The sequence below is a fragment of the Moryella indoligenes genome (genome assembly GCF_030812885.1).
GTDB classification, from domain to species: domain Bacteria; phylum Bacillota; class Clostridia; order Lachnospirales; family Lachnospiraceae; genus Moryella; species Moryella indoligenes.
Genome location: NZ_JAUSTO010000002.1, coordinates 227,426 through 268,939, shown reverse-complemented (window position 1 = coordinate 268,939; position 41,514 = coordinate 227,426). Strand labels below are relative to the sequence as shown.

Sequence of the window (41,514 nt, the reverse complement as noted above, 5' to 3'; positions counted from 1 at the left end):
GCCCCTGAATTTGCCCCATGACCAGAAAGAATTTAGAAAAATCAAAGCTTATAGCTATTTTCCTATCGGGTTCGAGTCCCGCGTATCTCAGTATAAAAATGCAGTAAAAGCCCAGAAAACCTTGTAAAATCAAGGGATTCAGGGCTTTTTTGTCTTCAAAAGAGCAATACGAAAAATGGACAAAAAACGGCATATTCCTGTTCTTTCCCATTCCTTTTTGAAAGCTTCGTGTCATTTTCGTGTCACAATTAGCTACTCTTTATACAAGATTTTAGAATAAAAACGACAAATGTCTTGCCAAAGTCTTAATGTCTTGCCAAAAATCTTGAAAAATTAAATAGAAAGCTATAGAATAAAACTCAGAGTAAAAAAGTCGCACTGAAATGATAAGCGCAACGGGCAGTAAAAGGAGGAATGAAGATGAAAAAGTCTGTAAAGGTTTTATTTGGGGCAGCTATGATATCTGTACTCACCGCAATGACATCTCTTGCAGCTGTCGGCTGGGTAGATAATGGAGATGGCCGCTGGTGGTACTCCATCAAATCAAATAATTCTGACTGGTATCGCGGAGAGATCGGACAGGTAAAGTGGGCGTGGATTGACGGGAATCAGGATGGTATTGCGGAGTGCTACTGCTTTGATGATGGCGGCTGGCTTCTGATGAATCGTAAGACACCGGATGGTTATATGGTGAATGCAGCCGGACAGTGGACTGTAAGGGGCGTGGTGCAGACAAAATCTGCGTATATCCACAGCAGTAATTCCCAGGATTAAAACAGAAAATTCAATATAAGAGGATATATACGAGAAAGATTCGTTTGATTTCTTTGACGGAGTACCTGAAAGCAATGTGTTGGGTTCATTGCCTTCAGGTACCCTTTTTGTTTTTGAAAAATTGGTTTTAAACTGTCAGATTTCAGCTCCGGGGGTGCTTGCATTTCAGGGATGTGATAAAATAACGAGGAAAGACTCCTTGCGCTTGCGCAAATGGAGTCTTGACGAGAAAACTGATCGAGCAGTAGCGAGATGATAAAATAAAAATTACGCACAGCATACAGGAGGCGCAGTGAGTACACAGTCAAATAAGAATCTTGCAGTTGCTGTCCTCCGGGCACGAAACGGAGAGATTCCGGGATTTGAGGATTTCTATCTGCTTACCTGTCAGAATACACTCAGCGACATTCAAGGCACCGTCAGGGATGAAAAGGAAAGTTGGGAGATCCTGTCTGAGGTATACACAGAGGTCTGGAGGCGGCGCGACAACATACCGGAGACGGGGATCGTCCGACCATGGATCCGCGTTCTGATCCGCGAGGTATCAAAGCGGCGCGGCGGAACCTTAATTGAGGAATTCTCCGGAGAAAGTGTGAGTGAAGCAGAGAGAGATTCCAAGGAACATATGGTCGATATACTGGTACAGATTGAGGAAGAACTCGGACTGCTAACGCTGCCGGATAACATATTGGGCAGAAGGCGACATAGCGGTGCTGTTACTGTTATCATAAAATTTTTTCTGGGACTTGGTTTTATTGCTCTCTCCGTGTGTGCAGTGTTCCTGCTTCTGCGAATGCTGCGACATGAGGCGGCTTCCCTTCAGGAATTGGAGCCTGTGAGTGAGGAGAGCTCAGAGATATTGGCAGTAGAGCAGACAGAGGCAACGGCTGCGGAGCCCGAGGAGCAGCCGGGCTGGAATGTCACGAAGGAGGGAAGACGTTATAAGAATCCGGATGGGAGCTGGCATGAGGGCGGCTGGCTCGAAGATGGGAATGCTCTTTACTATCTGAATGAAGACGGCTATGCATTGAGCGGACGGCTTGCGCTGGAGAATCAGAACTTTATTTTCAATGATGAGGGCGTACTGAAATCCATTACGCGGAGCTATGCGCTGGAGGATCACGAGACTATAGTTTCAGTTCAGATGAAGGAGTACGGCTATCAAGAGGATGCAGAGAGAATCATCCGGCACTCGATTGTTCTTGACGGGGACTGGATTTATTTTATGATCGCAGATGAGGATGGCGAAGAGGGAGCTGTACTTTACCGCGCACGTCGCGGGGCAGATGAATATCAGCTGATTTCTGAGAATGTTTCCGGTTACACGGTACAAAATGATGCGCTCTGGTATTGTAAGGGTGGCTCTGTCATTCGCTTTGAGAAGGCAGATACAGAGTATGTGAAGCCAGAAGAGGATGCAGTGGAGAGTGCAGCGTTTACGGAAGGCTTGTCAGAGGATCAGATGGTTGAGGCATTTCCCTCGTCAGAATAAGATCAGGCGGGCGATGTCGACAAACGGGCGGCATATTCTATGAGATCCGCTGTGAATGCGCGGAGCGAATGGATGCTCAGGTCAGGAACAAATGGAGCAAAGGCATATGGGAAAAATATTTTATGTAATGGGAAAGAGTGCATCGGGTAAGGACACGCTCTACAGGCGCTTGCTTGAGGCTCTGCCACAGCTGGAACCTCTGATTCTCTATACCACCCGGCCCATGCGGGAAGGAGAACAGGAGGGGAGAGAGTACCATTTTGTGACTCCGGAGAAAATGCGGGAGCTTGAGGCAAGGGGGAAACTGATTGAGAAGAGAGATTACAGCACGGTGCAGGGAGTCTGGAGCTATGCGACAGTGGACGACAGAGCTGTTGAGGTATCGGGGGAGAAGGCTTATCTTGGGATAGGGACACTTGAGAGCTATGAGAGGCTGAAGCACTATTACGGTGATGCGGCAGTCGTGCCGATTTATATCACCGTTCAGCCGGGAAAGCGGCTGCAGCGCGCTCTGTCCAGAGAGCGGACGCAGGCGAGGCCGGACTACACAGAGCTCTGCCGGCGCTATCTCGCAGATGAGAGAGATTTTTCTGAGGAACGGCTTGCAGCTGCAGGCGTGAAGCAGCGCTATGAAAATGATTCTCTGGAGCGCTGCCTTGCCGAGATTATAAGGGATGTGATAAGATATGCTTGATTTTTCAGACGTAGCGGGTCAGGATAGCGTGAAGGAGCATCTGCGGACAGCTCTGCGCTCCGGCCGTATCTCTCATGCCTATATGCTGATCGGAGAGAAGGGGCTGGGGAAGCAGACGCTTGCAGATGCCTTTGCGAAAATGCTGTTCTGTGAGAAGGACAGTCTGCACCCCTGTGGAAGCTGCCATGCCTGCCGGCAGGTGGAGGCTCTCACTCATCCGGATCTCATTCATCTGAGGCATGAAAAGCCGAACAGCATCGGCGTGGATGATGTGCGGGAGCAGCTCGCTGCAGAGGTGGCGATACGGCCCTTCTCCGGAAGAAAGCGGGTTTTTGTGGTTCCGGAAGCGGAAAAGATGACTGTTCAGGCTCAGAATGCCCTACTGAAGACCATTGAGGAGCCCCCGGAATATGCAGTGATATTTCTGCTCACGAAGAGTGAGGAAGCCCTGCTGGAGACTATACGTAGCCGCTGTGTGAAGCTTAAGCTGAGGCCAGTGGCGGAGCGGGAGCTGGCAGCAGCACTGCTGCGGCGGGGAGATATCAGCCGGGAGCGCGTGTTGCTTGCCGCACGCTTTGCACGGGGGATACCGGGGCTGGCAGAGCAGATGGCAGTCTCGGAGGAGTTTCAGAAACGCTGTGAGGAGACGCTGGAGCTGCTGCTGCATTTACCGCAGGCCAATGCAGTTTTTGTGAATGAAGCGGCAGAAAAGCTGCAGGCTTTATATCCGGAGCTCAGAGAGCTCCTTGAATTTTTGCGCATGTATTACAGAGATCTGCTGTGTGCAAAGCAGGATCATAGTGGAGAAAATCTAATTTTTGCAGGCTATGAGACAAGGCTGCTCCGGGCTGCTAAGGAGCTCAGCTTTCCGACTGCGGGAAGAATCCTGGATGAGATCAATCGCATGGAGGACAGGCTCAGGGCGAATGTGAATCCGGAACTTGCACTGGAGCTGCTTCTGCAGGAGATCCGGCAGGGCGGAAGGAAGGGAAAATAGAATGGCAATGGTGGTAGGAGTCCGATTTCGTGAAATCGGTAAGATATATAGCTTTAATCCGGGAGAGCTCAGGCTTCACCGGGGAGATCATGTTATAACGGAGACCTCAAAGGGACAGGAGTATGGAACCGTGGTTCTTGGGAATTATGAGCTGTGTGAGGGGCATATAGAGCAACCGCTTCGCACCGTGCTCAGAAAGGCAAATGCAGAGGACGAGGCGCGGGTACAGGAGCTCCGTACAAAGGAGCAGGAGGCGCTCCGGATATGCCGGCAGAAGGCGATAGAGCGGAAGCTCGAGATGAAGATCATTTCGGCGGAATATGCCTTTGATGACAGCAAGCTGCTTTTTTATTTTACGGCAGATGGACGCGTTGACTTTCGTGATCTCGTAAAGGATCTCGCGGCTGTCTTTCATATGAGAATAGAGCTGCGTCAGGTCGGCGTGCGGGACGAGACCAAAATTATCGGTGGTATGGGTCCCTGCGGACGTCCGCTCTGCTGCCATTCCTGGTTGTCAGATTTCGTTCCGGTCTCAATCAAGATGGCGAAGGAGCAGAATCTCTCTCTGAATCCTCAGAAGATCAGCGGCGTGTGCGGAAGACTGATGTGCTGTCTGAAAAATGAGGCGGATACTTATGCGTATCTGAATGCTCAGCTGCCGCGCCGCGGAGACTCTGTGGAGCTCTCTGAGGGAGAGCGGGGAGAAGTGATAGAGGTCAATGTCCTGAAGCAGACCGTGAAGGTACTGGTGATTCTGGATGATGATGAGCGTGAGGTGCGCGAGGTTCCGGCCGCGGAGGCAGTCTTTATAGCGCACAAGAAGAAAGGGCAGCCCAGTCAGCTGAAGAAGGATGCAATGGCAAAGCGGGAGGCGATGCTTCAGGAATCCAGAGAGAGGGCCCAGCGAAAGGAGCGCGCTGCCGAGGGCAGTGACAGGACAGAGAACGGCGGGACAGAGAGCGTGAGGTCTGAGGGCGGACGAAGCCGGAGAGAGCGCAGACGTCCGGGAGCTTCTTCCGGGAATGCAGCTCTGCATGAACAGCAGTCAGAGGGAGGAAATGCTTCCGAGAGCCGTGAAAACAGCGGAGGACGTAAGCGCTATCCGAAGGAAAACAGAGGCGGCCAGAATGCAGAATTAAGAGGGAACGCTGCGACGGAGAGAGCAGAGAACGGGGAGACAACTGCCCCCCGTCCGAGACGCAGGCGCAGACGGCATCCGGAGGGAGGCCAGAGCGCGGAGACCAGAGTGAGAACAGGAGAGAGAGCAGAGGAGAGAAGGCCTCAGACACAGGAAAAGCGGGAGCAGCATGACTAGACTGCTCCCGGGAGAGCGCATTGACGATCTGCAGCGCAGCTCCCTTCATATTATTCAGAATCCGGAGAAGTTCTGCTTTGGAATGGACGCGGTTCTGCTGAGCGGTTTTGTGAGGGTAAAGCATAAGGAGCGCGTCACGGATCTGTGCAGCGGGAGCGGAATCATCCCCCTCTTACTCAGCGCCAAGACGAGAGCCGGGAGCATCACTGCAGTGGAAATTCAGCAGGATATGGCGGATATGGCTGAACGGAGTGTAGAGCTCAATGGGCTGGAGGAGCGGATACGCGTGATTTGCGCGGATCTCCGGGACGGGCGTTCGGCAGGCCGCAGCGGTACTCAGGATGTTGTGACCTGCAACCCGCCGTATATGGCGGCGGGAGAGGGGATTCCAAATCCGGAGAGCGCTGTCGCGATTGCGCGGCATGAGCTCTGCTGCACGCTGGAGGACGTGGTGAGGGAGAGCGCCAGACTCTTACGAAACGGCGGTCGCGTGAGCTTTGTATACAGACCGCATCGTCTTGCGGAGCTGATGACACTGCTCAGGAGCTATGGGCTTGCACCAAAGCGCATGAAGCTGGTGTATCCTTATGTTGACAGAGAGGCCAATATGGTGCTTCTCGAGGCATCAAAGGGGGGCGGAAGCTTTCTGAAGGTCGAGGCCCCGATTATTGTATTTCGGGAGCCGGGTGTCTATACGGACGAAATACGAGAAATCTATGGATATTGAGCTGGCGGGGGCGGAACTATGTCTGGGAAGATCTATCTGGTGGCGACACCAATCGGAAATCTGGGAGATATCAGCGCGCGGGCGCTTGAGGTGCTCCGCGAAGCAGATCTGATCGCAGCGGAGGATACGCGGAACTCGCTGCGTCTCCTGAATCATTTTGAAATAAAAAAGCCGCTGACAAGCTACCATGAGTACAATAAAATAGAGAAAGCCTATCAGCTGGTGCGGGAGGCCCAGACAGGAAAGATGATTGCAGTGGTGACAGATGCCGGGATGCCCGGCATTTCTGATCCCGGCGAGGCGTTGGTGCGGATTGCGTACGAGACAGGAACAGAGATCACGATTGTTCCCGGTGCCTGTGCCTGTGTGAGTGCGCTCTCTCTCAGCGGGCTGCCGACGCGGCGCTTCTGCTTTGAGGCTTTTCTGCCCTCAGATAAGAAGGAGCGCGCTGCGATACTCCATGAGCTTCGGGAGGAGACACGGACCATTATCCTCTACGAAGCGCCTCACAGACTGCTGAAGACACTGCGCGAGCTGTCAGAGTATTTGGGCGCTGACAGGGGGCTGAGCCTTGTGCGGGAGCTCACAAAGCTTCATGAGGAGGTACGCCGCATGAGTCTTGGAGAAGCAGTGCAGCTTTTCTCCGCACCCGGCGGGGAAGCTCTGATCCGCGGGGAGTATGTGCTGGTGCTCGAGGGCAGAAGCCCAGAGGAGCAGGATAGAGAAAAAAAAGCCGTATGGGAGGCGCTCTCCGTGGAGGAACATGTGCAGCACTATGAGGCGCAGGGAATGGAGCGGAAGGAAGCCATGCGTGCCGCAGCACGGGACCGCGGTGTGAGCAGAAGGGATATCTATCAGGCCTTGCTTTGATGTGGTACACTGTCAGTTGATGAGAAGGGAGAAGCAAGCTATGTGCCAGAATTGTAAAAATAATAAGAATAAACCATATTATATAACCACTGCGATTGCCTATGCGTCCGGCAAGCCGCATATCGGAAATACGTATGAGATCATACTTGCAGATGCAATTGCCCGCTTTAAGAGAGCGGAGGGCTATGATGTCCGCTTCCAGACCGGAACAGATGAGCATGGCCAGAAGATCGAGGGGAAGGCCAGGGAGGCCGGTGTCACACCAAAGGAATATGTGGACAGAGCAGCGGCGGAGATTCAGCGCATCTGGGATCTCATGAACACCTCCTATGACCGCTTCATCCGCACGACAGACGAGGATCACGAGAAGCAGGTACAGAAGATCTTTAAGAAGCTTTATGAGCAGGGGGATATCTACAAGAGCGAGTACGAGGGGATGTACTGCACACCCTGTGAGAGCTTCTGGACTCCCTCACAGCTCATAGATGGGAAGTGCCCGGACTGCGGGCGCCCGGTACAGCCTGCAAAGGAGGAGGCATATTTCTTCCGCATGAGCAAGTATGCGGATCGCCTGATTCAGCACATCGAGACGCATCCTGAATTCATACAGCCGGTCTCCAGAAAGAATGAGATGATGAATAACTTTCTGAAGCCGGGACTTCAGGACCTCTGTGTCTCCAGAACCAGCTTCAAGTGGGGCATTCCGGTGGACTTTGATCCGCGGCATGTGGTCTATGTCTGGCTGGATGCACTGACGAACTATACCACCGGTCTGGGCTACGATACGGATGGAAATCACGGCGCGCTCTATCAGAAATACTGGCCGGCGGATCTGCATCTCATCGGAAAGGATATTATCCGTTTCCATACCATCTACTGGCCTATTTTCCTGATGGCGCTCGGCGAGCCGCTTCCGAAGCAGATCTTCGGCCACCCCTGGCTTTTGCAGGCTGGCGGGAAGATGTCAAAGTCAAAGGGAAATGTGCTCTACGCGGACGATCTGGCGGCTTTCTTCGGTGTAGATCCGGTGCGGTATTTCTGTCTGCATGAGATGCCCTTTGAGAATGACGGTATCATCAGCTGGGATCTCATGGTGGAGCGCTACAATTCCGATCTCGCGAATATACTCGGAAATCTCGTGAGCCGCACGATTGCTATGACAAATAAGTATTTTGGCGGTGTCGTGACGAGGCCGGAGCTCTCTCAGAGCGCAGAAGATGCGGCTCTGGATGAAGAGCTTCGGAGCACGGTACTCACTGCAGTCGGAAAGATTCAGGAGAAGATGGCTGTACACCGCGTCGCGGATGCAATCAGCGAGCTCTGGAATATCTTCAAGCGCTGCAATAAGTACATAGATGAGACGATGCCCTGGAGTCTTGCAAAGGATGAGACAAAGAGGGAGCGTCTGAATATGGTGCTCTATAATCTCACGGAGGCAATCACGATCGGCGCGTCTCTCCTTCAGAGCTTTATGCCTGAGACCTCAGAGAAGATCCTGAAGGAGCTGAATACGGAGAAGAGAGAGCTGGATGAGATGGGAAGCTTCGGGCTGTATCCCTCGGGAAGTAGAGTAGCAGAGCAGGCAGAAATCCTCTTTGCCCGCCTTGATCCGAAAGAAGTGGAGAAGAAGCTGGAGGCCGAGGCGAAGGCTGCAGAGCAGGCTGCTGCGGAGGCCGCAGCCGCTGAGCGTATAACAGAGGCGGAGGAGAAGCTTCAGATCCCCGCGAAGCCGCTGGTGTCGTATGAGGATTTTGAGAAGTGCGAGTTCCGCGTCTTAGAGGTACTGAAGTGTGAGCCTGTGCCGAAGTCAAAGAAGCTGCTCTGCTTTCAGCTGAAGTGCGGCTCTGAGACCATACAGATACTCTCAGGGATTAAGAAGTGGTATCCGGAGCCGGAAAAGCTGGTCGGAAAGCGCGTTATGGCTATCGTGAACCTAAAGCCTACGAAGCTTGCGGGCATGCTGTCACAGGGAATGCTGCTCTCTGCGGCGGATGGAGCGGAGGAGAAGCTCTGCCTCATGACCACAATGGATGAGGCGATGCCCTCCGGCGCAGAGATCTGCTGATATGATAATTGATACACATGCACATTATGATGATGAGGCCTTCGCGCAGGACAGGGATATCCTGCTCGGGGGCTTCCCTGAACAGGGCATTGAAAAGGTGATCAATTCCGGTGCATCTGTAGCATCCTCCCGGGAGGGGCTCCGGCTGTCTCAGCGCTGGCCCTCCGTATACTGCGCACTCGGCGTACATCCGAATGAGCTTGCGGAGCTGACAGATGAGATATTGGAGGAGTTTCAGCTGCTTTCAGCGGAGCCGAAGGTCGTGGCCATCGGGGAGATCGGACTGGAATACCACTATGAGGAGCCGCCCCGCGAGATTCAGGCTCTGTGGTTTCGGAAACAGATCGCACTTGCAAAGCGAGTTGGTCTGCCGATTATCGTTCACTCGCGGGACGCCGTGCAGGACACGCTGGATATCATAAGGGAGACAGATGCCGCGGAGGTCGGCGGTGTGATTCACTGCTTTTCCGCAGGCCCGGAGATTGCAGAGTGCTATGTGAGACTTGGCTTTTATCTCGGAATCGGCGGTGTCGTGAGCTTCAAAAATGGAAAGAAGCTGAAGGAGGTTGTGCGGGAGATGCCCCTGGAGCGTCTTCTGCTGGAAACCGACAGTCCGTATCTGTCGCCGGAGCCCCACCGCGGGAAGAGAAACAGCTCTCTGAATCTGCCCTATGTGGCGGCGGAGATTGCGGCGCTGAAAGACATCAGCCCGGAGGAAGTCATACGGCAGACCCACGAGAATGCGATGCGCTGCTTTCCCAAGCTTAAGAACTGAGAAGGAGTACGAATGCCAGAACTCGGCAGAGCACAAAATACCATAGAGCTGATCAAAAAATATGATTTTCGTTTTCGCAAGAAGTTTGGTCAGAATTTCCTGATCGACACGCATGTCCTGGACCGGATCGCAGATTCGGCGGAGATCGCTACAGAGGACTGCGTCCTCGAGATCGGTCCGGGAATCGGTACCCTGACGCAGTATCTTGCGGAGCGCGCAGCACGCGTGCTCGCGGTGGAGATCGATCCAGAGCTCATCCCCATTCTTCGTGAGACGCTCGCAGACTATCCGAACGTGCGCGTGATCCACGGCGATATTCTGAAGCAGAATATCCGAGCTCTTGCAGAGGAGTACAACGAGGGACGTCCCTTCCGGGTAGTTGCAAACCTTCCGTACTACATCACAACTCCGATTATCATGGGCTTGCTTGAGGAGAATGCACCGGTGAAGAGCATCACGGTGATGGTGCAGAGAGAGGTTGCAGAGCGTATGCAGGCCACTCCCGGCGGGAAGGAGTACGGTGCGCTTTCGCTGGCGGTGCAATATTATGCGGAGACAGAAATCACGGCAAATGTTCCGCCGAACTGCTTCATTCCACGGCCGAATGTAGGCTCCTGTGTGATACGTCTGAGACGCTATGAGAGGCCTCCGGTCGAAGTGCAGGATTCCAAAAAGATGTTTCGGCTGATCCGGGCTGCCTTTAACCAGAGGCGAAAGACTCTTGCAAATGCCATAGCGAATGGCGGCGTGGACGGCATAAGCCGCACGCAGGTGGCAGAGGCGCTTTCCGAGCTCGGGCTCTCTGAATCCGTGCGGGGAGAGGCCCTGAGCCTCGCAGAATTTGCCGCATTGACAGATAAGCTGATCACAATCTGTGCGCCGAATACGGACAGAACTGAGACACAGGAAACGAGGTTATAGTGAATGATGAAAAACAATAACAGGACTGTGATTGCTGCATTGCTTCTCGCAGGCAGTGTGATGCTTGTCTCCTGTGCAAAGAGCGGCGTTGCCGGAAGCACGGCGGAGTCCGCGGCAGCGGAGAGTGCTGCTTTGACAGAGGGGGAGGGAAATACTCCGGAGAGCCATGCGGAGGAGCCGGATCTCTCGGTGCTGCCCGCTGCGCCCGGAGGCGCACAGTTCCCGGATATGAGCATCGCAGTGCCGACTACTGAGCCTGCCCCCAGCATTATCCGCGTCGGGACACGCAGCTGGATTGTGAAGGATCTGCAGGCACGGCTCATGGAGCTCGGCTTTATGGACAACGATGAGCCGACGGACTACTATGGCGAGGTGACGGCAGCGGCAGTGAAGATATACCAGCGCCAGAATAAGCTCGCACAGGACGGCATCGTCGGAGAAGAGACACTGAGGGCGATACTTGATGAGAACGCGCGCTACTACACCGCGCAGCAGGGCGACAGCGGTACGGATATCACAGAACTGCAGAAGCGTCTGTACCAGCTGGGTTATTTGGCAGGCACGGACGATATCACAGGAAACTTTGAGGAAAAAACGCTGGCAGCCGTGCAGAAATTTCAGCAGCTGAATGCGCTGGAGCAGGATGGCAAGGTTGGGCGGAAGACGATGAACCTCATCTATTCCGATGAGGTGAAGCCAAATATGCTGGCCTACGGCGAGAAGAGCGATCTCGTGCTGGCGGCGCAGAGGCGTCTGCGGGAGCTCGGCTATCTCACCAGTGAGCCGGACGGAAATTTTGGCCTCGGGACAGCCATGGCTATCAAGGAATTTCAGTCCCGAAACGATCTGGTTGTAGATGGATACCTGGGGCCGGGAACCAGAGAGCGTCTGAACAGTCAGGATGCGCAGCCCTTTGGACTTGTACTGGGTGACCAGAGTGAGACTGTCACAAAGGTCCAGCAGCTCCTGAATAAGTGGGGCTATCTCGCCTCCTCGCTTGTGACCGGCTACTATGGTGAGGCCACGAAGCAGGCAGTGATTGATTTTCAGAAGCGGAATGGTCTCTCGGCGGATGGCTCTGTGGGCGCGCAGTCTATGGCAAAGCTCACCGGAAATGATGTGCGGAGGCCGGCTCCCAGAACCTCCGGCACCGGAAACAACAATCAGTCCGCAGGAAGAACCGGAAATCAGAGTTCCAACGCGGGTAATGCCGGCGGAGGGGCAGCTGCACCGTCAAACAATGCCTCTGCGGGCTCTGACTATCACTATACCGGCGGGGGGAGCGTGGGCGCGCTGCTCGATGTCGCGAGCTCCAAGCTGGGAAGCCCCTACGTGTGGGGCGCAAAGGGGCCGAATGCCTTTGACTGCTCCGGTTTTGTCTACTGGTGCCTGAATCAGGTCGGCGTCGGTCAGTCCTATATGACGAGCGGCGGCTGGGCCAGCTCCGGGCGCGGAAGAAGGATCTCCAGCTTCTCCGAGCTGCAGGCCGGCGATATCATCTGTGTCAGCGGTCATGTGGGAATCTGCGCGGGAGGCGGCACGGTGATTGATGCGAGCTCCTCCAACGGCCATGTGGTACACAGATCGCTCGGCTCATGGTGGCAGAGACACTTTATCTGCGGATGGAGAATTTTCTGAGTTCCCGCCCATTGCCTGTGGCAGCGCGGGGGGAAGGCGGTATATGCATAAGTATCTTAGAACTATAGGCTTCTCGCAGTGTCACAGCGAGGAGGAGCTGCGGGCGCTGCTGAACCAGCTTCAGGAGCGCAGCGCAGGAAATATCAGAACCATCAGGAAGAGCAACGGGGATACACTCTGGGAGCTGAGGTCCGAGCTCGGCCCCGGACTCGGTGTCATTATGGGGGGATATATTCTGCAGAGCGGGGCGATGACCCGTGAGAGCTACATGCCCTATTTTGAGTCGAAGGAGATCAGCTCGGAGGTCTTCTGCTCTATCCAGCGTCACACAGATAACGAGATGTATTCCGGACTGCTTGATGACATCCGGGTCGGGATTTCACTGATCTTCCGGCTGGTCAATCGCGGAGAGTACTTACAGCGAAAGCAGCGTCTGCTCTCCACAAATACAAAAGGTGTTCGGCTCACAGCGCTCTCTGTGAACGGGAAGATACTGCTGCCGCTTCAAAAGAATGCGCGGCAGCGGGCTATGGCCAGAACTACGGACAGTGTGCGCGAGCAGATGATAGAGGCTGCACGAAACGGCGACGAGGGTGCGATGGAAAGTCTCACCGCCGAGGATATGAATACTTATTCCATGATCTCACGGCGGATGATGAAGGAGGATATCTATTCTATAGTTGATTCCTGTTTCATGCCGGAGGGAATAGAGTGCGATATTTATGTGGTAATCGGTGAAATTATGAAGATCGACAGCCGCAAAAATATGATGACGGGGGAGGAGATCTGGGATTTTCTCATTCAGACCAATGACCTTCTGCTTCATGTCTGTATCAATGCGATCGATCTTCAGGGCGAACCCAAAGTCGGGAGGCGCTTCAAGGGCACCATATGGCTTCAGGGAATCGCTGTCTGGGAGAGTGGAAATACAGCTCTCGCCTAGAGCAGTGCCAATTGAGAACCTGCGCCGGAACTGTCTGTGCGCAGGTTTCATTTTGCGGGGCGTGTCCGAGAAGGACGGACAATTGTTTTCCCTATTGACTACAGAGCACATAAAGCTTACAATGAGTAGCATAAAAAGTTGGCCTTTCTGATGATGACGTCTTCAGGCGCCTTTTTACTTGTTGGGAGATTCCGAAGAATTTCTGCAAATAAGTCCGCTTGCGGACTTTGTTTTTTGGTTAAAGCGGGCAAGTATCGGGAGTCAACTTAAAATGGGGAGGAAGAAATGAGCGAAGAAACAAAGAGTTTTAAACCATTTGTGCCGGTAGATTCGACGCTGCCCGAGATGACAGTGACTTCTATCATACTCGGCGTTGTGCTGGCAGTTCTGTTCGGAGGCGCGAATGCGTATCTCGGGCTGAGAGTCGGAATGACGGTATCCGCGTCGATTCCGGCGGCAGTTATTTCCATGGGTATCATCAGAAAGATACTGCGTAAGGATTCTATCCTTGAGAACAATATGGTGCAGACCATCGGCTCCGCAGGTGAGTCTGTGGCAGCGGGTGCAATCTTCACCCTGCCGGCGCTGTTCCTCTGGGCAGGAGAGGGCAGCATCGAGACCCCGTCACTGGTGCTGATTGCGCTGATCGCACTGTTCGGCGGTCTGCTGGGGGTTATGTTTATGATTCCGCTGCGCGGCGCTCTGATCGTGCAGGAGCACGGAAAGCTTCCGTATCCGGAGGGCAAGGCCTGCGCAGAGGTGCTTGAGGCGGGTGAGTCCGGCGGCGCGAAGGCGGCAACTGTCTTCTCCGGCCTCGGCATTGCGGCGCTTTACAAGCTGATTGCAGATGGCCTGCGGGTATTCCCGAGTGAGGTCCACTACGAGATTGGTGCTTACAAGGGCTCCGGCTTCGGTGCGGATGTGCTCCCGGCACTGCTTGGCGTCGGATATATCTGCGGACCGAAGGTATCTTCCTATCTGCTTGCAGGTGGAACCGTAGGCTGGTTCGTATTGATGCCGCTCATCGCAATGTTTGGCGGAGATCAGGTGATCTATCCGGGCTCTGTTCCGATCTCTGAGATGGGATCCTTCTCGATCTGGAGCTCCTACATCAAATACATCGGCGCCGGTGCTGTGGCAGCAGGCGGAATCATGAGCCTGGTCAAGTCTCTTCCGCTGATCATCCGCACCTTCAGAGATGCAGTGAAGGGGATTGGCGTTCAGGTCGGTGAGCAGAACAGACAGAACAAGGATCTTCCGATGCAGCTTACAGTGCTGATTGTCGGCATCATCGGCATCGCGATGTGGCTGATCCCGGCGATCCCGGTGAATTTTATCGGTGCCATTTTGATCATTGTCTTTGGTTTCTTCTTTGCGACGGTCTCCTCCCGCATGGTTGGTATCATCGGAAGCTCAAACAACCCGGTTTCCGGTATGACCATTGCAACCCTGCTGGTGACCACGGCTGTGCTGAAGGCAAGCGGAAACATCGGTATGCCTGGCATGATCGCTGCGATTACCATTGGCTCTGTGATCTGTGTTGCAGCTGCAATTGCGGGTGATACCTCTCAGGATCTGAAGACCGGTTATCTGGTTGGTGCATCTCCGTATCGTCAGCAGATCGGTGAGATCATCGGTGTGATTGCTTCTGCGCTTGCAGTCGGCGGTGTGCTCTACCTTCTGAACGCGGCATGGGGCTACGGAACCGATCAGCTCCCGGCGCCTCAGGCTACGCTGATGAAGCTCGTCGTTGAGGGTGTTATGAACGGAAATCTTCCGTGGTCTCTGGTATTTGCCGGTGTATTCACCGCAATTGTAGTTGAGATTCTCGGCATTCCAGTGCTGCCCTTTGCAGTAGGTCTCTATCTTCCGATTCATCTGAGTATTCCGATGATGGTCGGCGGCATGGTCCGTCTCTACTTTGACATGCAGAAGATGGATGAGAAGGAGAAGAAGGACAAGGTCGAGAACGGTGTTCTCTACTCCTCCGGTCTCATTGCCGGTGAAGGACTTGTGGGCATTCTGCTTGCAGTCTTCGCAGTCTTTGGCTGGGATATTGATATGTCCTCTGTTGTAAACCTTGGAAATATCGGAGGCATCGTAGCTTTTGCGATCCTGACTGCGACGCTGGTTATGTACATTAACCGCAAGCCGAAGGCAGACGCATAAATTGAAATAAATTGAACGGGGCTGTCGCGCGGAGAATGGATCTTTAATTCCTGCTGTGGCAGCCCTGTGCAGTTGGAGAGAAAATGGCAAAAAGCAAGGAAAATTATCTGGATTATGTGCCCCGCCACAATGTGAATTTCCCATGGAAAGAGGTAAACGGGCGGGTAGAGGTGCGCATGGAAAACCGCGGGGCGGTGAACCGCATCGCACAGAAGCTCTTTAAGCGTCCGGCATTCAGTCTGATTGAGCTGGATGAATTTGGAAGCTTTGTGTGGAAGCAGATTGACGGGAAGCGCTCTATCTATGAGATCGGCGCTGCGGTGAAGGAGCGCTTTGGAGATAGGGCGGAGCCGCTGTATGAGAGACTTTCCGGATTCGCGAAGACGCTTCATAATCAACGCTTTATCGTCTATGAGAACAAGATCAGAAAGGGGAAATAATATGGGAGTTTTGAGTGCGCTGGAGCCCGGAGAGGTATTTCGTTTTTTTGAGGAGATATCCCGGATTCCGAGACCCTCCTATCACGAAAAGGCAATCAGCGATTATCTGGTGAGCTTCGCGAAAGAGCGGGGGCTGGAGTATTATCAGGATCAGCTGTATAACGTAATCATCATCAAGGAGGCGACACCCGGCTATGAGGATGTCGCGCCCATCATCATTCAGGGGCATATGGATATGGTCTGTGAGACCGCACCCGGATGCACGAAGGATATGGAGAAGGAGGGACTGGAGCTCCTTGTTGAGGGTGATTTTGTAAAGGCGAAAGGAACAACGCTCGGCGGGGACGATGGGATCGCCGTGGCCTATGCGCTTGCAATTCTGGATTCCAACACACTGGCTCATCCGCGTCTTGAGTTCATCTGCACAGTTGCAGAGGAGGTCGGGATGGACGGTGCGCATGGAATCGATGTCTCCATGCTGAAGGGCCATAAGCTGCTGAATATCGATTCCGAGGAGGAGGGAATTGTGCTTGCGAGCTGTGCAGGAGGCGGAAATGTGAAGCTCCACCTGGCTGCGGAGCGCGAGGCGGCAGAGGGCGCTTTCTTCACGCTGACTGTGGCGGGACTCACCGGCGGACATTCCGGTGTTGAGATCAACAAGGGCAGAGCAAACGCCTCGCAGCTGATGGCACGCGTCTTGGTGAGCCTTATGAAGCATTACCCGCTTCGTCTTGTGACAATGAGCGGAGGCAGCAAGGACAATGCAATCACGAGAGAGTGTACGGCGCAGCTTGTGCTGACTGAGCGCACCGCACTTGCGGCGCTGAAGGCCGAGGTTCAGGCTCTTGAGGAGAAGCTGAAGAGGGAGTATGCGGTATCCGATCCAGAACTTTCACTCTGCGCCGGGGAGAGCAATGAGCGCGCCGCATTTGCGCCCCTGAGCGAGAGCTGCACGAGAAAGGCGGCGGCATTGATTCTTGCAGTTCCGAACGGTGTACAGCGGATGAGCGACGATATTCCCGGTCTGGTGGAGACTTCTCTGAATGTCGGTGTAAACCAGCTGAGTGAGAAGGAGCTGCTGCTGAGCTATGCGGTGCGAAGCTCTGTATCCACGGCCTTTGACGCGTTGCTGGAAAAGATGACGGCGATCGCAGATGTCTTTGGCGCGGAGACGGTCGTCAGCGCTGTGTATCCGGCCTGGGAGTATGTGCGGGAATCTGCTCTGCGCGAGGATATGAGTCGTGTTTACAGGGAAATGTTCGGCACAGAACTGAAGGTCGAAGCAATTCACGCAGGCGTGGAGTGCGGTATTCTTGCGGGTAAGATCCGCGACCTGGATGCTGTCTCCATGGGGCCGAATCTCTATGATATCCACACGCCGGGGGAGCGTCTCAGCATTTCATCCACAAAGCGTATGTATGACTATATTGTAAAGCTTCTTGCCTGCAAGTGAGAAATCGGATATAATAGTTTCGTTGTAAAAATGTCTCCGTAGCTCAGCTGGATAGAGCGTCCGCCTCCTAAGCGGCAGATTGTTCGATTCCTTCGAGCAGTGAAAATTGCATAAATCTTAAAAATGTCTCAGTAGCTCAGTTGGATAGAGCACACGCCTCCTAAGCGTGGGGTCGGAGGTTCAAATCCTCTCTGGGACGCCAGAAAGCACCGCTGCAAGCCTTTTTTTGGGGTTTGCAGCGTTTTTTTGTTCCTCCTTCTCCTGGTAATTTCACTTTCGTTACCGGAAGATTTTTATGCGCCGCATGATGTATATTTGCTAATTGGACTCGAACGCTTTTCAGAAATTTGCTAAGAAAATTCTGCGTTTTGCTAATTCGATTTTTCGGATCACTTTGCCGGGGCTTGCGCTGCTATCAGGGCTGCGAGCGCACTTGCCAGCTCCGGCGACTTTTGAAGCTGCTCCACAAGGCTTTCAAGGTCCAGGGTCGCAGGCTCCGATTTTGCCGGTTCCTCCGGCGGACGGACATTGCGAAGATCAGGCTTGGCATAGAAGGCGGTCTCGAATTTCTGTGCATTGACCTTTCTATCCTCGTCCAGAATGTGAGCATAGATACTGGTTATCATGTCGATCTCGGCATGGCCCGTATCACCCTGGGTGGCTTTCAGATCGCCGTGGTTCAGTTTTAATTTGTAGGTGGTACTGGAATGACGGAGAGAATGAAAGACCACCTTCGGCAGCCCTGCGTCCTCACGGAGCTTTGCAAACTCTTTGAGGATGATCCGATCCTCACAGGGCCGTCCATTGGGAAGTGCCACGACCAGATCGAAGTCCTGATACTCGTCGCCCAGGAAGCCTTTCAGCTCGTCCTGGGACTTCTTCCATTCCCGCAGAATGTAAGCCAGTGTTTTTGGCAGCCACACCTTACGGATACTGGAATCGGTTTTCGGCTTTTTCAGAATAATTCTTGTGCTGGTGTTCGGCATGAGCGGGGTGAAGATGTAATAGATATCCTTCTCACCCAGCGTTTCAATCGCCCGTTTGGAAGCCCTCGTCAGCTCCTTGTCGATGTAGACATAGGCGTTATCCACCGCAATATCTTCATCGGAAATATGGACGTTCTCCCAGGTCAGCCCCAGGATTTCACCCATACGCAGAGAGCAGGCAAAGGAAAGGTTCATTGCTACATAGAGCTTGCTGTCCGTGCATTTGTCCAGGGCAAGACGGATCATATCCGCTGTCCAGATATCCCGTTTCGCATACTCCGTTTTCGGGAGGATCACATTGTCAAAGGGATTTCTTGCAATGATTTCCCATCGTACCGCCTGCTTAAACGCACACCGCAGGAGCTTGATGATCTTTTCAATGGTCTTGTCGCTGACATAGGTGGTAACAGCCTTTCGGGTTTTGGTAGACACCGACTTGGTTTTCTGCAAGGTCTGGATATAACCGTCAACCGCACGGGGAGTAACCGCCTGTACCTCCATATCACCGATGATCGGATTGATATAGTTCGCAATCAGCGCCGTTTGGCTGTCATACATGGACACACCCCATTTCTTTTCTCCGTAAAGAGATACGAAGTCATAAAGGAACTCGGTGATCGTCTGATTGCTTGGTGGGAGAAAAGTTCCCGTGTGCTGCTGATTTTCAATTTCCGCCTTGCGCTTCAAGGCCTCTTTGTGGGTGTGCCAGGTTTCCCACTTCTGTTTGGTTTCTCCGTTTTCATCCACATAGTTGTAAACAACGGAATAGTTTTTCTTTCGCTTGATTATAGATGCCATATCGTTCTTCCTTTCTTGGATCACAGGTCGAGGGAGTCAAGCCACTCGTCAAATGACCGCTTGGAAATGCGTATGGCGTTACCAATTCGCACGATTTTGAAGTGCCCTTCTTTTACGAGGATATATGCGGAAGTTCTTCCGATGCCCAGGATTTGAGCAATATCGTCAACCGTATACGTCCTTCTTTCAGGGGTTTCTTTCTTCGTGCCGTTCCATGTTTGAGACATGAGAACCCCCTTTCAGTCATGAAAAGGAACAGCACGAATATGTGTGGGTAATATAACTTCCACCATCATTTTACCGTGCTGCTCCGTGTTTGTCTGCTGCTAATTAAAAAGTTTACGATCTATCCATAAACTTTCAAAAAAGAAAAGTAGGCTTACGGACGGCTGCTGGCACAGCTCCACGGGAGTCTAACCCCGGCCCATGCTGATGGGTGCGGCGCACAATGCTTTGTGGGCGTTCAATGCGCGAGTATCTTTAACCCTGCCCGTGTGTCATCGCCCGCAAGCCGCCACGCTTGTTTTACGATCTGGTGCTGTTCGCTCGCCCGTTACAGTGGTCCCGTCCTGCGGACTTGCAACGAGGTCATGGCGCACCGACCGTATGGCTCGGCACAAACAGGAATGTATCCGTTTGCCTTATACTGCGGCGTTGGCCTCCCAACGGGCTTTCTTTGTCAAGGTGCTGCCTCCGGCCACGAAAGAGAGAAACAGGGAAAGGGTAAGCTGTTTCCGCTTTCAGACCGGGCTTGTCAGCTCATGCTGACAATGGAATGAATGAGCTTGATCTCCAATCGGCGCTTCATGTACTCGTCCACCCGAACATGGGGCTGGCCGTCAGGATCGTAAAGCGTCCGCGTGCAGAGCTTATTGATATAGCCCTCATAATACCGGAGTACCTGATCCACAGCCTGAGAGTCCCCGTCACGGGCGGCGTCAATCACCGAAAGAGGAAGAAGCTCCTTGCCCTTGTAAGTGGGGTTCTTCATACCGTCAACCTCCCTTCGGCATGAGTGCGGCCAACTTGATCCGCAGCTCGGTCAATGATTTTGCCCTTCGCCGCTGAACGGCGCTGCGAGACATTCCAACAAGGCGGCCAACCTCCTGATCCGGCAGGTCCAGAACAAAATGCAGGATCAAAATACTCTGCTCCTGAACAGACAAACCGGCGAAGGCGTCAGCCACAAGCTCGTTTTCGATATGTAGGTCATACCCGTGGGACGAGAATGTAAATCTGTCACTGGGGTAATGATCTACAACGCAGAGCTTGTCCATCTCCATTTTCGGAAGGTCGCTGAATGACAGTTCCCTGTCACGGCGCCTCTGCATTTCCCGAAGGTAGTCGATTGCCTCATGGTACAGTACCAGCTTGCAGTAAGCATCGAACTGGCACCGCTCGCCATAGTCATTGCGGGGGATTATATCCATCTTTTCACCCCCTTTCCTGGGGGAATGAGGTGGGTTTCTCCCTTTCCGCTAACAAGGCGAACGCAAAGCCGCTCGCTACCCGCTAAAAGCCTCCTTTTTGAAAATTTCTCAAAAAATTTTTTCGAGGCGGGCTTGTCCTCGGAAAACAGCAAAAAGCGCCCGGCAAGTCGCAACGGACCTGCTGGGCGCAGAAATGTTTTATAAAGATGATTGCTTACATGGTATAGTTCATATTCAAAGCCGGACGGCTCCGATGGAGGGGCTATGCTTTTTGATACTGCGAAATAAAAAGAAGGACACGGTAAATTAACCTCCAATCGGCTACCGTGTCCCTGCAAGTCGTCATTGGTTTGTGTAGACGCAAAGAAACGGCGGCTCTGATTTTTCAAAACCGCCGTTAAGGTAATAACTTAAAATAGGCGCACAAAATCACCTGCCCCAACCAACGGTTTTTTTCTTTCCCCGTAGTCGGGGCAGGTTTATACGCTATGTAATTATTCTTTCGTGACTAATTCTTTCAGCCGTTCATAGGTTTCTGCGCTAATATCATGTTCAATCCGGCAGGCATCAGCCTCCGCCGTTTCAGGATCAACGCCTATGGATATAAAATACTTTGTAAAAAAGCAATGGCGTTCGTAAATTTTTTCAGCCACATCCCGGCCAAGGTCGGTCAGGTGTATATAATGGTTTTCGTCTGTTGTCAAAAAACCGCCCTCTCGTAAAGTTCCTACTGCGTAACATACGCTGGGTTTTGAAACTTCCATGTACCAGGCAACATCCACAGAACGCACCGTTCCTTGTTTCTTTTGGAGAACCAGTATAGCTTCTAAATAGTCCTCCCCGGCTGCATGAAGTTTCATAGGGACACCCATTACTGAATCCGCCAGCCTTCGGCTTGTTCGCGGATCTGGATGAACTTTTTATAAGTCCCTTCCTGTTGCAGCAGTTCCTTATGCGTACCCCTCTGAGCCACAGTTCCGCCATCAATCACAAGGATTTGGTCGGCGTTCTCAATCGTGGCCAGACGATGGGCAATCGTAATAATAGTTTTACCGTGTGTTAGAGCAGAAATCGCTTCTTGGATCAAATGCTCATTCTCTGGATCAATACTTGCGGTTGCCTCATCCAAGATAACAATGGGAGCATCCTTGAGCATCGCCCTGGCGATAGAAATTCTTTGCTTTTCACCGCCGGAAAGCGAAGACCCCCCTTCACCAATCACTGTGTCATAACCGTCCGGCAAAGCCATTATGAAGTCGTGACAGCGGGCTGCTTTTGCGGCGGCGATAATCTGTTCATCTGTAGCGTCCGGGCTGCCGAATTTAATGTTATTCTTGATGGTATCCCGGAACAAATAGACATTCTGAAAAACCATACTGATATTTTTTAGCAAGCTATCGCAGGTAAATCGGCGAATATCTGTTCCGCCAACGGTAATCGTTCCGCTGTTCACATCATAGAAACGGGCAATCAGGTTACACAGCGTAGATTTTCCGCTGCCAGATGGCCCCACGATGGCCGTTGTGCTATTTTGCGGAATTTTGAAGTTCAGGTCATGCAGAACAATCCGGCTGTCATATCCGAAAGAAACATCCCTAAACTCAATATCATAGGTTGCTGGTTTTATATCGGTGCCATCCTGGTCGATATAGTTTACATTCTCTAATGCTTCCAACTTGTTCATAGCAGAGTCTACAATTCCAAGAGTATGGGCTGCGTCATTGATGTTTTCCACGCTTCCAAAAATAACGAAAGAGAATAGAACAAACATCAGGAAGAAGGACATATTCATCTGCCCCTGTAAAGCCTGCCATGCACAAATAAAAACAATTCCCATAGAAGCCGCCTTCAAAGCGAACAGGTGCAGGCAGTTAAACGGTGTATAGCCCTTTTCTACTTTGATATGAATATCTTTCAGTTCCTTGCTGGCATTACGAAAGTTCTCAATAGCGGCCCCTTCCTGTCCAAAGGACTTCACAATGGAAAGGCCCCTGATGTATTCAATCGCTGCATCGGACATATCTTCCATCGCATTATGGGTTGTCGCAGCGGTTCTTTCGCTATGCCTGCTGATACCCTGTAAAGCCAGCGCCGAAAGAACAACGCCGACAACAGAAATAACTGCGGCGACAGGACTAAAGAAAATAAGGCACAGAACAATGGCAATAAATTTTGCATAACCGTTGATGATGACATCCACCATTTTCATGCCCTGTAATTCCAAAGTAGATAATTCCGTGGTAACTCCGGCCAGAATGTCCCCTACACTGTTCTGCGAGAAGTACCCAAGAGGGACTCGTTTCAGAACGTCCCCCAAGTGGATGCGTTGTCCTGCGGCAACTTCATAGCCGATACTTTCCTGCAAAATTGCCCGTAGATAAGAAAACAGGAAATTCAACGCAATAGAGCCAACAATAATCCACAGCATTTTCCAGATCAAAGAAGCGTCAATTGTGGTATGAGCCCAATATGCCTGAATAGATTTATCCAGCGCATAAGCAGCAGCCATTGTCGGGATGGCTGTAGATAAACTACTGAAAAAAGAGAATACAGAGCCAAGATAAAGACGACCTCTGTACTTGCCAGCCCATCGAATGATGCGTTTCATTGACTTAAACATTACCAGCCACCTCCTTTTTCTCGCCCACAGACCAGTTCTTTGCGCCAATATGCGCCTGCCACATATCTGCATAAAGCGGGCAGCGTTCCAAGAGTTCCCCCTGCTTTCCGCAGTCAACAATCTGCCCTTTTTTCAGAACAACAATCTGATCTGCGTTTTGAATGGTAGACAGACGATGTGCAATCACCAGCAGGGTCTTTCCTTTGGAAAGAGCCATGATGGATTTCTGGATTTTATCTTCATTCTGCGGGTCAGTGAAGGCAGTTGCCTCATCCAAAATCACAATAGGCGCATTTTTCAAGATTGCTCTCGCAATAGCAATTCGTTGCTTTTCTCCGCCAGATAGCCGCTTGCCGGCATCACCGGCAGGGGTATCATATCCTTTTTCCAGCCGAGCAATGAAATCATCGCAGCAAGCCGCTTTTGCGGCGGCATATACTTCCTCATCCGTAGCATTAGGATTACCCAGGCGGATGTTCTCTTTGAGCGAGCAGTTGAACAGGAAATTGTCCTGTGTCACGAAGCTGACCAATTCAGAAAGCTGGTGAATTGAAAGCTCTTTTATATTTTTGCCGCCAATGGAGATGCTGCCACCAGTTACATCCCAAAACCGTGCAATCAGGCGAGCCACCGTTGATTTTCCTCCTCCAGACGGTCCGACCAGTGCAGTAAAACTCCCCTGTGGCATATTTAAGCTGATACCATGCAACACTTCATTTTGTGTTGTACCGTCATAAGAAAAGGACACATCCTGCAAGACAATATCGGTATGATTGATTGGAACAAATTCCCCGGAATCCGGCAAATTTGGAAGATTCAAAAGCTCATTTGCTGCTTCAACCGCATACTCCATAGATTTTGCTTCGTTGATAAAGGTCGTAGCTTTCATCAGTGGCCCCACAATACTAAGTGAGAGGATAATTCCCATTGCAAGTTCAGCGGGAGTAATACTTCCACCACGCACCAGCAGCAAACCAACAGGGAGTACCCCAAGCAAGGTAGTCGGCATAATCGCCATCATTAAATTCATGGTTTTCCATGTGCTTTTGAACCAGTTGAGAGTAAAATCCTTAAAGGACTTCACAGCGCCTACAAACTTTTCGTAGGAACTGGTACTTTGGTTGAACGCCTTAACAACCTCAATGCCCTCTACATACTCGATAATAATGTTGTTGACATGGTTATTTGCCTCCATGTAGGCTGCATACTGGCTGTTATAATTTTTCATAAGGAAGAACATCGGAATCATCGCCAACGCAGGAGCAATCAAAATCGAAAGTCCCATACGCCAGTCTATTGCCAGCATCCAGACGAAAATAGCCAGCGGCAGGAGCAGATTAGAAGTCAGTTCTGGAATTACATGCGCCAAGGGCGGCTCTAAGTCCTCCACCTTGTCCATGATAATATTCTTCAAGTAACCGATCCTTCGCCCCATTACTTCGCCAAGGGGCGCCCTCATCAGGCGGTTTGCGATTTTCAGGCGGATGCCTTCCAGTATCGTGTAAGCGGAGATATGTGCCAAAATTGTGGAAATGCCAAAGCAGATGACACGGATCAGGTATCCGCCTACGCCAACCAAGCACCATAACAGAATATAGTTTCCTGTGGCAGTACGGTTGATAAACAGAAGCAGAATTTTATAAACTGCCCAAAACGGAATAAATCCACCAGCGACACTAAAAATGGCGCATAAAACCGAGAGGATCATCTTTCCCTTGCAGGGTTCTGCAAAGGAAAGTAGAGTTTTGACCCAACTCTTTTTTTGTTGTTTCATAGTAATTCACCTCTTTCGTTCTATTCGGTCAGTAAAGAAAAAAGGATGGTTAAGTCCTACTAACCATCCTTAATTTATCATGATTCAGTTTTTTCTTCCGCTCCACGCGGCCTTTTCTGTGCCAATCAGATAATTGATTTTCGATATTCCAACGGTGTTTTCCCCATTGTCTGATGAAATGCAGAAGCAAATTTGCTGGGACTGTCATATCCTACAAGTCCCGCTATCTCAGCCACCTTCAGCGTCTGATCGGATCGCAGCAAAGAAGCGGCATAGTTCATTCGGTAATTTCGCATATATGTGAAAATTGGGCTGCCATATACCGACTTAAAACAATTTTTCATTGGAGTTAGAGCGATGTCAAACCGCTCGGAAAGCTCCTCTAATGTATAGTTCTGTGTTAAGTCCTGAGTTAGGAGCGCCTGAATTGCTTTAATCTTCTCAATCTGCCCTTTGTAGAAATACGGGCGTTCTTCTGTATGCCCTGCCAATTCCAGAGCATCCAGATACAACAGCAGCTCCAGCACCTTGATTTTGAAATAATCCCTCTTGATTTTGACCGGAACATTGTAAAGCTCAGAAAAGATGTGTTCAATCGCCGGTTCACCAGGAATGACATAGGGTGTACGGTCACTGCAATATTTATTTTGTAATTCGTAAAGGTCAACAGAAAAGCCCTTCATATAGGCTGGAATTTCTTTTGCCGCGGTTTCCAGTTGAAAGCCAATGGAAATACCGTGGTAGTGGCAAAGGGGAAATTCTACTTTGCCGGAATGATGGATGCGGCGATCCACCCGAAGATCGCCTGCCTCTAAATAGCTAAAGGCATTCTGGCCGACTTCCTGCTCAATGCGTCCTTCCCGGCAGTGATCTATACAGAGCAGGTCCATATCTGTCTGGAAGCCCGAAATGCACTCCTTCATGTGGAAATCATTATACATGAGAAATACACCGGGAAAGACATGATAGAGCGTCATCATGCCTTCACCGGAGTTATCGCTTAAACGCATTACCTTGCAATCATCTGACTCGATTAAGTTTTGAACATTCGGGCCGTAGTACATTTCCTGGAATAGTTCCGGCATAGACGCTACCTCCTTTCTATGGAGCATCCCTCCATATCAAATATTTTATCACAAGTCCGGCCTAAAAACTCAAAATCATGAGAAACAATGATGATAACTTTATTCTCATCATTCAACTTGCGGATCATATTGCTCACTTCCAGCATACGGTGATAGTCCAGGCCACTGGTCGGCTCATCAAAGACAAGTACATCCTTGTTGGAGAGAATAGCGGTTGCCACCGCAAGGCGCTGTTTCTGACCTCCTGACAGGGCCATCGGATGGCGGTCTTTGAAATCCAGTAAATCAAAAGACCTGAGAATTTCTTCAATCCGCTCCGGCGGACAATCCGGCTGCGCCAGTTCACATTCGTTCCATACGCTGTCTGAAAAAAGCTGATGGTTCACATCCTGCATAACACAGAAGCTGGCCTTATTGCGCTGTTTTGCTTTCAGTGTTTGCCCATCCAGTCGAACCGTTCCGTTCACTTCTTTCAAAAGCCCGCACAGGCAGCGTGTCATCGTCGTTTTTCCCGCACCGTTATGACCGACAATCCCCAACACTTCGCCTCGTTTTGCAGAAAAGCCAAGGCCGCTGAATACCGGCTGCTTATCAAAGGCACAGGAAAGGTTTTCTACGGATAAGCCTTCCTGCGCTCCTGACGGATCGGCGGGAGGCAGCTCCAGCACAGGATGGACAAGACTTCTAAGCCCCATCCTGATACGCTGCTCATCCGAAAGATTGCGAAACTCATTCCCGGAAAATATCTGAACGATTTTCCCCTTTTGAATGAAGATTGCCCGGTCGATCAGATCCATCAGGAAATATAGGCGGTGTTCGGCAATAACAACCGTCCGTCCTTCTTTTTTGATCTGGATAATCTGCTGGCGTAAGGTGTCAATCGCATCGGCATCCAAATTGGCCGTCGGCTCGTCAAGTACAAAGACGGAAGGGTTCATCGCATACACCGAAGCAAACGCAAGACTCTGTTTTTCCCCGCCTGACATAGAAAAGATATTACGGCCCAGCAGTGACTGTATTTTCAGAGCAGAAACCGTAGCATCATATCGCTCTTTGATTTTCCTTGGCTCAACGCCTGCGTTTTCCAAACCAAAAGTAATCTCGCTGTCAGAATCTATATTGAAGAACTGCGATTTTGGGTTTTGGAACACGGAACCAACCTGTTCTGCCAAACGGTACATTTCTGTTTGAGCTACATTCATACCGTTTACAATCGTTGTACCAGATAAGGTTCCGCCCTCGACAAAATGAGGAATCAGACCGTTAATAAGTTTTGTTATGGTTGTCTTACCACAGCCTGATTCACCAGTAAGAACAATGCACTCGCCCTGCTGAATGTTCAGGTCTATATGAGAAAGCGTCCCCTGCGATTTCTCATATTCAAAAGATACATTTTGAATTTCAATCATAGGAAACACCTCCTTATCCTACCATAATGGAAACTACGCAAAAAGCAACGCCTATTGCCAAACACACAAAGTCCTGCACACCGAATTTCATTTCAATCATGCTTGTCTTAGGAGCAGGATTTTCAATGCCCCGTGTAACTGCGGCAGCAGAGAGTTCCTCTGCTGTTGTAGTTGCAGAAATCATTGTCGGCACTAACAGGCACTCGATTTTTTTCGTTCCATGAATATTGCGGAGCTTCATGGCATCTCGAATATAACCTGTTTCTTCTTTCAAGGCTGGGAAGTACCGGACGGTTACAGACAAAGGAATAATCAATCCCTGCGGGATATGCCATTTCCGAAGCGCAACCATCAATTCCCGGACGGGCGTTTTCTGTAATACCATTGTACCGACAATCAAACAAGGGAAAATCTTTCTTGCATAAGATACAATGATCGTGAAACTGCTGGCTAAAATTTTCGGTCCGTTTGGAAATACATAGTATTGTAGCGCCAGACAAATTCCAAATGCGATTGCCAGTTTGCCTGCGGATTTTTGGCATCCGCAGGCAACGATCAGCAGGAGCAGAAAAACAACCCATGTAATTTCAAGCCATACGGAGTGCTGGGTAAAGGCCACAATATTTGCCAGCACCAATAAAAGCAATTCCGTCCGTGGATCGAACCTTAATGTATGTTTTTTGCCCGCTCCATTCATCACACAATTCCTGCCTTTACAAAGTGCTTTTTGAACAGACCTCTGGCGATAAAGGCTCCGATGATACCACCGATGATTGGAGCAACAAACAGAACGATTAGCATTGCATTGGATGACAGAGCTTCAACTGCCGCGACATAATCAGCGGGCATTCCCTGTTCCGTAATCTGCGCCAGGAAATCGGCCTTAAACAACCAGATGGGAAGGGGAGAACCAACCATCCCCAGCGAAAAAATCACATAGGCAATCGAATTTCCCTTGAAGCTATTATACTTAGTCACCGCCCGGACAACTTCGGCCAAAATGCAAGTTGAAGCCATTGAGATCAGGATCACCAGGGTAAATTGTCCAGTGGCAAAATAGATGAGAGCAGTGATAAGCCCCATCAGGAAAACTGCACCCAGTTTTTGAACCTTTGCGACCATCAGCATAAAGGGAATGCCTGCAAACACAGCGATAAAGCCAGGCATCAGCATCCAAAGAACAGGGTGAATGCCTCCAAGAAGCATGAAGGCAAAGTTGATGACAAAGTAGATTGCGGAAAAGATACCGATGGTAATAAGGTCTTTTCCTTTAAGTTTTTTGTCCGTACTCACTTCAGACATTGAAAATTCCTCCTTTGGTTAGATAAGACTAATTCTTGTTTTTTTTTGAAAGCGCTGTAAAGCGCTTTCAGCGAATATGATAACAGGAGGAAGAAATATTTTCCGCTCTAATCTGCCTTTTTTGTTCCGATAAGACTTTTTCTTTTGAACAATTCTTTTTGGGAGCTTTCTCTTTTAAGTGAGCCTCTAATGTAAGCTGTATCTTGATAGTATACGAAATATAAAATGTATGTTAAGTGGATATCACATCATTCCATGTACAAACTATGAAATATAAAATGTATGCGGGTGATGTTGAATGGCAAAAGTTGAAGACTGCCCTGGCTTTGAAACCTTCGGTGCAGATGTAAAAGAAGCACGGAAGGCGAAGAACCTTGCACGAAAAGATTTAGCCGAAAAGGTGAACATTGATACAAGGTATCTTGCCAACATCGAAAACGAGGGCACGATCCCAAGCCTGCCGGTCATCATTCAGCTTGTAAAAATCTGCGGCCTGCCGATGGAGAGATATTTCAATCCAGAGGTCATGCGAGAGGAAAGCGAGCTGCGCCAGCGGGTCGGACAGAAGTTAAAACTCTGCCCGGAACAGTATTTGCCTATCGTGGAAGGTGCCATTGACGGGGCCTTAAAAATTGAAAAGCCGAATGAAGAAACGGAGGGTGTCTGAACATCCTCTGTTTTCTTATTTTGTGGGCATTTTGGGGCTTCCGCAACGCTTTATAAGTAGGGATAGGATACGGTAGCAAGCACAGCAAGCGAGTACCCGCTTGCGAATTTTTGAATTTTCAGGTCCCTTGCCCGAAAATTCAAAATTGCTTGTTGGGATAGTCCCAAACCCTTATAAAGAACGGAGGCGGCGCATGGCAAACCGAAAGCGAAATATCCAAATGAAATTCTATGTCACGGAGGACGAAAAGCGGCTCATAGACGAGAAAATGAGCCAGTTACCCACACGCAGATATGGCGCATACCTCCGCAAGATGGCGATTGACGGGTATATTATCTATACGGACACCGCAGATATCAAGGCGTTCACCAAAGAGCTTTCCGCCATCGGCCAGAACATCAACCAGATCGCCAAGCGAATTAACGCCGGAGGCCCTGCGTATCAGGCTGACATGGACGAGATACGGGAAAGGCTGGACGAGATATGGCAGTTACAAAGACACAACCTATCAAGTCAACGCTGAAAGCAGCCATTGACTATATTTGCAACCCGGAAAAGACGGACGGAAAGCTGCTTGTATCCTCCTATGGCTGCGCCGCCGAAACTGCGGATATCGAATTTGCCTGGACCCGCCGCCATGCTATTGACAAGGGAACGAACCTGGGTCGCCACCTGATCCAAGCCTTTCAACCTGGGGAGGTCACGCCGGAGCAGGCCCATGAAATCGGCATAGAGCTTGCAAAAGAAATCCTGGGCGGAAAGTATGAGTTTGTACTTACCACCCATATAGACAAAGATCATGTTCATAACCACCTGATTTTCAATGCGGTCAGCTTTGCGGATTACAAGCACTATCATTCCAATAAGCGAAGCTATCACTACATCCGCCGCACCTCGGATCGGCTTTGCAAGGAACACGGTCTGTCTGTCATCATCCCAGGACAGGACAAGGGCAAGAGCTATATTGAACATCAGGCTGCACAGAACGGCACCAGTTATAAGGCGAAGCTGAAAGCTGCTATCGACCGGCTTCTGCCAACCTGTTCCGATCTGGAAGAACTGCTCCGCCGCCTGCAGAGAGAAGGCTATGAGATCAAGCAGGGCAAATATATCTCCGCCAGAGCGCCGGAGCAGGAACGGTTCACCCGTCTGAAAACGCTGGGTGTGGACTACACCGAAGAAGCCCTTGCCGCCCGGATTGCCGGACGCTCCAGACCTTCCCACCAGCCGAAACAGCGGAACGGAAAGATCAGCCTGCTCATTGATATCCAGAACAACATCAAGGCGCAGCAGAGCGCCGGCTTCACCCATTGGGCGAAGCTGAATAATCTGAAACAGGCCGCCAAGACCATGAGTTTCCTGACCGAACACGGGATAAGCAATTATGGAGAGCTGGAAAGCAAATTGACCGCAGTATCCGCACGCAGGGATACCGCTCATGCAGAGATCAAGCGGATAGAAAGCAGAAGTGCCGAACTTACTCTTGTGATGAAGCACGTCGGCACTTACCGCCAGCTAAAGCCACTTTATGACCGATACCGTAAATCGAATGATAAAGAAAAGTTCCTGCGGGGGCATGAGAGCGAGATCATCCTTTTTGAAGCGGCCGCCAGAGAATTGAAGCGGCTGGGGGCTGTGCCGCTGCCGACAACGGAAAACATGAAAACGGAGCTTGCCAATCTCACCGCAGAAAAGGAACGACTCCTTGCGGAGTACAAAGCCGCAAGAACCGATGCCCAGGAATACGATACCGTCAAACAGAATGTGGATGCGCTGCTGACCGTTCCAAAGGAACAGGAACAACAGCGGCAGCATGAACTTGAATAATTTCCTTTGAAAGGCGCTGGGCGCAGCTCCCGGTATCCTGTATAATGGAACTGCGGAAGGAGGTTTTACCGATGACAAGAAGCGAAGCAATCAAAGCATTTTTCTTCAAAAGTGTACTGCCCGTGATCGTGGCGCTGATTCTGTATTGTATTTTCAAATCTGCCTGCATGAAGAACGGAGAACTTGACTATGTATGGCTCTGGATACTCTGCGGACTTCCGTTTGGCCTCCATCGGATGTGCCTCTGGATCGTGCCGGGTGGCGGCTCCCTGGGTGGAGGAATCGCCCTGTTTGCATTGAACTTTATTATCGGCGGCGTGATCGGTGGTTTCGTTCTGGCATGGCGGTTGATTGTGGCGGTGTGGTATGTGCCGCTGACAGTGTACCGGCTGATCGTTGGATGATTTTCTTGCGTCATGGAAATATGGAAAACTGCCGCTCGTGCCGATGGAAAAACCATTCACAACCTGATGGAAAAAGACAAGCCTTTTCCCACAGGCCTGCAAACAGCTTTCCCACAGCCTCGCAATTCTGACAGTTTACGCACATTCCCACAACGCCTACTACGGCGGCTATCCATCCTTTCCTATCCAATCCTAATGAGAAAATACTATGGAAATTCCTTTTCAACGGAGGTACAATTTGTACCCCTGTTCAAACAACAGAACCGTGTTAAAGTAATTTGATGATAGCAAAAAGAAAAAGCGGGAGTACAGCCAATCGGATGAACCGAAAAGCTGTACTCCCGTTTTATGTGTCAGAAAGTGTTTGAAATCGAGCCATTTTCTCTATGTGCCAGCAAGCAGACCGACACATGAGAAATCATAAAGGATCTCTTTGAAGGTACGGATACAGGGAATTATTCTGCGGTTTTTCTACCCTTATCCTCACAAATTTTAGATCGTTTGGAACTGTAATGCGGACAAGCGACCAGACACGCCCGGAAACTCTGCTTGCAGCCGTGAACACATTTTTTGCAGATATGGTTATACTGCCGTCTGCCGTTCTCGCCCAGAAAGAACGCCCATTCCAGCCGCCATTTCTTGCTTCGGCTCATAGGCAGTCATGCTCCGGCACATCACGACCGGACTTCTTGCCCTCCGGTGGCTTGTGCTCGGCACACTCACGTTTGGCATCCTCCAACCGCTCACGGATGGAAGGCTTCTCCGGCGTTGTCCGATCTGCGTACTCCTGGGCTTTTTCCGATTCTTCACCGCGTCTGCCGTTGTTGATAACGCCGTCGATCATGCCATAGTCATCCTCCAGCGTCATTTCAGCGGTGCGGAGAGGATTGTCCTTCTCCGGCTGCTCCGCTGCCACGGCAAAGGCCCGCGTACCATTTCCCATGATAAGATACTTTCCATCATCGGAAATATGGTGGACACCGTAACCGGCCGCCTCCATCTGTTCCCGGCTCATAGCCGTCACCTGAAAGCTGCCCCTCGGTGTCTGCACACGCTCGCCAGTTTCAAAACGGTCTGGCAGATAAGCGAGGTCTTGCTTCTCTGCTGGGACAGGAAGAACAACGATATTGCCATTGATCTGCATAAATCGTTCCGGCGTTTTGAACTGTTCCGTGTATTTCTGAATCAGTTCCGGGGACAGGGACGCAAAATCTTCCTCACCAAGTCCAACCACCAAAAAAGTCCCTGCTACGATATCATAAATTTCTCCATTTTCATCCCGCAGCCCACGGTTCAGATCAAGCCCTATGAGCTTTCCTTCATCATTGCAAACCAGCGCCACCGGGTCAGAATAGGGATAGGTTGCGCCAATGTCTCCGCCGATCTCTGCCTGCAGGGAATGAAGATTGGGGTCGATCTCCTTCACATAGGGTTCCTTCATAGGTTCCACTACAAGCACAGTCATTTTTTCCGAGGCAGCCCTCTCCGCGGCGGCCAGCATTTCATCCACACGGGATTTAGCCGGGTCCTCCAAAGCTGCCTTGACCTCCGCCGGGTCAAAATCAAGATATTCTTCATAGCCCGTGGCGTCCTTGAACTTTTCAATCTCGGAGGGAAGATAGTCCTCCTGGGTCTGGTCCAGCGCCGCCAGCTTTTCCTCCAAAGCGGAGATGCGCCCGGTCATCAGATTTTCATACAGTTCTTCCTTTGCAGCGTGTGCCTCCGGGTGCTCCGCCGCATACTGCGGATCGTTCTGACGGAAAAACTCGTCCATGTCAAAGGCAATATCCATAGCCCACTCGGATTTTTCTTCTTCGGGAAGATCGTCCTGGAAGGTCATCACCCGGTACTCGTCGGGGATACTGCCGCGCTCACCGTCGTAATACTCATGGAAACTGTCACCCGTATCACGCACATAGCCCTGATCCGTGAAGGTGCCGTTTTCCTCCAACGCAACGTCCTGGCCGTAGGCCTCATAATCGATGTAATTCTGCAAATGCTCTGGCACCTGCATAACGTCCAGTTCTTCGATGTAATAGCGGCCCAGATCGTCATAGTCATGGATATCGGGGTAAACCTCATAGCAATCCAGATTCTCGGTGAGGTTGATGATCTCCTGCAGGCTGCCGCAATGGTCGCCCATTTCCATACCGGCCTGAAACTGTGCGTATTCGCTTTCGCTCATTTCATCCAGCTTCGATGCCAGATAATTCAGCTCGTCCAGATTTTCATATTCACCCAGCTTACTGTAAAGACCGTCCACATAGCAGTCATAGTCCGTGATGAACCATTCCTCATAGGGCTGGCCGAAGTCATCCTTCTGGCCGATCCCGATCCGCTTAAACACTTCCTTCAAGTCCTCGGCGGTGGTGGGAAACTTCACCCACTCGCCCACAAGCTCGCCCTCGTTATATTTCCCAAGATTGGTGATAAAGGCGGCAAAGGGATAATCCTTGTTGTGATCGTAATATGGCATATCAGAACCTCCTTACAGTTCCGGCGCAGACTTTTCCTTGTGGGGCTGCGCCTTGTTTTTCTCCGCACATTCCTTCTTGCCTTGTTCCAGCCGTTCCCGGATGGAAGGCTTTTTCTCCGGCTCCGCAGGGCGTTCATGCACCCACTCGTCGCCGGAAAGAGAAATATATCCGTGTTCCGTAAAATGGCCCTGTTCCTCCTGCATGGCGTACTTGCCAAAAGGAACAGGGTCGATTGCTTTCAGAAGTTCCGGGGGTAACGGCGTATCCATGTGCTGTGCCAGATACCGCCAGCCCAGATCGTTCAGATCGTGGATATTGGGCTCAAATACGAAATAGTCGATGTTGGTCGCAAACTCCTTAAACTGCTCTGGTGTTGTCAACTTGAAGGGCGAGGTCTGCACCGCCGCCAGCACCTCCTGGTCCTCCGGGGAGAGGGCAGCCACCGCCGCCCTCACTTCGGGTAAATGTTCCAAAGTCTTATTTTCTGCCATTGACACCTTCCTTTCTTTTCGGAAATTCCAGTTTGAAGTTGATGTATTTGCCGCCCGTGTCATCCAGGATCACCGCAGCGTCATAAGTGGCCTGTTTCTTTTCAGACCACATTCCCTTGACATTGGTGCGACCCTTTTTCAGAAGGTCCGTTGCCATCTTCTTTGTCAGCTCCTTCTTGCGGCTCGTCCAGAAGCGGTCATTTTTCCAGAGGACGAAACCGCAGGACCGATCCGAACACGCAAAGTTCTTCTTGCCCTCATAAATCGGCTGGCCGCAGCGGGGGCAGGTACCGATCACTTCCTTCTCCGGGGCAAACAGCTTTTTTCCATCCTCGGAAATGCAGGAATAGGTGGATACGATCTCCTGAACCATCGTGCGGATACCGTCCATGAAGATATCCGGGTCAGCGCCGCCCTTTGCGATCTCCGTCAATTTCTGTTCCCATTCCGCTGTCAGCATGGGAGAGGTCAGCGGCTCCGGCAAGACCGTGACAAGGTTGATACCTGCTTTCGTCGGGATCAGGTTTTTGCCCTTGCGTTCCACAAATCCGGCCGCCACCAGCTTTTCGATGATGGCCGCCCTGGTCGCAGGCGTGCCAAGTCCCTTTCGCTCCGCCTCGTCGGGAATGCCGTCCTTGCCCGCATTCTCCATAGCGGACAGAAGGGTATCTTCGGTGTAGGGCTTCGGCGGCTGGGTGAAATGCTCGGTAACAGCAACCTCCGCACTGTCAAAAGTCTGCCCTTCGGTGAAGTCAGGGAGCGTATCGCCGTCCCCATCCGCAGGCTTTTCCTTCAAGAAGGCACGGAAAATGCGGTCGATTTCCCGCCAGCCTTCGGAGATGACGCGCTTGCCCTTTGCGGTGAAGGAATGGCCGCAGCAGTCAAATGTGGCCGTGACCGTCTCATACCCATACGGCTCCGCCGATGCACACAGCAGCTTGCAGCAGACCAGCAGGAACAAATTGCGCTCACCCAGGGGCAGAGCCTTGATATCTGCCTTTTCAATCTCCATCGTGGGGATAATGGCGTGGTGGTCAGATACATCCTTGTCGGAGATCATGGCCTCCACCAGCGGGAAGAAGTTGCTGATCCCGTCAAAGGGCGGCACCTTCGCCGCCAGATGGATGACGCAGGAGGCTGTTTCCGCCATGTCGGAGGTCAGATACCGGCTGTCCGTGCGGGGATAGGTCAGCAGCTTCTTTTCGTAGAGGCTCTGGGCGTAGTCAAGGGTCTGCTTCGCCGTGTATCCGAACAGGCGGTTCGCCTCCCGCTGCAAGGTGGTGAGATCATAGAGCTTCGGCGGCTGTTCCTTCTTCTTCTCCTTTGTGACGGAAGTACAGGTGGTGACCGCACCCTTGCACGCCGCCGCTGCCTGTTCCGCCTCTGCCGGATTGGTGAACTTCTCTGACACCGCCTCGACACCGTTCAGCGTCGGACGCAGCAAATGATATTTTTCCTTGTGAAACAGCGTGATCTTTGCGTCACGATCCGCCATCATTGCCAGCGTAGGTGTCTGCACACGGCCCACATTCAGAGTGCGGTGATAGAGAACGGAGAAAAGGCGCGTGGCATTGATGCCAACCAGCCAATCCGCTTTCTGGCGGCAGAGGGCGGATTGATACAAGGCTTCATAATCGGCGCTGGGGCGTAGGTCAGAAAAGCCCTCCCTGATAGCGCTGTCCTCCATCGAGGAAATCCAGAGACGGAGGACCGGCTTGCGGCAGCCGGCCATTTCATACACCAGACGGAAGATCAGCTCCCCTTCACGCCCGGCGTCACAGGCATTGACGATGGTATCCACATCGGAGCGGTCCATCAGGGCACGGAGATTTTCAAAAGCATCCTCCTTGCCCGGTGCCAGCACATAGCGGAACGGCTCCGGCAGAATGGGAAGATCGTCATAGCGCCATTTCTTGAAACGCTCGTCATAGCCGGCCGCATCCATTGGGGATACCAGGTGCCCCACGCACCAGGAAACAAGAAGACCGTTGCCCTCATAAAAGCCATCGGCTCTGGATGAAGCACCCAGGGCCGACGCAATAGATTTTGCTACACTCGGTTTTTCTGCAATAATCAGTTTACTCATTCGATTCCTCCTAACATTGATTTGCTGTCATTTTGTGATATAATTTAATTATTCTAAGAGAAAAGGGTGATTAAATGTCCCAACTTGATAGCTATCGCAATACTCTTTTACGAAAAAAAGAAGAGCTAACAAAACTGAGCCAGAACTTGGCAAAAGAGCAAGCGAAGTTAGCACCGCTGCAAAGTAAAATCATATCCGCTAAAAGTGCAATAAGCAGAACAAAAAATCAATCTACAATAAAATCTCGTCTCGGCGACATTGATCGCGCTACAAAGTCAATCGCCGATGTACAAAAAAAGATTGGTGACATTCAAAAGAAGATAGCCGCCAAGGAAAAAGAGGTAGCCACAGCCGAAAAAAACTACCGGAACGAAGAAGTTCGAGTTCAAAAGAAACAAGAAGCCGAAGATAAAAAACGTATGCAGGAGGCTAATCGCCAAGCACGGCAGTTGGAACAGCGGCTCCGAGAAAACGAAAGGATACAAAGACAGATGCAACAAGATATTGAGCAATTACAGACTGTACCAGAAGTCATAACCGTTTTATTCCTTGCTGCTAATCCTATAGGAACAACTTCCTTGCAACTTGATGAAGAAGCACGATCTATCCAGCAAAAAATTCGTATGGCCGATTACCGCGATTCTATCCGCTTTGAAAGTAGATGGGCTACTCGCGCTGGTGATATACTGCAAGCAATCAATGAAACCAATCCCACTATTGTTCATTTTAGCGGTCATGGAACGACCGACGGTGATCTTGTTTTACTAAATCCAGATGGTAGTGCTAAACTGGTTAGCAAAGAAGCAATCTCAATGGCAATGGCAACTGCGTCAGACACTATTAGGCTTGTTGTTTTTAATGCTTGCTTTTCAGAGCCTCAAGCCGAGAGTGTTGTTGAACATATTGACTCCGCAATAGGAATGTCAACTTCCATAGGCGATGAAGCGGCATGTGTATTTGCATCTCAGCTATATTCATCCATTGGCTTTGGTCGCTCATTGCAAACTTCGTTTAATCAAGCACTTGCCCAGCTCATGTTGGAAGGTATCCCAGAAGATAGCACTCCAAGGCTTTATGTAAAAGATTCTATGGATGCAAATGATATTACTCTCGTCCAACCAAAGTAACCATCTCAAAGCCCACCGTCAAAAGCGGTGGGCTTGTGTGTTATTCTTTCTGGGATATTTCCTCGTCCTCAGTCAGATATTCTTCTTCATCCTCCAGGTCGAAATCATCCAGATCAGTGGGAACTTTCTTGCCCTGCTTTGGTTTCAGCACCAGGAAATAGACCGCCGCGCCGCCTCCGGCTGCAAGGATCAGCAGCACCGCCAGGATCGCCCCGGTATTGCTTTTCTTTTCGGGTTCCGGATTCTCCGGCTCGGTGGGCTCCGCAGCTTTCTGTTCTGTGCCAACACATTCACTAAGGTTTTTTACGCAGACCGGGCAAGCGGTATTGACCGCTCCGGCCTGGCACTTCTCCGTACAGGTGCAGACAATAGGTGTTTCCGCCTTTTCTCCATCCTCCGTAAGCGCCATGAGGTCGGCTTCATCCACCTGGTTCAGAAAATGCACGGTTTCCTCGCCCTCATCGTCACGGTCGATAATGAGATAGAACACATTGCCGTTCTTCGTTTCCACTGTAATAAACTGCTTGCCGCTGGCGGTCTGGCTGCCAATATCGTCAATCAGCGAAAGGTTCCCGTCCGGAGTCAAAGCGGCACCGCCATTCAAACCACCGCCCAGCATACCCAGCAGATTTTCCAGTGTTTCCGCATCCAGAGAGAAAGAACCTTCCCCAGAGCCAGCCTCGCCGTCACTTACCGTCATGTAGCCGGAATAGACATAGCCGACTTTCTCCGGCAGGATGACCTTCAGCCAGTCTCCGTCCGTGCCGATCACCTTCACGGTCGTTCCGTTGGGAAGCTGAGTGAAGGCGGTGTAGTCCATTCCCGCACCCGTGCGGACATTCAGATTGCCGCCGCCCGTGGTGACGGTGCCGGTCTGCCCGGAGTCATTTTCGCCGGAACTGAACTGGATACCATCCTCGGTGACGGATACCGTGACCTGGCTGCCTGCCAGAGCGGAAAGCAGATCAGAGACATCCCCAGCCGTTTCCTGTTCAGCCACGGACTCCGTGGTTTCCTCGCAGCCGCTGGCAAAGGCGGTGATAGAAAAAGCGGCAGTGCTGAGCACCACCGCCAAAAGAGCCGATACCATTTTTGTCATAAAGTTATGCTTCATCCTCGTATCCCTCCGTTTCCTCATTCTCGGTGTCTCCCTCCTGCAGCATACCTTCCGGCAGGGAGATCATACCGCTGGCATAGGCTTTCAGGAAAGCGGTCAACTCCTTGTTGTCCATCTTCACGGCTTTTACCATGCGGACGATTTCCAGATTTTCTTCCTCCGCAAGCTGGGCTTCCAGCGCACGAAGGCGTTTCTGCTGCTCCGCGATCTTTTCTTTGGTTTTCGCAATGTCATTGCGGATCTTCTGTGTCGTTGCCATAAATTAAATTACCTCCATATCGTTTTTTAGTTGTAGGGCGGTCGCCCGAAAGCGTAAAAGTGGGATTGCCAGTAGCTTGTGTTGATATCTGCATACTGAATGGGGTCGCCGCAATGCAGCATTTTTCCGCCGCCCACATAGATACCCACATGGGAAACGCCCGGTGTATCGTAAGTGCCGACGAAAAAGATCAGGTCGCCGGGTCTTGCGTTGGCAGAGGATACCGGGGTGGAAATGTTGTAGAGCCCCTGGGCTCCCAGCCTGCCCGTATTGCAGACGCCGCTTTGCGTCAGCACCCAGGATACGAAGCCGGAGCAATCAAAAGAAGTGTTTGGATTGCTGCCGCCCCAGACATAGGGATATCCGATGTACTTCTCCGCCTCGGTAATGAGCGCCGCAAAGGTTTCATCTTCCAGTGCGGAAGGCGGGATATCGTAGGTGGTGGGCGGTTTGGTGTACTTGTCTACATAGCCGGAGCCGGGGAACAAATCTTCCCGGTTTCCCAGCGTTGCCATATAGACCGCATACAGGGAAAGCGTTTCTTCGTCCATGATGTAGATCGGCACATGGGAAAGGTCGAAGTTTTCCAGCTTCACCTTGCAGATATAGTAGTTATACGGTACTTCCACGTCATAGTCGTTTCCTTCGCTGTCCGTCCGTGTCTCCGTCCGATAGCGTACCTCCACCTCCACGGTCTGCGTCAGGATGTACTGCTTTTCAAAGAGCATTTGCAGCTCCGCCTGAACCGCGTCGATGGTAAACACCCCTTCATGGAACGCCGTGAGAATGGAGATCAGCACATAAGGGTCATGCTCGATCTCGTCCAGATCAAAACGGTATTCGTCATATCCGGGGTGCAGAGCCTCATAGTGGTCCAGCTCATATTGAAGTTCCTGTTCCAGTTCGCAGTAGGCCGCCTCTGCAGCCAGCATATCCGTGTCCTCGGAGAGATAAGAGGAAGTAAATACACCGCCCACACCGGAGCCTGCCATCATGGAACAGGAAGATACCCCGCCAAACAGCAGAGCAACACAGGCGCCAATGCCGATCACCAACAGAACCGCCCGGCTATGATGCTTGATGTAGAGAAAGGTTTCCTTGAATGCGTCCTTTGCTTTCTGTGCCGCACTTTTCGCCGTGGCCGCTGTGTTCTTCGCGGTTTTCTCTGCCTGCCGCAGCTCCTTTGCATAGTTCCGCTTGATCCGCTGTTTCTGCAGAAAGCGAGATACTGGGTTAGAAGCCGCCAATGCAGGATCATCATGCAGTGCCTTTTGGTAAAGGTAGTCGGCGTTTGCCTTAAAAGAAGCCTGCTCTGCCTTCGCCGCGTCACGCCAGGGCTTTGTGCGGTGATGGTGGACAGCGGCACGGACTTTTCCTTTTCCGTAGGCAAGCCCGCGTTCCGTCAGCACCTCGCCCTTGTGTCCGGCCTCCACACCCACATTTTCCTGTTCTACCTCATGCACCTTCGCATGGGCGGCGTGGACGATCTCATGAACCGGTCGGGAAAGTGGATTGTGCCGCAGGCGTCCGTTGGGGCGTTTCTCCACTTCTTCAAAGTGAAGCTGCGTCTTGCCTTTTCCGGCTGTCTCGTCAAAAACACGCTCGGTACGGAGAACTTTCTTTGTGGGGATAGCGGCCTTTGCTGCGTCCAGCCTGTCCGCCGCACGCCCGGAACGGTTAATGTACTTCCTAAGTGCGGGATCGGCATGTTCTTCCTCGGTGAATTGCAGACGGGAGGACGGGCGCTGCCTTGCGGCAGAACCATCCCGCACTGCCTGGGTATCAGCCTTTTCCGCTTTTCGTGCGGCTTTCCTCTCATGGCGTTCCGCCGCACGCAGGGCAAGATCAGCCGCAGCGCCAGCGGATTCTTCCGAAGAAGCGGACAGTTCCGTTTCCGGTTCACGGCTGCTGATATGTTCCACCTCGCCCGTGGCAAGGTTTTCCGATACCGCACCGTCACGGGTCATTTTCTGCGTGATCTTATCGGTCGCTTTCAGTTCCCTCATAGGCAGTCACCTTCCTTTCCATAGGGGCAGAAGTCACCGCAGGTGCCATTCTCGATCATGGCGATATAGCGAAAAATGGGATATGCCTGGGGCGGGCAGACCGCATTTCCCAATGTTTTCAGCCGCAGCGCCCGGTCATCCATGCGCTCGGTCATGCGGGGGATTCCTTCCGGTTCGGCGGCCCAGAGGATACGTCCGTCCATCCTTTCGGGAAGCCCATGAGCCATTCCACCCAATCTGGGTTCAGCGCCGCTGTTTCGGACACCGGCCGCTCCTGGGAGATGATCTGCGCCGACAGGTTCCCGTTCTTCTTCGCCGGATCGAAGGCCGACGGCTTCAAAGTTGAGCGGAAACCGTCCGACGCCACCGGGGTCAG

At 51.5% G+C, this 41,514-nt stretch carries 37 protein-coding genes, 1 tRNA gene and 3 pseudogenes (1 of these 41 running past the window's edge); 21 read left to right on the top strand and 20 right to left on the bottom strand.

All coding sequences use genetic code 11. The features are described from left to right. The coding region (locus tag J2S20_RS02820) for a hypothetical protein (RefSeq protein ID WP_307253025.1) at positions 1–235 on the bottom strand (235 nt) is incomplete at its 3' end. A 185-nt stretch (positions 236–420) separates the two neighbouring features. On the opposite strand from J2S20_RS02820, the gene J2S20_RS02815 reads away from it, so the two are divergent. The 16 genes and pseudogenes from J2S20_RS02815 to J2S20_RS02740 all read left to right on the top strand — a co-directional run bounded on the left by J2S20_RS02815 (position 421) and on the right by J2S20_RS02740 (position 17,475). Continuing rightward, on the top strand, positions 421–774 hold the full coding sequence (locus tag J2S20_RS02815) for a hypothetical protein (RefSeq protein ID WP_307253023.1): 354 nt from the start codon (positions 421–423) through the stop codon (positions 772–774). A gap of 292 nt (positions 775–1,066) precedes the next feature. Next, entirely contained in the window at positions 1,067–2,266 is a 1,200-nt protein-coding gene (locus J2S20_RS02810; protein ID WP_106613015.1) for a hypothetical protein, read from the top strand. A gap of 106 nt (positions 2,267–2,372) precedes the next feature. Then, positions 2,373–2,960: a guanylate kinase gene (locus J2S20_RS02805; protein WP_307253017.1), complete on the top strand. Its 588-nt coding sequence runs from the start codon at positions 2,373–2,375 to the stop codon at positions 2,958–2,960. Continuing rightward, positions 2,953–3,957, top strand: coding sequence for a DNA polymerase III subunit delta' (holB, locus tag J2S20_RS02800; protein ID WP_307253015.1), 1,005 nt, complete (start codon positions 2,953–2,955; stop codon positions 3,955–3,957). The genes J2S20_RS02805 and holB overlap by 8 nt, the downstream gene beginning before the upstream one ends. A 1-nt stretch (position 3,958) precedes the next feature. Further along, positions 3,959–4,789, top strand: a pseudogene (locus tag J2S20_RS12210) (PSP1 domain-containing protein); the annotation flags it as partial. Between the two features lie 475 nt (positions 4,790–5,264). Continuing rightward, positions 5,265–5,999 carry a tRNA1(Val) (adenine(37)-N6)-methyltransferase gene (locus J2S20_RS02790; RefSeq protein WP_307253014.1) on the top strand — a complete coding sequence of 245 codons (735 nt, stop codon included), beginning with the start codon at positions 5,265–5,267 and terminating at the stop codon, positions 5,997–5,999. 18 nt (positions 6,000–6,017) lie between these two features. Then, positions 6,018–6,869 carry a 16S rRNA (cytidine(1402)-2'-O)-methyltransferase gene (rsmI, locus tag J2S20_RS02785; protein WP_307253011.1) on the top strand — a complete coding sequence of 284 codons (852 nt, stop codon included), beginning with the start codon at positions 6,018–6,020 and terminating at the stop codon, positions 6,867–6,869. A gap of 40 nt (positions 6,870–6,909) precedes the next feature. Beyond that, entirely contained in the window at positions 6,910–8,934 is a 2,025-nt protein-coding gene (gene metG, locus J2S20_RS02780) for a methionine--tRNA ligase (protein WP_307253008.1), read from the top strand. A gap of 1 nt (position 8,935) precedes the next feature. Next, positions 8,936–9,709, top strand: a complete 774-nt coding sequence (locus J2S20_RS02775; RefSeq protein ID WP_307253005.1) for a TatD family hydrolase — start codon at positions 8,936–8,938, stop codon at positions 9,707–9,709. A 12-nt stretch (positions 9,710–9,721) separates the two neighbouring features. After that, complete coding sequence (rsmA, locus tag J2S20_RS02770) at positions 9,722–10,630, top strand: 16S rRNA (adenine(1518)-N(6)/adenine(1519)-N(6))-dimethyltransferase RsmA (RefSeq protein WP_307253003.1); 909 nt, start codon at positions 9,722–9,724, stop codon at positions 10,628–10,630. Positions 10,631–10,690: 60 nt separating this feature from the next. Next, positions 10,691–12,268: a C40 family peptidase gene (locus J2S20_RS02765; RefSeq protein ID WP_416388986.1), complete on the top strand. Its 1,578-nt coding sequence runs from the start codon at positions 10,691–10,693 to the stop codon at positions 12,266–12,268. A 43-nt stretch (positions 12,269–12,311) separates the two neighbouring features. Continuing rightward, the gene (locus J2S20_RS02760) at positions 12,312–13,211 is read left to right on the top strand and encodes a DUF3881 family protein (RefSeq protein WP_307252997.1); all 900 of its coding nucleotides are present in this window, start codon (positions 12,312–12,314) and stop codon (positions 13,209–13,211) included. Positions 13,212–13,496: 285 nt separating this feature from the next. After that, positions 13,497–15,380, top strand: coding sequence for an OPT family oligopeptide transporter (locus tag J2S20_RS02755; protein WP_307252994.1), 1,884 nt, complete (start codon positions 13,497–13,499; stop codon positions 15,378–15,380). A gap of 83 nt (positions 15,381–15,463) precedes the next feature. Beyond that, positions 15,464–15,820 carry a PqqD family protein gene (locus J2S20_RS02750; RefSeq protein WP_106613027.1) on the top strand — a complete coding sequence of 119 codons (357 nt, stop codon included), beginning with the start codon at positions 15,464–15,466 and terminating at the stop codon, positions 15,818–15,820. Position 15,821: 1 nt separating this feature from the next. Next, a complete protein-coding gene (locus J2S20_RS02745; RefSeq protein ID WP_307252989.1) occupies positions 15,822–17,273 on the top strand; it encodes an aminoacyl-histidine dipeptidase in 1,452 nt (483 codons plus the stop codon). Between the two features lie 125 nt (positions 17,274–17,398). Then, a tRNA-Arg gene (locus J2S20_RS02740) sits at positions 17,399–17,475 on the top strand. 187 nt (positions 17,476–17,662) lie between these two features. Here J2S20_RS02740 and J2S20_RS02735 read toward each other — a convergent pair. From J2S20_RS02735 to J2S20_RS02685, 11 genes are all read right to left on the bottom strand, one after another. After that, positions 17,663–19,057, bottom strand: coding sequence for a site-specific integrase (locus J2S20_RS02735; RefSeq protein ID WP_307252986.1), 1,395 nt, complete (start codon positions 19,055–19,057; stop codon positions 17,663–17,665). A 20-nt stretch (positions 19,058–19,077) separates the two neighbouring features. Further along, positions 19,078–19,284, bottom strand: coding sequence for a helix-turn-helix domain-containing protein (locus J2S20_RS02730; protein ID WP_005541444.1), 207 nt, complete (start codon positions 19,282–19,284; stop codon positions 19,078–19,080). 527 nt (positions 19,285–19,811) lie between these two features. Further along, complete coding sequence (locus J2S20_RS02725; protein ID WP_117579798.1) at positions 19,812–20,048, bottom strand: helix-turn-helix domain-containing protein; 237 nt, start codon at positions 20,046–20,048, stop codon at positions 19,812–19,814. Positions 20,049–20,052: 4 nt separating this feature from the next. Next, entirely contained in the window at positions 20,053–20,487 is a 435-nt protein-coding gene (locus J2S20_RS02720) for a sigma-70 family RNA polymerase sigma factor (RefSeq protein ID WP_307252974.1), read from the bottom strand. A gap of 494 nt (positions 20,488–20,981) precedes the next feature. Continuing rightward, positions 20,982–21,347, bottom strand: a complete 366-nt coding sequence (locus J2S20_RS02715; protein WP_307252972.1) for a metal-dependent transcriptional regulator — start codon at positions 21,345–21,347, stop codon at positions 20,982–20,984. An 11-nt stretch (positions 21,348–21,358) separates the two neighbouring features. Next, complete coding sequence (locus J2S20_RS02710) at positions 21,359–23,107, bottom strand: ABC transporter ATP-binding protein (protein WP_005342700.1); 1,749 nt, start codon at positions 23,105–23,107, stop codon at positions 21,359–21,361. Then, on the bottom strand, positions 23,100–24,881 hold the full coding sequence (locus J2S20_RS02705) for an ABC transporter ATP-binding protein (RefSeq protein ID WP_307252969.1): 1,782 nt from the start codon (positions 24,879–24,881) through the stop codon (positions 23,100–23,102). The genes J2S20_RS02710 and J2S20_RS02705 overlap by 8 nt, the downstream gene beginning before the upstream one ends. Before the next feature lie 125 nt (positions 24,882–25,006). Then, the gene (locus J2S20_RS02700) at positions 25,007–25,966 is read right to left on the bottom strand and encodes a helix-turn-helix domain-containing protein (protein ID WP_307252966.1); all 960 of its coding nucleotides are present in this window, start codon (positions 25,964–25,966) and stop codon (positions 25,007–25,009) included. A 5-nt stretch (positions 25,967–25,971) separates the two neighbouring features. Further along, complete coding sequence (locus J2S20_RS02695; protein WP_005342703.1) at positions 25,972–27,375, bottom strand: ABC transporter ATP-binding protein; 1,404 nt, start codon at positions 27,373–27,375, stop codon at positions 25,972–25,974. Positions 27,376–27,388: 13 nt separating this feature from the next. After that, positions 27,389–28,072 carry an energy-coupling factor transporter transmembrane component T gene (locus tag J2S20_RS02690; RefSeq protein WP_307253047.1) on the bottom strand — a complete coding sequence of 228 codons (684 nt, stop codon included), beginning with the start codon at positions 28,070–28,072 and terminating at the stop codon, positions 27,389–27,391. Then, positions 28,072–28,677, bottom strand: coding sequence for an MptD family putative ECF transporter S component (locus J2S20_RS02685; RefSeq protein ID WP_028088165.1), 606 nt, complete (start codon positions 28,675–28,677; stop codon positions 28,072–28,074). Before J2S20_RS02685 ends, J2S20_RS02690 begins: the two co-directional genes overlap by 1 nt. Positions 28,678–28,975: 298 nt before the next feature. Between J2S20_RS02685 and J2S20_RS02680 the strand changes: the two genes are divergently transcribed. The 4 genes from J2S20_RS02680 to J2S20_RS02665 all read left to right on the top strand — a co-directional run bounded on the left by J2S20_RS02680 (position 28,976) and on the right by J2S20_RS02665 (position 31,575). Further along, positions 28,976–29,344: a helix-turn-helix transcriptional regulator gene (locus J2S20_RS02680; protein ID WP_117492189.1), complete on the top strand. Its 369-nt coding sequence runs from the start codon at positions 28,976–28,978 to the stop codon at positions 29,342–29,344. 193 nt (positions 29,345–29,537) lie between these two features. Further along, the gene (locus tag J2S20_RS02675; RefSeq protein WP_307252951.1) at positions 29,538–29,867 is read left to right on the top strand and encodes a MobC family plasmid mobilization relaxosome protein; all 330 of its coding nucleotides are present in this window, start codon (positions 29,538–29,540) and stop codon (positions 29,865–29,867) included. Further along, entirely contained in the window at positions 29,828–31,171 is a 1,344-nt protein-coding gene (locus tag J2S20_RS02670; RefSeq protein ID WP_307252948.1) for a relaxase/mobilization nuclease domain-containing protein, read from the top strand. Before J2S20_RS02675 ends, J2S20_RS02670 begins: the two co-directional genes overlap by 40 nt. A gap of 71 nt (positions 31,172–31,242) precedes the next feature. Continuing rightward, positions 31,243–31,575, top strand: a complete 333-nt coding sequence (locus tag J2S20_RS02665; RefSeq protein WP_117513598.1) for a DUF6050 family protein — start codon at positions 31,243–31,245, stop codon at positions 31,573–31,575. Positions 31,576–32,224: 649 nt separating this feature from the next. On the opposite strand, the pseudogene J2S20_RS12380 reads toward J2S20_RS02665, so the two are convergent. The 4 genes and pseudogenes from J2S20_RS12380 to J2S20_RS02645 form a co-directional block, all read right to left on the bottom strand. Further along, positions 32,225–32,653 (bottom strand): annotated as a pseudogene (locus J2S20_RS12380) (DUF4316 domain-containing protein); the annotation flags it as partial. Positions 32,654–32,746: 93 nt separating this feature from the next. Then, positions 32,747–34,051: pseudogene (locus J2S20_RS02655) on the bottom strand (antirestriction protein ArdA); the annotation flags it as partial. Between the two features lie 12 nt (positions 34,052–34,063). Beyond that, a complete protein-coding gene (locus J2S20_RS02650) occupies positions 34,064–34,543 on the bottom strand; it encodes a hypothetical protein (RefSeq protein ID WP_307252931.1) in 480 nt (159 codons plus the stop codon). Beyond that, on the bottom strand, positions 34,530–36,629 hold the full coding sequence (locus J2S20_RS02645) for a type IA DNA topoisomerase (protein ID WP_307252929.1): 2,100 nt from the start codon (positions 36,627–36,629) through the stop codon (positions 34,530–34,532). The genes J2S20_RS02650 and J2S20_RS02645 overlap by 14 nt, the downstream gene beginning before the upstream one ends. A gap of 74 nt (positions 36,630–36,703) precedes the next feature. Between J2S20_RS02645 and J2S20_RS02640 the strand changes: the two genes are divergently transcribed. Further along, on the top strand, positions 36,704–37,756 hold the full coding sequence (locus J2S20_RS02640; protein WP_307252926.1) for a CHAT domain-containing protein: 1,053 nt from the start codon (positions 36,704–36,706) through the stop codon (positions 37,754–37,756). 40 nt (positions 37,757–37,796) lie between these two features. Here the strand turns inward: J2S20_RS02640 and J2S20_RS02635 are convergent, their stop codons facing one another. The 4 genes in view from J2S20_RS02635 to J2S20_RS02620 are tightly spaced (at most 26 nt apart) and all read right to left on the bottom strand, a layout consistent with a single transcriptional unit that may run on beyond the window. Further along, a complete protein-coding gene (locus tag J2S20_RS02635) occupies positions 37,797–38,870 on the bottom strand; it encodes a CD1107 family mobile element protein (RefSeq protein ID WP_307252923.1) in 1,074 nt (357 codons plus the stop codon). Next, on the bottom strand, positions 38,860–39,132 hold the full coding sequence (locus tag J2S20_RS02630; RefSeq protein ID WP_055266785.1) for a DUF4315 family protein: 273 nt from the start codon (positions 39,130–39,132) through the stop codon (positions 38,860–38,862). The genes J2S20_RS02635 and J2S20_RS02630 overlap by 11 nt, the downstream gene beginning before the upstream one ends. A 26-nt stretch (positions 39,133–39,158) precedes the next feature. After that, a complete protein-coding gene (locus tag J2S20_RS02625) occupies positions 39,159–41,138 on the bottom strand; it encodes a C40 family peptidase (protein ID WP_307252918.1) in 1,980 nt (659 codons plus the stop codon). Further along, positions 41,135–41,514, bottom strand: the final stretch of a protein-coding gene (locus tag J2S20_RS02620; RefSeq protein WP_307252916.1) for a DNA cytosine methyltransferase. Its footprint extends 643 nt past the window's final position; the window shows 380 of its 1,023 coding nt (coding positions 644–1,023); its start codon lies beyond the right edge, outside the window — the gene reads right to left on this strand; it ends in the stop codon at positions 41,135–41,137. Before J2S20_RS02620 ends, J2S20_RS02625 begins: the two co-directional genes overlap by 4 nt.

What these genes read in the sequence shown, in the direction of transcription:
- J2S20_RS02815 (WP_307253023.1), top strand. Translation starts at nt 421, where the DNA reads ATGAAAAAGTCTGTAAAGGTTTTATTTGGGGCAGCTATGATATCTGTA.
- J2S20_RS02805 (WP_307253017.1), top strand. Translation starts at nt 2,373, where the DNA reads ATGGGAAAAATATTTTATGTAATGGGAAAGAGTGCATCGGGTAAGGAC.
- holB (WP_307253015.1), top strand. Translation starts at nt 2,953, where the DNA reads ATGCTTGATTTTTCAGACGTAGCGGGTCAGGATAGCGTGAAGGAGCAT.
- J2S20_RS02790 (WP_307253014.1), top strand. Translation starts at nt 5,265, where the DNA reads ATGACTAGACTGCTCCCGGGAGAGCGCATTGACGATCTGCAGCGCAGC.
- rsmI (WP_307253011.1), top strand. Translation starts at nt 6,018, where the DNA reads ATGTCTGGGAAGATCTATCTGGTGGCGACACCAATCGGAAATCTGGGA.
- metG (WP_307253008.1), top strand. Translation starts at nt 6,910, where the DNA reads ATGTGCCAGAATTGTAAAAATAATAAGAATAAACCATATTATATAACC.
- J2S20_RS02775 (WP_307253005.1), top strand. Translation starts at nt 8,936, where the DNA reads ATGATAATTGATACACATGCACATTATGATGATGAGGCCTTCGCGCAG.
- rsmA (WP_307253003.1), top strand. Translation starts at nt 9,722, where the DNA reads ATGCCAGAACTCGGCAGAGCACAAAATACCATAGAGCTGATCAAAAAA.
- J2S20_RS02765 (WP_416388986.1), top strand. Translation starts at nt 10,691, where the DNA reads ATGCTTGTCTCCTGTGCAAAGAGCGGCGTTGCCGGAAGCACGGCGGAG.
- J2S20_RS02760 (WP_307252997.1), top strand. Translation starts at nt 12,312, where the DNA reads ATGCATAAGTATCTTAGAACTATAGGCTTCTCGCAGTGTCACAGCGAG.
- J2S20_RS02755 (WP_307252994.1), top strand. Translation starts at nt 13,497, where the DNA reads ATGAGCGAAGAAACAAAGAGTTTTAAACCATTTGTGCCGGTAGATTCG.
- J2S20_RS02750 (WP_106613027.1), top strand. Translation starts at nt 15,464, where the DNA reads ATGGCAAAAAGCAAGGAAAATTATCTGGATTATGTGCCCCGCCACAAT.
- J2S20_RS02745 (WP_307252989.1), top strand. Translation starts at nt 15,822, where the DNA reads ATGGGAGTTTTGAGTGCGCTGGAGCCCGGAGAGGTATTTCGTTTTTTT.
- J2S20_RS02735 (WP_307252986.1), bottom strand. Translation starts at nt 19,057, where the DNA reads ATGGCATCTATAATCAAGCGAAAGAAAAACTATTCCGTTGTTTACAAC.
- J2S20_RS02730 (WP_005541444.1), bottom strand. Translation starts at nt 19,284, where the DNA reads ATGTCTCAAACATGGAACGGCACGAAGAAAGAAACCCCTGAAAGAAGG.
- J2S20_RS02725 (WP_117579798.1), bottom strand. Translation starts at nt 20,048, where the DNA reads ATGAAGAACCCCACTTACAAGGGCAAGGAGCTTCTTCCTCTTTCGGTG.
- J2S20_RS02720 (WP_307252974.1), bottom strand. Translation starts at nt 20,487, where the DNA reads ATGGATATAATCCCCCGCAATGACTATGGCGAGCGGTGCCAGTTCGAT.
- J2S20_RS02715 (WP_307252972.1), bottom strand. Translation starts at nt 21,347, where the DNA reads ATGAAACTTCATGCAGCCGGGGAGGACTATTTAGAAGCTATACTGGTT.
- J2S20_RS02710 (WP_005342700.1), bottom strand. Translation starts at nt 23,107, where the DNA reads ATGTTTAAGTCAATGAAACGCATCATTCGATGGGCTGGCAAGTACAGA.
- J2S20_RS02705 (WP_307252969.1), bottom strand. Translation starts at nt 24,881, where the DNA reads ATGAAACAACAAAAAAAGAGTTGGGTCAAAACTCTACTTTCCTTTGCA.
- J2S20_RS02700 (WP_307252966.1), bottom strand. Translation starts at nt 25,966, where the DNA reads ATGCCGGAACTATTCCAGGAAATGTACTACGGCCCGAATGTTCAAAAC.
- J2S20_RS02695 (WP_005342703.1), bottom strand. Translation starts at nt 27,375, where the DNA reads ATGATTGAAATTCAAAATGTATCTTTTGAATATGAGAAATCGCAGGGG.
- J2S20_RS02690 (WP_307253047.1), bottom strand. Translation starts at nt 28,072, where the DNA reads ATGAATGGAGCGGGCAAAAAACATACATTAAGGTTCGATCCACGGACG.
- J2S20_RS02685 (WP_028088165.1), bottom strand. Translation starts at nt 28,677, where the DNA reads ATGTCTGAAGTGAGTACGGACAAAAAACTTAAAGGAAAAGACCTTATT.
- J2S20_RS02680 (WP_117492189.1), top strand. Translation starts at nt 28,976, where the DNA reads ATGGCAAAAGTTGAAGACTGCCCTGGCTTTGAAACCTTCGGTGCAGAT.
- J2S20_RS02675 (WP_307252951.1), top strand. Translation starts at nt 29,538, where the DNA reads ATGGCAAACCGAAAGCGAAATATCCAAATGAAATTCTATGTCACGGAG.
- J2S20_RS02670 (WP_307252948.1), top strand. Translation starts at nt 29,828, where the DNA reads ATGGCAGTTACAAAGACACAACCTATCAAGTCAACGCTGAAAGCAGCC.
- J2S20_RS02665 (WP_117513598.1), top strand. Translation starts at nt 31,243, where the DNA reads ATGACAAGAAGCGAAGCAATCAAAGCATTTTTCTTCAAAAGTGTACTG.
- J2S20_RS02650 (WP_307252931.1), bottom strand. Translation starts at nt 34,543, where the DNA reads ATGGCAGAAAATAAGACTTTGGAACATTTACCCGAAGTGAGGGCGGCG.
- J2S20_RS02645 (WP_307252929.1), bottom strand. Translation starts at nt 36,629, where the DNA reads ATGAGTAAACTGATTATTGCAGAAAAACCGAGTGTAGCAAAATCTATT.
- J2S20_RS02640 (WP_307252926.1), top strand. Translation starts at nt 36,704, where the DNA reads ATGTCCCAACTTGATAGCTATCGCAATACTCTTTTACGAAAAAAAGAA.
- J2S20_RS02635 (WP_307252923.1), bottom strand. Translation starts at nt 38,870, where the DNA reads ATGAAGCATAACTTTATGACAAAAATGGTATCGGCTCTTTTGGCGGTG.
- J2S20_RS02630 (WP_055266785.1), bottom strand. Translation starts at nt 39,132, where the DNA reads ATGGCAACGACACAGAAGATCCGCAATGACATTGCGAAAACCAAAGAA.
- J2S20_RS02625 (WP_307252918.1), bottom strand. Translation starts at nt 41,138, where the DNA reads ATGAGGGAACTGAAAGCGACCGATAAGATCACGCAGAAAATGACCCGT.